Source organism: Myxococcus sp. CA033, from assembly GCF_013336625.1.
Lineage (GTDB): Bacteria > Myxococcota > Myxococcia > Myxococcales > Myxococcaceae > Myxococcus > Myxococcus llanfairpwllgwyngyllgogerychwyrndrobwllllantysiliogogogochensis.
The window spans coordinates 1-57,671 of the sequence record NZ_JABUMU010000007.1; the positions used below are offsets into that span (position 1 = coordinate 1).

The 57,671-nt window shown below is 68.2% G+C and carries 44 protein-coding genes and 1 pseudogene (1 of these 45 running past the window's edge); 28 read left to right on the plus strand and 17 right to left on the minus strand.

Annotated elements, in window-relative coordinates; translation table 11 throughout:
- Window positions 1–127: 127 nt before the first annotated feature.
- From HUA78_RS46530 to HUA78_RS19370, 4 genes and pseudogenes are all read right to left on the minus strand, one after another.
- Window positions 128–496 (minus strand): annotated as a pseudogene (locus HUA78_RS46530) (hypothetical protein); the annotation flags it as partial.
- Between the two features lie 125 nt (window positions 497–621).
- On the minus strand, window positions 622–2,109 hold the full coding sequence (locus HUA78_RS19360) for a class I SAM-dependent DNA methyltransferase (RefSeq protein WP_174476884.1): 1,488 nt from the start codon (window positions 2,107–2,109) through the stop codon (window positions 622–624).
- Window positions 2,106–3,704 (minus strand): restriction endonuclease subunit S, encoded by a 1,599-nt coding sequence (locus HUA78_RS19365; RefSeq protein ID WP_174476885.1) that lies wholly within the window; start codon window positions 3,702–3,704, stop codon window positions 2,106–2,108. Before HUA78_RS19365 ends, HUA78_RS19360 begins: the two co-directional genes overlap by 4 nt.
- Window positions 3,701–6,094 carry a type I restriction-modification enzyme R subunit C-terminal domain-containing protein gene (locus tag HUA78_RS19370; protein ID WP_305798530.1) on the minus strand — a complete coding sequence of 798 codons (2,394 nt, stop codon included), beginning with the start codon at window positions 6,092–6,094 and terminating at the stop codon, window positions 3,701–3,703. Before HUA78_RS19370 ends, HUA78_RS19365 begins: the two co-directional genes overlap by 4 nt.
- A gap of 126 nt (window positions 6,095–6,220) precedes the next feature.
- On the opposite strand from HUA78_RS19370, the gene HUA78_RS47525 reads away from it, so the two are divergent.
- Both HUA78_RS47525 and HUA78_RS19375 read left to right on the plus strand, forming a co-directional pair.
- The gene (locus HUA78_RS47525) at window positions 6,221–6,652 is read left to right on the plus strand and encodes a hypothetical protein (protein WP_305798531.1); all 432 of its coding nucleotides are present in this window, start codon (window positions 6,221–6,223) and stop codon (window positions 6,650–6,652) included.
- 424 nt (window positions 6,653–7,076) lie between these two features.
- Window positions 7,077–8,483: a cytochrome B6 gene (locus tag HUA78_RS19375; RefSeq protein WP_174476887.1), complete on the plus strand. Its 1,407-nt coding sequence runs from the start codon at window positions 7,077–7,079 to the stop codon at window positions 8,481–8,483.
- Window positions 8,484–8,531: 48 nt separating this feature from the next.
- On the opposite strand, the gene HUA78_RS19380 is transcribed toward HUA78_RS19375, so the two are convergent.
- From HUA78_RS19380 to HUA78_RS19405, 6 genes are all read right to left on the minus strand, one after another.
- Window positions 8,532–9,269, minus strand: a complete 738-nt coding sequence (locus HUA78_RS19380) for an MBL fold metallo-hydrolase (RefSeq protein ID WP_174458338.1) — start codon at window positions 9,267–9,269, stop codon at window positions 8,532–8,534.
- Between the two features lie 609 nt (window positions 9,270–9,878).
- Window positions 9,879–10,985 (minus strand): isopenicillin N synthase family oxygenase, encoded by a 1,107-nt coding sequence (locus tag HUA78_RS19385; RefSeq protein ID WP_141647991.1) that lies wholly within the window; start codon window positions 10,983–10,985, stop codon window positions 9,879–9,881.
- A gap of 128 nt (window positions 10,986–11,113) precedes the next feature.
- Window positions 11,114–12,271: an NrfD/PsrC family molybdoenzyme membrane anchor subunit gene (nrfD, locus tag HUA78_RS19390; protein ID WP_174476888.1), complete on the minus strand. Its 1,158-nt coding sequence runs from the start codon at window positions 12,269–12,271 to the stop codon at window positions 11,114–11,116.
- Entirely contained in the window at window positions 12,268–13,065 is a 798-nt protein-coding gene (locus HUA78_RS19395) for a 4Fe-4S dicluster domain-containing protein (RefSeq protein ID WP_174476889.1), read from the minus strand. Before HUA78_RS19395 ends, nrfD begins: the two co-directional genes overlap by 4 nt.
- A 3-nt stretch (window positions 13,066–13,068) precedes the next feature.
- On the minus strand, window positions 13,069–16,341 hold the full coding sequence (gene fdh / locus HUA78_RS19400) for a formate dehydrogenase (RefSeq protein ID WP_371745612.1): 3,273 nt from the start codon (window positions 16,339–16,341) through the stop codon (window positions 13,069–13,071).
- 191 nt (window positions 16,342–16,532) lie between these two features.
- Window positions 16,533–19,409: a carboxypeptidase regulatory-like domain-containing protein gene (locus tag HUA78_RS19405; RefSeq protein ID WP_174476890.1), complete on the minus strand. Its 2,877-nt coding sequence runs from the start codon at window positions 19,407–19,409 to the stop codon at window positions 16,533–16,535.
- 141 nt (window positions 19,410–19,550) lie between these two features.
- Between HUA78_RS19405 and HUA78_RS19410 the strand changes: the two genes are divergently transcribed.
- The 4 genes from HUA78_RS19410 to HUA78_RS19425 all read left to right on the plus strand — a co-directional run bounded on the left by HUA78_RS19410 (window position 19,551) and on the right by HUA78_RS19425 (window position 23,478).
- Window positions 19,551–20,222 carry a phosphoribosylanthranilate isomerase gene (locus HUA78_RS19410; RefSeq protein ID WP_174476891.1) on the plus strand — a complete coding sequence of 224 codons (672 nt, stop codon included), beginning with the start codon at window positions 19,551–19,553 and terminating at the stop codon, window positions 20,220–20,222.
- A 150-nt stretch (window positions 20,223–20,372) separates the two neighbouring features.
- On the plus strand, window positions 20,373–21,317 hold the full coding sequence (locus HUA78_RS19415) for a patatin-like phospholipase family protein (protein ID WP_174468185.1): 945 nt from the start codon (window positions 20,373–20,375) through the stop codon (window positions 21,315–21,317).
- A gap of 95 nt (window positions 21,318–21,412) precedes the next feature.
- Entirely contained in the window at window positions 21,413–22,198 is a 786-nt protein-coding gene (locus tag HUA78_RS19420; RefSeq protein WP_174476892.1) for a hypothetical protein, read from the plus strand.
- A 71-nt stretch (window positions 22,199–22,269) separates the two neighbouring features.
- Window positions 22,270–23,478, plus strand: a complete 1,209-nt coding sequence (locus tag HUA78_RS19425) for a proprotein convertase P-domain-containing protein (protein WP_174476893.1) — start codon at window positions 22,270–22,272, stop codon at window positions 23,476–23,478.
- Between the two features lie 163 nt (window positions 23,479–23,641).
- Here the strand turns inward: HUA78_RS19425 and HUA78_RS19430 are convergent, their stop codons facing one another.
- On the minus strand, window positions 23,642–24,349 hold the full coding sequence (locus HUA78_RS19430; protein WP_217442127.1) for a TVP38/TMEM64 family protein: 708 nt from the start codon (window positions 24,347–24,349) through the stop codon (window positions 23,642–23,644).
- 382 nt (window positions 24,350–24,731) lie between these two features.
- Between HUA78_RS19430 and HUA78_RS19435 the strand changes: the two genes are divergently transcribed.
- From HUA78_RS19435 to HUA78_RS19475, 9 genes are all read left to right on the plus strand, one after another.
- Entirely contained in the window at window positions 24,732–25,202 is a 471-nt protein-coding gene (locus tag HUA78_RS19435; protein ID WP_141648802.1) for a general stress protein, read from the plus strand.
- A 37-nt stretch (window positions 25,203–25,239) separates the two neighbouring features.
- On the plus strand, window positions 25,240–25,578 hold the full coding sequence (locus HUA78_RS19440) for a hypothetical protein (protein WP_141648803.1): 339 nt from the start codon (window positions 25,240–25,242) through the stop codon (window positions 25,576–25,578).
- A gap of 31 nt (window positions 25,579–25,609) precedes the next feature.
- On the plus strand, window positions 25,610–26,830 hold the full coding sequence (locus tag HUA78_RS19445) for a cation:proton antiporter (RefSeq protein WP_174458347.1): 1,221 nt from the start codon (window positions 25,610–25,612) through the stop codon (window positions 26,828–26,830).
- Entirely contained in the window at window positions 26,827–28,125 is a 1,299-nt protein-coding gene (locus tag HUA78_RS19450; protein ID WP_174458348.1) for a cation:proton antiporter, read from the plus strand. Before HUA78_RS19445 ends, HUA78_RS19450 begins: the two co-directional genes overlap by 4 nt.
- Before the next feature lie 36 nt (window positions 28,126–28,161).
- A complete protein-coding gene (locus HUA78_RS19455) occupies window positions 28,162–28,773 on the plus strand; it encodes an L-threonylcarbamoyladenylate synthase (protein ID WP_141649487.1) in 612 nt (203 codons plus the stop codon).
- A gap of 63 nt (window positions 28,774–28,836) precedes the next feature.
- Window positions 28,837–29,781: a hypothetical protein gene (locus tag HUA78_RS19460; protein ID WP_174458349.1), complete on the plus strand. Its 945-nt coding sequence runs from the start codon at window positions 28,837–28,839 to the stop codon at window positions 29,779–29,781.
- Window positions 29,782–29,878: 97 nt separating this feature from the next.
- The gene (gene xerD, locus HUA78_RS19465) at window positions 29,879–30,808 is read left to right on the plus strand and encodes a site-specific tyrosine recombinase XerD (RefSeq protein WP_141649342.1); all 930 of its coding nucleotides are present in this window, start codon (window positions 29,879–29,881) and stop codon (window positions 30,806–30,808) included.
- A 135-nt stretch (window positions 30,809–30,943) separates the two neighbouring features.
- Window positions 30,944–31,564, plus strand: coding sequence for a Uma2 family endonuclease (locus tag HUA78_RS19470; RefSeq protein WP_174458350.1), 621 nt, complete (start codon window positions 30,944–30,946; stop codon window positions 31,562–31,564).
- A 69-nt stretch (window positions 31,565–31,633) separates the two neighbouring features.
- On the plus strand, window positions 31,634–32,254 hold the full coding sequence (locus tag HUA78_RS19475) for a Uma2 family endonuclease (protein ID WP_174458391.1): 621 nt from the start codon (window positions 31,634–31,636) through the stop codon (window positions 32,252–32,254).
- A gap of 9 nt (window positions 32,255–32,263) precedes the next feature.
- On the opposite strand, the gene HUA78_RS19480 is transcribed toward HUA78_RS19475, so the two are convergent.
- Window positions 32,264–33,448 (minus strand): DUF4388 domain-containing protein, encoded by a 1,185-nt coding sequence (locus HUA78_RS19480; RefSeq protein WP_141649433.1) that lies wholly within the window; start codon window positions 33,446–33,448, stop codon window positions 32,264–32,266.
- A gap of 282 nt (window positions 33,449–33,730) precedes the next feature.
- Between HUA78_RS19480 and trpS the strand changes: the two genes are divergently transcribed.
- The 6 genes from trpS to HUA78_RS19510 all read left to right on the plus strand — a co-directional run bounded on the left by trpS (window position 33,731) and on the right by HUA78_RS19510 (window position 43,992).
- Window positions 33,731–34,780, plus strand: a complete 1,050-nt coding sequence (gene trpS, locus HUA78_RS19485; RefSeq protein WP_174468582.1) for a tryptophan--tRNA ligase — start codon at window positions 33,731–33,733, stop codon at window positions 34,778–34,780.
- A 162-nt stretch (window positions 34,781–34,942) separates the two neighbouring features.
- Window positions 34,943–35,812 (plus strand): ScpA family protein, encoded by an 870-nt coding sequence (locus tag HUA78_RS19490; RefSeq protein WP_141649324.1) that lies wholly within the window; start codon window positions 34,943–34,945, stop codon window positions 35,810–35,812.
- Window positions 35,799–36,785: an SMC-Scp complex subunit ScpB gene (scpB, locus tag HUA78_RS19495; RefSeq protein ID WP_141649325.1), complete on the plus strand. Its 987-nt coding sequence runs from the start codon at window positions 35,799–35,801 to the stop codon at window positions 36,783–36,785. Before HUA78_RS19490 ends, scpB begins: the two co-directional genes overlap by 14 nt.
- A gap of 27 nt (window positions 36,786–36,812) precedes the next feature.
- Window positions 36,813–39,434, plus strand: a complete 2,622-nt coding sequence (locus tag HUA78_RS19500) for a pseudouridine synthase (protein ID WP_174476894.1) — start codon at window positions 36,813–36,815, stop codon at window positions 39,432–39,434.
- Window positions 39,435–39,523: 89 nt separating this feature from the next.
- On the plus strand, window positions 39,524–41,644 hold the full coding sequence (locus HUA78_RS19505; RefSeq protein ID WP_174463855.1) for a HEAT repeat domain-containing protein: 2,121 nt from the start codon (window positions 39,524–39,526) through the stop codon (window positions 41,642–41,644).
- The gene (locus tag HUA78_RS19510; RefSeq protein WP_174476895.1) at window positions 41,644–43,992 is read left to right on the plus strand and encodes a cyclic nucleotide-binding domain-containing protein; all 2,349 of its coding nucleotides are present in this window, start codon (window positions 41,644–41,646) and stop codon (window positions 43,990–43,992) included. The genes HUA78_RS19505 and HUA78_RS19510 overlap by 1 nt, the downstream gene beginning before the upstream one ends.
- A 12-nt stretch (window positions 43,993–44,004) precedes the next feature.
- Here the strand turns inward: HUA78_RS19510 and HUA78_RS19515 are convergent, their stop codons facing one another.
- The gene (locus HUA78_RS19515) at window positions 44,005–44,703 is read right to left on the minus strand and encodes a general secretion pathway protein GspE (RefSeq protein ID WP_141649295.1); all 699 of its coding nucleotides are present in this window, start codon (window positions 44,701–44,703) and stop codon (window positions 44,005–44,007) included.
- Between the two features lie 169 nt (window positions 44,704–44,872).
- Between HUA78_RS19515 and HUA78_RS19520 the strand changes: the two genes are divergently transcribed.
- Window positions 44,873–45,706 (plus strand): hypothetical protein, encoded by an 834-nt coding sequence (locus HUA78_RS19520; RefSeq protein ID WP_174468486.1) that lies wholly within the window; start codon window positions 44,873–44,875, stop codon window positions 45,704–45,706.
- Window positions 45,707–45,733: 27 nt separating this feature from the next.
- Here the strand turns inward: HUA78_RS19520 and HUA78_RS19525 are convergent, their stop codons facing one another.
- Window positions 45,734–46,981 carry an SLC13 family permease gene (locus tag HUA78_RS19525; protein WP_141649094.1) on the minus strand — a complete coding sequence of 416 codons (1,248 nt, stop codon included), beginning with the start codon at window positions 46,979–46,981 and terminating at the stop codon, window positions 45,734–45,736.
- Between the two features lie 90 nt (window positions 46,982–47,071).
- Between HUA78_RS19525 and HUA78_RS19530 the strand changes: the two genes are divergently transcribed.
- The 3 genes from HUA78_RS19530 (at window position 47,072) to HUA78_RS19540 (ending at window position 51,618) form a co-directional block, all read left to right on the plus strand.
- Window positions 47,072–49,489, plus strand: a complete 2,418-nt coding sequence (locus HUA78_RS19530) for a DEAD/DEAH box helicase (protein WP_246137857.1) — start codon at window positions 47,072–47,074, stop codon at window positions 49,487–49,489.
- A 15-nt stretch (window positions 49,490–49,504) separates the two neighbouring features.
- Entirely contained in the window at window positions 49,505–51,025 is a 1,521-nt protein-coding gene (locus HUA78_RS19535) for a ribonuclease H-like domain-containing protein (protein WP_174476896.1), read from the plus strand.
- A gap of 110 nt (window positions 51,026–51,135) precedes the next feature.
- Window positions 51,136–51,618, plus strand: a complete 483-nt coding sequence (locus HUA78_RS19540; protein ID WP_141649092.1) for a peptidylprolyl isomerase — start codon at window positions 51,136–51,138, stop codon at window positions 51,616–51,618.
- A gap of 108 nt (window positions 51,619–51,726) precedes the next feature.
- Here HUA78_RS19540 and HUA78_RS19545 read toward each other — a convergent pair whose 3' ends face one another.
- From HUA78_RS19545 to HUA78_RS19555, 3 genes are all read right to left on the minus strand, one after another.
- The gene (locus HUA78_RS19545) at window positions 51,727–52,734 is read right to left on the minus strand and encodes a hypothetical protein (RefSeq protein ID WP_254614779.1); all 1,008 of its coding nucleotides are present in this window, start codon (window positions 52,732–52,734) and stop codon (window positions 51,727–51,729) included.
- A gap of 59 nt (window positions 52,735–52,793) precedes the next feature.
- On the minus strand, window positions 52,794–53,696 hold the full coding sequence (locus HUA78_RS19550) for a bile acid:sodium symporter family protein (RefSeq protein WP_141646594.1): 903 nt from the start codon (window positions 53,694–53,696) through the stop codon (window positions 52,794–52,796).
- Window positions 53,697–53,910: 214 nt separating this feature from the next.
- The gene (locus HUA78_RS19555) at window positions 53,911–55,536 is read right to left on the minus strand and encodes a M28 family metallopeptidase (protein WP_174476897.1); all 1,626 of its coding nucleotides are present in this window, start codon (window positions 55,534–55,536) and stop codon (window positions 53,911–53,913) included.
- A 150-nt stretch (window positions 55,537–55,686) separates the two neighbouring features.
- Here HUA78_RS19555 and tesB point away from each other — a divergent pair, with 150 nt between their 5' ends.
- The 3 genes from tesB to HUA78_RS19570 all read left to right on the plus strand — a co-directional run.
- The gene (gene tesB, locus HUA78_RS19560) at window positions 55,687–56,562 is read left to right on the plus strand and encodes an acyl-CoA thioesterase II (RefSeq protein WP_141646592.1); all 876 of its coding nucleotides are present in this window, start codon (window positions 55,687–55,689) and stop codon (window positions 56,560–56,562) included.
- 143 nt (window positions 56,563–56,705) lie between these two features.
- Window positions 56,706–57,401, plus strand: a complete 696-nt coding sequence (locus HUA78_RS19565) for a glutamine amidotransferase (RefSeq protein WP_174476977.1) — start codon at window positions 56,706–56,708, stop codon at window positions 57,399–57,401.
- Between the two features lie 245 nt (window positions 57,402–57,646).
- Window positions 57,647–57,671: the start of a PDC sensor domain-containing protein gene (locus HUA78_RS19570; RefSeq protein WP_174476898.1), read on the plus strand. The gene runs 515 nt beyond the window's last position; only the first 25 of its 540 coding nucleotides appear in the window; its start codon is at window positions 57,647–57,649; its stop codon lies beyond the right edge, outside the window.

Consider the following 57,671-nt stretch of genomic DNA (forward strand, 5'->3'; position numbering starts at 1 on the left):
ATCGTCCACGGCGGGAACTCCTCGGCTCCCCTGCCAGGGGGAGACCGTCTCGGTTGGTTTCACCGAGGAGCTTCCCTCTTTCACGCTCATCCCTGCTCGCCGACTACACACTTATAGGGACACGACCGATGGCGACACCTACCACTACCACTCCAACGACGATCACAGTTCCTACGACGATCTCCGGCGCCGCCAGGACGCAGAGCCCGAATCCCAGGACCGCCGTGCCCGCAGACGCGACTGCGCACCTTCCCATGGAATCGTTGAATCGAATCCGGTCATGGTCGAGAGCATGAAAGCACTGCTCCGCCAGAACGGGCCAGGGCTGTGAATCCTCTCGGACGACGCAACGCCCGCCGTCAGTCCAGGGCAGTTCTGCCGCTCGCTGGAGATTGGCAAGCCTCAGGTTCCGTGCCGCTGACGCTATTGGGCCCGGCGCCGACGTAGCACAGGCCGAGAGTATGAGCAGAAATCCGATGCACACGCGGAAACGCATAGCCACGTCCTTTCGAGCAGGAGAGGGCGTAGTGGGGCAAGGTCAGGCCACATGGTCGCTGCACGCCGACGGCCAGTTGGCCTACACCTTTCCACTGGTTTGTCATACAGCCCAGGTGGCACCTCTCAGTGGCCCTTGCGCGAGAGGTCCAACTGGATCGCCTCGAACTGCTCCAGGGCTGCACGCAGGTCGTCGACAATCTCCCCGGCAATGACGTCCGGATCTGGGAGGTTTGCTGAGTCCTCTAAGGATTCGTCCTTGAGCCAGAAGATGTCCAGGCTCACCTTGTCCCGCTGGAGCAGTTCCTCGTATCCGTACGAGCGCCAGCGCCCCTCCGGAGCCTTCGTCTCGGACCACGTCGCCTCGCGCTGGTGCCGGTTCTCCGGCAGGTAGCAGGCAACGAACTCGTCGAGGTCCCCCCGCTTCAACGGGTTCGTCTTCAGCGTGAAGTGTTTGTTCGTGCGCAAGTCGTAGACCCAGAGCTTCTCGGTCCAAGGCTTCTCTCGGCCCGGCTTCTTCTCGAAGAACAGGACGTTTGCCTTCACGCCTTGCGCATAGAAGATGCCTGTTGGCAACCGCAGCAGCGTGTGCACCTCGCACTCGTGGAGCAGCTTTCGGCGAATCGTCTCCCCAGCTCCACCCTCGAATAGCACGTTGTCGGGCACCACCACTGCAGCTCGCCCGTTCACCTCCAGCAGTGTTTTGATGTGCTGCACGAAGTTGAGTTGCTTGTTGCTCGTGGAGGCCCAGAAGTCGTCGCGTACGACGGTGAGGGCCTCTTTTTCCTGCTCCCCATCTGCGTTGATGACCGTAACCGAGGACTTGCGCCCAAAGGGCGGATTGGAGAGCGCGATCTTCCACCGCTTACCCGGGTCGCTGCGAATGGCGTCGTCCACCACGACGATGGGAGTCACATCCCCGCCGATGCCGTGGAGCAACAGGTTCATCGTGCAGAGGCGGGCGGGTGTATCAGCGATCTCCCATCCCCGCAGTGCCTCCAGCTTGAGGTGCTTCTTCTGATCCTTATCGAGCTTGTTGTTCCGGGCAATGAAGTCGTGGGCCGCGAGCAGGAAGCCGCCGGTGCCCACGGCCGGGTCCACGATGGTTTCCCCTGGCTTGGGCTGCACTACGTCCACGAGGGCGCGGATCAACGCCCTTGGGGTGAAGTACTGCCCGGCCCCGGACTGGGTGGCCGTCTTCTCCAGCAGGCCCTCGTAGGCGTCGCCCTTCACGTCGGCGTCGAGGCTCGACCACTGCTCGCGGTCCAGCAGGTCCACGATGAGGCGGCGGAGCTTTGCCGGGTCTTGAATCTTGTTCTGGGCCTTGCGAAAGATGAGGCCCAGTGTCCCCTTTGACTTGCCTAGCGTCTCCAGCAGGCGGCGGTAGTGGGTTTCGAGCGCGTCGCCTTCCTTGCTCATCAAGCTAGGCCAGTCGAGGCCCTTGGGAGCGGGCGATGGACGGTTCCACGGAGACTGGGTCTGCTCGTGCGCCATCTTGAGAAAGAGCAGGAACGTGAGCTGCTCGATGTAGTCGCCGTAGGAGAGGCCATCGTCCCGGAGAACATCGCAGTAGTTCCAGAGCTTCTGGACGATTTGGGCCGAATGGTTGCTCATCGTGTTGCCTTCATTTTGAGGGCAGCGGTGGTCTGCCTGGCTCGGATCTGTTTGGGTACAGGTTTGGTTTCCACTGCGGCAGAGATGAGCTCGAGAAGCTTGTAGGCAGGCTCGTCACGCGGATCTTGAGGAACCAGCGATCCGTCGAATGCGCGCTGAAGAATTGACTGTCTTAGTTTCGCGGCGCGCGTCAAACTGAGTAGGATGGATGCTTCTGCGACCTCCGCCACCGACATTCTGGCGGAGACCTCAGCCTCAATTCGATCTTGCTCGGCCTTTGGCGGAAGCGGGAATGGCGAGGCGACAAGCTTCTCCAGAGTCAGGTGCGCGATGTTCGTGGTAATCGAGGAGAGCCGCATGAATGCGCCCGTCTTCACATTTGAGCGGAAGACAATCTGGGCGAACTCGGGAGACGGCCCATGCTGAGTGGCCCGAAAACGATGGAGAGTCTTCTGAAAGCAGAGATCTGCGATGGAGCCCCGGTAGATGGCGCTCTGTCCGACGAGTTCAGGGCTCTGCCCTTCGCTCAGTAGAATGTCGCCATTTAGTAGTTGATATTTGGCACGGTGATTGTCATCGAAGTCCATTGACTCGATGTCGGAATAGTCAATGTAATTGTCTTTGATGTTCGCAACGCGCAAGTACGGGCGCGTGTGCTGCCCCGTGAGATACTGCGGCGCGCGCTGCCGACCAAGCAGAACGTCACCCACAGCCCCGACAGTGCTCCAGACCCAGCCCTTGGGGAGAGGTGAGAGTTTTGACGAATCTGCGGGCTCGGGCTCTACGTATCTTGCTTTCCAATGCTCATCCTTAGGCGGCTTCCCGGCTGCCTTCATCTTGGCAAGCTGGTCGGCCTCCCAGCGGGTGCGGCGCTCCTTGAGGATGCGAACGAGGAGCTTGTCAGCGGGCTCATAGTCGCGCTTCTCGCGCCGGGCGAGTTCGGCCTCGGTCGGAACCAGCCGCCCCTCGCACGCGGCCTTCAGGACTGAGGCGCGGTAGCGCTTGAGTTGGGCGTGTACTCGCTTGAGGGCTTCAACTCCAGCGTCAAGGCGAGTAACTTGTTTCTCGACCTCTCCCACGATCCGGATTTGCTCCGACAATGGAGGAATCGGAAGTCTGATTGACTCAATCTCGCCCTGTGAAATCTTCCAGATGCCTGCAGTCGTCTTGACTCGCCTTTCGATTTGTTCGCGAACGCCCGGACAAGACCAGACCGTTTGAACCCAGCCTGTGCTGCGAATCGGTTCGCAAATGCGAGCGCGAATCATCGTATCTGGGAAGATGACTCTCTTGGCGGGCTCTTGTGCAGAGGTTCCTCGCCCGACGAGGGCCAGACTCCCATTGCCACGGGAGATGAAGAAATCCTGCTCTTGCACCTCAAGGTCGATAACCTCATCCCAGTCGATGGGTAAAAAACGTACCTTGCTCCAATCAAAGCCACGCTCACTCATTGCATTGAGTTTGAGTGCTGGCACCCCGGGTGGTGTTTCGGACCCCTTGATAGAGAGTCCATTTGCAAGTGGTTCGGACAGAAGATCCCCGAAGGTAACCCAGACCCAACCAGCTGGAAGCTGTATCCGTTCCGGCAACGTCATGCGACCAACACCTCATTCAACTCTTCGAGCAGCTCATCAAGCCTGCCCGCGAACACCTGATGGACCCGCCCGAGCCCGCCCTTCTGGTTGAAAGGCACATCCTCGAAGTCTTCCCTCTCGATTTTGAAGCTCGCGGCGACGTGGTCCTTGATGAGCGCGAGCCACTGGCGCTGTTCCTCGGAGAACTTCCTCCCCCGGTTCTCCTGCTGGGCAAGCCAGTTCTGGAACCGCTCCTCTACTTGATCCATGAAGGGCACCAGCTGTCGGTCCTTGTGGAGCGCGAAGCGCACCAGCGACACGATGTCCGTGAGCAGCCGCTTGCCCCCGGCCCCGCGCACCTTCGCCTTGTCGAGCGTCTCGTACGCCCGCCAGAGCGCCTCGGGCGTCCATGTCCGGGGCGGAGCCTTGATTTCCTCGGCCAGCGCCTTGATGTCCTTGAACGTGAGTTGCTTTGCGTACGGCTGCGAGTACAGCACTTGGATAGCGGTGAGCTCGTCCTTGTGTTCCTCGATGTACTGCTCAAAGGACTGCACCAGCCCGCGAGCCTTCTCGGTAGCGGCGGCGTCGAAGCCCGCTCCCAGCACCGTGTCCACGCTGACTGTGTCGAGGGTCTGCTCGAAACTGCGCTTGATGAACGAGAGCTCGTTGCGCAAGTCCGGGTTCGCCGCCAGTGGAGCCACCGCCGCCCGAATCGCCGCCTCCGCGGCCCGTGAGACCTGCACCATCGTGGGTTCTTCTCCGGTGAGCAGCTTGTTGGCCACCCGCGCTGCCTCGACGTGCCTGTCCGGATCCAGCGCCTCCACCATGCTGCCCACCAACTCCTCCAGCGACTTGCCATGGGCCAATCGAGCGAGCCGCTCCTTCTCGGGCTTGCCCAGTCGCTGATTCATCCGGGCCAGGCGGCTGGCCAGCGAGGAGATGACATCTCGGTCCGTGCCGCCGGCGGCCACGACCTGCAGCAACCTATCGAAGGCTACGGCAGGCTGCTTCTCCAGCGAGCGGGTATCGACGAAACCGCTCTCACACATGCCCACGCAGTCCACGAGGATGAAGTGCGTCTTGGCGGGGGCGTCGGGCGTCACTGACTGGAGGTCGCTCGGACTGATGACTCGGACTCCGCGCCCCTTCATCTGCTCGAAGAAGTTGTGGCTCTTCACCGTGCGCATGAACATCACGATTTCCAGCGGCTTGATGTCGGTGCCGGTGGCGACCATGTCCACTGTCACGGCGATGCGCGGGTTGTAGGAATTGCGGAATGAGGAGAGCAGATCCTCGGGCTTGATACCGGTGGTCTTGTAGGTGATCTCTTCGACCTCCTTGCCGCCCGGGCCCTTCTTCTTCGTGACGATGCGAGCGGTGCCAGTGCGGTAGGTGATCTTCTCGCAGAACTCGTTGCCCTTGCCGAACTCCTCGCGGAGGACGCGGACGATGTCGTCGGCGTGGGAGTCGTCCTTGGCGAAGATGAGCGTCTTGGGAACTTCCTTGCGGCCGGGAAATATCTCGGTGAAGAGCCGGTCCTTGAAGGTGTGGATGACGGTGCGCAGTTGGTCCACCGCCACTACGTCCCGGTCGAGCTGGCTGGCGGAGTAGGTCAGGTCCTCATCGAGCTGTTGCCACCGGACGGCCCGGGACTCGCGGTCGCGCTTGTCCACGAAGAGGCCTGCCTCCACCTTCGAGCCGCCCTCGGTGATTCGGGTGCGGATGCGGTACACGTCGAAGGGCACGTTCACGCTGTCGCCGACGGCGGCCTCGTGGTCGTACTCCATGACGAGGTTCTGGTGGAAGAAGCCCAGGGTCTGCTTGGAGGGCGTCGCGGTGAGTCCGACGAGTGACGAGTCGAAGTACTCCAGCACCTGACGCCACAAGTTGTAGATGGAGCGATGGGCTTCGTCGGTCCAAAGGAAGTCGAAGAACTCGACGGGGATGCTGGGGTTGTAGGGGACCGGGAGCGGTTGGGTGCTCAAGTCCGTGAGCGTGGTGAAGGCCGAGATCTCCTCGTCGTCTTCCTTCAGCTCCTGGCCCGAGAGCATGGAGTAGACGCGCTGAATGGTCGCGATGCAGACCTTGGCCACCGGGTCGAGCTTGTTCGAGGTGAGGTGCTGGACGTTGTACAGCTCGTGGAACTTCCGGCCGTCGTCTGGAGTCACGTACTGCTGGAATTCCTTGAGCGTCTGGCGACCAAGGTTGGCGCGGTCCACGAGGAACAGGACTCTCTTGGCGCCACCGAACTTGATGAGCCGATAGATGGAGCTGACCGCGGTGAAGGTCTTCCCCGAGCCGGTGGCCATCTGGATGAGGGCGCGCGGCTTGCCGGCGAACAGGGAGGCTTCGAGGTTGCGCACAGCCTTGAGCTGCGCGGGCCAGAGGCCCTTGGGCTCGATGTCCGGCATCTGGCGGAGGCGCAGCCGCAGAGTGGAGGGCTGGAGACTGCGCGGGGCGGGTTCGCCGTTCTCGAGGGGGAGCAGCGGTGGTGGGTTCTGCTCAGGGTCGAGCCACTCTGCGAGTGTCTCGGGCTTGTGAAAATGGAAGAGGCGGCGGCTGCGGGGTTCCGGATCCAGACGGTTGGTGAAACGTGTCTCCACGCCCGTGCTTTCGTAGAGGAACGGCAGTGGGCGGACGTGGGCCGGGAAGAGGGACGGGACGCCGCGCGCATATTTCTCCGACTGGACCTCGACGCCTGCGAGGAGGGTGCCTTCTTTCTTGGCCTCGATGACACCGGCCAGCTTCCCGGCGACGTAGAGGGCATAGTCGGCTGTGCCGTGACCTCGATCCAGGGGGAACTCGCGGACGGCCACCCCAATCCCAGCGGCGAGGTTCAGTTGGGCGTAGTCCTGAACGTGCCAACCGGCGCGCTGGAGTGCAGCGTCGATGTTCTTGCGGGCAGCCGCTTCGGGAGTCGGCATCGTGCGCCGATTTTCGCTGAAAGCCCCGCCCACGGCGACCCCTAAGTACACACTTACGGTCTGCCGTGGCGGTCAGGCATGGTCAGAGCCCCACAGGCCGCAGGGGAGGGGCACCTGGTCCGGTACGCGCTGGTGGTGAAGTCCCCTGGGACATCCCATCGCGAAGAAGTCCGTTCCAACCCGGGGCTGGGCCCGCTACCCCACACGGCACCTGCGGCGCCTGCCGCGCCCGCGGATGGAGTCCCGGGGACCTGAAGACTGACGTCACGGGGCATGGGCCCCATTCCTCGAGCCTCGGGACCCGGCCTTGGAGTGGGGCCCAATGGAACACAACAGGACAGAACAGTGCGCCTGGAATGAACTGGTCAACGGTTCGTCGCGCGATGTGGGGGGATGCGGCGTAAATCGAATAGCTCTTGCCTGGACGGTGGGGCGTCAATCCGCTGGATGTCAGACGGAGGGAGCGCACATGAAGCCGTTCTGGATTCGTCCGCATCTCACAGTCGCTGGAATGGGGTTGCTCCTGATGTCCATGGGAGCGGCCGACGCACAGGAGACATCGGGGCGAGGCCTCACCAGCTATATGCCCGTGGACCAGACGGAGCCTTTCGCCGACGTCATGTCGCGGATGAAGGCGGAGAAGCCCAAGGTCACCGCGCGCCACCAGCAACTGCTCACTCAGCGCTATGACCTGGGAAACCGCCCTGCCCAGGGCGTCACCATGTCTCGTGGGAAGGCCGTCCAGGAAGGCGTCCGGGTGAAGCTCCCGCAGGGCGTCACCTGGGCCTCCCTCGCCGCCATGAGTCCGGAGGCGGTCCGCGAGAAGGGCGTCTTCCCCGGGGGCCTCATGCCGCTGCCCCATCCGAATCATCCGGAAGGCGGCATGCTCTTCCCCAAGTTCCACATCGATGAAATCAAGCGGCAGGAGGGCAGGGACCTCACGCGGTTCGACCTCGACTTCGACCTGCCGGACCACCTGCTGCCGGAGTTCCCTCCGCCCATCTTCCTCACCACGCGCCCGGACCTGGGGGATGTCTCGCAAGGCAAGCTGGTGACGATCATGAATGTCCAGGAGCTGTTCAACGGCCTCCTGAATCCGAAGCAACTGGAGGGACTCCGGCTGCTCGTCACGCCGTTCCCCCAGCAGCAGTTCAATCAGACCGCTGACCGTCGCTCAGAGCTGCCCAGCCGGGGCGTGACGTGCTTCGACTGTCACGTCAATGGCCACTCCAATGGCGCCACGCACCTGGTGGGAGACATCCGCCCCCAGGAGTTCAGACACCGCATCGAGACGCCGACCCTCCGTGGGGTGAACATCCAGCGCCTGTTCGGCTCGCAGCGAGCCCTCAAGACGGTGGAGGACTTCACCGAGTTCGAGCAGCGCGCCGCCTACTTCGACGGAGATCCGGTCATCGCCACGAAGAAGGGCGTCAACATCCTGGAGCGAGGCAGCCAGGTGCACTTCATGGCGGAGGTTCAAGCGCTCCTCGACTTCCCTCCCGCGCCCAAGCTGCGCTTCGACGGGAAGCTGGACCCGAAGAAGGCCACCGAGTCGGAGGTGCGCGGCCAGACGCTCTTCTTCGGCAAGGCACAGTGCTCCGTGTGTCACACGCCGCCGTATTACACGGACAACCTGATGCACAACCTGCGGGCGGAGCGCTTCTACAAGCCACGCCTGGTGAACGGCGCGATGATGGGCGCGGACGGCCCCATCAAGACGTTCCCGCTGCGCGGCATCAAGGAGTCTCCGCCCTATCTCCATGATGGGCGGCTCTTGACGCTCGAGGATACGGTGGAGTTCTTCAACCTCGTGCTGGAGACCCGGCTCAACGAGCAGGAGAAGAAGGACCTGGTCGCATTCATGCGCGTGCTCTGACGCTCGCGACAAGCGGCGCTTCGTGCCGTGGCGAAAGGGTGGGCCGGGTCAATGCCTCGGCCCACGCATTCGGGCGACAGCCGCGTCGAGCCGCTCGTCATAGGCCGCCGCGAGGTCGTTCAGGGCCTGCGCGCAGTCCCCGACATATGAGGGACCATGCATGAGGCCGAGCGTTCGCGGACGCAGCGCCGCCAGCGCACGGAGCGTGGGCCCGGTCGCGGGAGTCAGACAGGTTGCGAGGGCGCGGTCCTCGGTCGCGAGCGCGGGCCCGACGAGGTCCTGTTCCGTCAGGGCCGGCGCGTCGCCCAGCGCGGTGAACAAGTCCCCACACAACAGCGTCCCGGTCGACTCCTCGAGGAGCAGTCCGGCATCCCAGCCGTGCGGCACGTGGGGTGTCTCGATTCGCCGCAGCCGCTTGCCGCCCAGGTCGAGGACCTCGCCGTCCTGGAGCGGGCGTGGCGCTCTATCCGCGAGGTCGTTCACCGATACGAGGCAGCCCAGTGCCCCATGCGCGACCTGGGCATGCGGCGCGGTGGCCAGCCAGGAGTTCATCGCCCCGCACTCGTCTGCCTCGACATGCCCGAAGGTGAGCCAGCGCAGCCGCTCGGGCGGGAGCACCCGCTGTACCGCGGCCGATACCGAGGGGAACAGCGCCCGCGGCCCCAGATGGAACAGCAATGGCTCCTCAGCCTCGATGAGGAACTGGTTGAAGAGAATGTTGGAGCTGCTGACGTAGGTGGACAGCCGATAGATATTCGGCGCGATTTCAGTCACCTGGGTCTCCACCTGATACCTCCTTGTCCAACCACCCCGACGTGGGGATGGCCGCAGCGAAGCACATGCCGTGGGCTGGCAGGCTCACACGCGGGTCCATGAGTCCTGTCCCGCCCGAACACTGTCGTGCCGAAGGCTCCCTTCATTTTTCAGAGGCGCTCGCGATGGCGGATTCAGGCCCACGCGGCTCAGTGAACGGCAATACCTACATGCCCTCATGTTCAGTGAGTCCAATGGCCTGTTCTGGCCAGGCGAACTGTCGCATCCGCCGGTGATATCGGGGGCGACGCCCGCCTGAACAGATGTCTGGCTCCACCTCGTCACGGGTTCTCGCCCGAAATGGAGGGGAATGCCTACATGAACGCGTCTTCAGGCATTTCCGACCCCATCAGCATAGGGTTCTGGCCCAGATTGGCGCGCAGTGCCTACCTGAACGCATCCTCAGGTATTTTTGTACCCATGCTCGCAGGGCAACGAACGCAGGCGAGCCGACCTGTCGAGGGCGTCGAGCCGTCAGGACAAGCGCTCTCGACGGGAGCGCGATTACACCGCGCCCCCGAAGCAATCGCTATCAAGTCAGGGATTGATTTGTCTGTGATTACACAATGACAGACGCGAAGTCTACTCGCCCGAACGCTGGCGGTTGAGCCGGTCGTAGTGCCGGTAACCCAGCTTGTCGAGCGCGTGCGGCGGCGCGAGGCCGATGTCGACCAGCGTCTTGATGTCGTACGTGCCCGTGAGGACAGGGGGCGCGTAGCTCCGGATCGCCGTGGGCGTGCGGAACTTCTCCAGCGGGAAGAGGACCTTGCTGGTGTGCACGTGGATGAAGTGCGCGGCGGACTGGCGCTGCCAGCCGGAGACGCCCGGCGCGGTGATGACGTGAGGCGTCGCGAGGAACGTGCCGCCCGTGAGGATCTCCAACTGCTGGCCCACCTGCGCCACGATGCAGCCCGCGGGCGCGGTGCCACGCACCTTGTGGCCCTGCGGCTCCTCGGGAGTCGCGCGCGTGCGCAGATACAGGCCGCTCTTGTCGTCGGGGCTCGGCGCCGCCTTCCCGTCGGGGCCGAGAAACCGCCCACCGGGCAGCAGCGTGAGGAGGTTGAAGTCCGTGTGCTCCTCGCCCCAGACGATGTCCGTGTTCACCTGCTCCGGCTTGAGCGACAGGTACTGGAGCGCGCGGGTGATGTGCGGGGCCTTCTCGCAGAGGGACGTGAAGGTGTCCGTGGGGAGTCCCAGGGCCATGGCCGAGCCGCGCAGCAACTGGAGGCCCGCCTCGTGGAGCGAGCGGCCCAGGGTCATGATTCCTTCCTGGAAGTACGCGGGCGCATCCGAGGGCCACACGTTCTCCGGATACAGCTCCGGGAACTCCATCGCCGCCACCTCGTCGTTGGGGTAGGGCGCGACGAAGTAGCACTCCTTGAAGTCTGGCTGGCCGTTGCCGGCGACGGCGACCTCGGTGTTCGGCGGCGTCCAGCCGCGCTGGTACCAGAGGTCGGCTCGGCCGTAGGGCTTCTTCTCCTCGGCGGGGCGCGCGATGAAGGCGGCGAAGGCGTCGTAGTAGCGATGGAGCGCCTGAGTGTCGACGCCGTGATTCTTGATGTAGACGAGACCGAAGACACCAAATGCCTCGCGCAGCGCCATCGCGGCGCGCTCGATGCGGGGCGCATCTCCCGAGGCGAGGTCTGCGAGGTCGACAGTCGGGATGTTCAGAGAAGAGGTCTCGGCCATGGTTCCCCCAGGTGTATCGCTCCTCGCGGCCAAAGGGGAGGGCCTCGTGGGCTTCTCTCCCTGGGTGCAAATTCTGCGTCCCTTCCCAGGGGCAGGTCACTCCCGGAGTCGGGCACCCGCCGCGCCGCTCAGCGCACCACGGGCAGGGGGAAGCTGAACGGCTTGCCGTCCGAGGCCATGGCATGGCCAGACACCTCGGCGGCGCCGTGGCCCCGGCGCTGGGGCCTGAAGGTGGCCTGCGGGTCCCGGGCGGAGGCCTTGCCCCCGTGGAAGATGGCGAAGCGGGCCGTCACCGCGCCCGCGGTGGTCAGCAGGTCCGCCGCCACCTGCTTCCAGCGCCGCCGCCCCGGGAGCGCGTCCACCACCAGCCCCGCCACGGAGCAGGCGCGAGAGGCCTTCCACAGCGTCCCCGACAGGCCCTCGTCCAGGGGCCGGGCGACCTCCGGCGCGCGTCGGGCGTCGCGCTCCACCGCGTACCCCATGGCCAGCTCCGCCACCTTGCCCGCGAGCCGGTACGGACGTAGCACCCCCGCCTCTCTCGGCGAGTGGGGGAGGAGGGACAGCAGGCTGCCCGCGCTCGCCGTCGCCGAGGCCATGAAGAACAGGGGCAGGGTGCGCCGCGTCGCCTGCCACAGCGGTATCGCCGTGTTGTTCAGCAGCACGGCCGTGTAGCCCGCGAGCGGCATGCCCAGCAGCGCGGCCGAGTAACCGGACACCTTTCCCACCGCCCCGAGCACTCCGCGAGAGCGTCCCAACACCAGCCCCACGGTGTTCAGTCCTCCCGACAGCGCGAGCACCCAGGAGCCCACGCTCATGGGCGAGGTCGGCCGGAACACGCGCAGCATGTGGAGGAAGCGCTCGGGTCGTCCGAGGTCCGCGATCAACAGCCCCGCACTCAGGATGTCACCGACGGTGCCCAATTGACGGCACCGCCTCGCGAGCGGATCCAAGGCCTTCTCGCCGAGCACATCGATGGCCAGGCCCATGAGGCTCGCCGCGCCAGCGACGCCGCCCACGAACAGATAGGCGGGGACGGTGGCAATCCAGACCGGCTGCTTGAGGACCGGGAGCCCGTGGTAGCTGGGCGCATCGGGCGAATCCACGCCGGAGCGGGAGGGAATCGACGACAGCAGCGTGCGCGCGGGGTTCGCGCCGTCCAGGTCCGTCACGCGTTGCTGAGCGCCCTCTCCGAGCAGGGTCCCCAGTGAAGGGTTCACGTTGCGCCCGTCGCTCCGTCGCTGGAGCGTGTCGAGGAACGACGGCCCCTCGTTCCCTGACGAACTCATGGTGTGCCCCGGCGACCGAACAGCACCGCGCCCACGGCCACCGCGGCCATGCCGAGCGCGCCCACGGCCACGGCGCCCCAGGCCTCCCGGGCCTTCATCGTCGGGACCACGGGGTCTGGCGGCAGGTTGTAGACCTCCGGCTTGTCCACGAGCAGGAAGAAGGCGTTGAGCCCACCCGTCCCCGGTTGGTTCGCCGCGTCCTTGCCGTAGAGATACGCGCTGATGATTCCCTGCTCGTGCAGTTGGCGGACCCGGTTCTCCGCGCGCTCATGCAGCACGTCCAGGTCGCCATAGGCGATGGACTCGGTGGGGCACGCCTTGGCGCAGGCGGGCGTCATGCCCTCACCCAGTCGGTCGTAGCAGAGCGTGCACTTCCAGGCGCGCCCGTCATCCGGACGCCGGTCGATGACTCCGAAGGGACACGCCGTCACGCAGTAGCCGCAGCCGTTGCAGATATCCGGCTGCACGTAGACGGTGTCGAACCCGGTGCGGACGATGGCGCCCGTGGGACAGGCCTCCAGACAGCCGGCTCGCTGGCAGTGCTTGCAGACGTCGGAGACCATCAGCCACGAGAAGTCCCCGACGCCGGTGTCGTGGCCCGGAAGGGGCACCGGTCGCTCCACGAAGGCCACGTGTCGCCAGGTCGAGCAGCCCAGGTCTCCGGTCTGGTCATAGGACATCCCCGTGAAGTGGAAACCGCCGTCGGGGAGCTGGTTCCATTGCTTGCAGGCCACCTCGCACGCCTTGCAGCCGATACACACCGTCGAGTCGGTGAAGAATCCCTTGCGGCTCATGGGCTATCGCTCCTCGTCCTTCTTCTTCTCCTGCCAGGGCGCGTGGTCGACCTCACCCACGCGGAGGCTGTCGCGTCGATGGAGTGTCAGTCCTTCGGGCAGGGCGGGTTGGGTGGTGCCCGTGGCGGCTCGGGCCCTCGTGGCCTGGCGTCCCTCGACGACGTCGCAGGTGAGGGCCTTGGACTCCTGGATGTCCACGTTGGGGTCGGCCACCAGCGGAAGCAGCTCGTTCGCGCCGTCCCCTCGGATGCGCCCCGTCACGCCCCAGTGGTACGGAATGCCCACCTGATGCACCGACGTGCCGTTGAGCTTCATGGGCCGCAGTCGCTCGGTGACGAGCACCCGGCACTCCAGGTCTCCCCGCGCCGTGCGCAGCGTCGCCCAGCCTCCGTTGCTCAGGCCGCGCTCGCGGGCCAGCTCCGGTGACACCTCGCAGAACTGTTCCGGCTGAAGCTCGCTCAGCCACGACAGCCAGCGGCTCATGCCTCCCGCCGTGTGGTGCTCCGTGAGGCGGTACGTGGTGAGGATGAACGGGTAGCGAGGATCTCCCCAGGCCCGGTGATAGGGGTTGCCCTTGCGAGACCACTCCAGCCGCGTCGGGTTGCACTGCTGCCCATAGAGCGCGTTCTTCACGGGCGACTCCATGGGCTCGTAGTGCGCGGGCAGTGGACCATCCATCATCCCGCTCGGCGCGAAGAGCCACGCCTTGCCGTCGGCCTGCATGATGAACGGGTCATCGCCCGCCAGGGCCTCCATGCCGGATGCGCCCGGAGGTGGGCGGTAATCCGGTGGCAGGTCCACGAGGAAGTCCGGCACGTCCTCGCCGGTCCACCGTCGCTGGGCGTCGTCCCACCAGACGTACTTCTTGCGCTCGCTCCAGGGCCGTCCCTGGGGATCCGCTGATGCGCGGTTGTAGAGGATGCGTCGGTTCGCGGGCCACGCCCAGCCCCACTCGGGGGCCACCCAGGTCTGCTCGTGTCCGGGCTTGCGGCGGGCCGATTGGTTGACGCCATCCGCGTAGGCGCCGGAGTAGATCCAACAGCCGCACGCGGTGGTGCCGTCGTCCTTCAACGCCGTGAAGCCGCTGACGGGCCGGCCATCCTGGAGCGTGTAGCCGTTGATCTCCCGGAGGACGGCCTCCGCGCCAGGCTCTTCCCGTGCGCCCCGCGTGGGGTAGTCCCACGTCAGCTCACGGAGGGCCTGGTCCTTCGTCTCGCGCGAGTCGGCATACAGGCGCTTCAGCCGACGGCCCAGGTGGAACATGAAGTGAAGCTCGCTGCGCACGTCCTCGCGCGGCTCCACCGCGGCGTGGTGCCACTGGAGCATCCGCTGCGTGTTGGTGAAGGAGCCGTCCTTCTCCGTGTGCGCGGCCGCGGGGAAGAAGAAGACCTCCGTCTGGATGTCCTCCGTCTTCACGTCGCCGCGCTGGATTTCGGGAGCGGTGCGCCAGAACTCCGCCGTCTCGATGAGCGTGAAGTCGCGCACCACCAGCCAGTCGAGCTGGCGCAGTCCCTTGCGCTGGAGCGCTCCGTTCATGGAGCCCACCGCCGGGTTCTCGCCCATGACGAAGTAGCCCCGCACGCGGCCATCGGCCATGTCGGCCACCGTCTGCATGTGCGAGTGGTTGCCAGTGAGGCGCGGCAGGTGGCGGAAGCCGTACTCATTCTCCCGCGTCGCCGCGTCACCGAACCACGCCTTCAGCAGCGAGACGACGTACTTGGGGAAGTTGCTCCACCAGCCCGTGCCGGACGTGTGGGACTTCAGGTAGTCGTCCAGGTGCGGGGACGGCTGGGCGTTCGGCATCGGCAGATAGCCGGGCAGCAGATTGAAGAGGGTGGGGATGTCCGTGGAGCCCTGAATGGACGAGTGGCCTCTCAGCGCGAGGATGCCGCCACCAGGCCGTCCGATGTTGCCCAGCAGGAGCTGGAGGATGGTCGCGGTGCGGATGTACTGCACGCCCACCGAGTGCTGCGTCCACCCCACCGCGTAGCAGAACGCCGTGGTGCGCTCGCGTCCGGAGTTGGCGCAGAGCGTCTCCGCGACCTTCAGGAACTGCTCCTCCGGGACACCGCACACCTTCGCGACGATGGCCGGGGTGTAGCGCTGGAAGTGACGACGGAGGACCTGGAAGACGCAGCGAGGGTGCTGGAGCGTGAAGTCCTTCACCGCGTCCTTGAGCCGCGTGGCGTGGGGCTCTCCCTCGCCGGCGCCGGGCTCCGCGTACAGCTCCTTGTGGCCCGGCGCGGGCGCGGGACCCCGCACACCCTCGTAGCCCCACGAGGTGACGTCGTACTTGTTCTCCTCGGGCACGAAGCCGCTGAAGAGGCCGTCCAGGTCCTCGGTGTCCTGGAAGTCCTCGCGGACGAGATTGGCGGCGTTGGTGTAGTGGGCGACGTACTCCTTGAAATATCGCTCGTGCTCCAGGACGTAGCGCACCAGTCCGCCCAGGAACGCGATGTCCGAGCCGACGCGGATGGGAACGTGCTGGTTCGCCATCGCGCTCGTGCGAGTGAAGCGCGGGTCGACATGGATGATGGTCGCGCCCCGGGCCTTGGCCTCCATCACCCACTGGAAGCCCACCGGGTGACACTCGGCCATGTTGGAGCCCTGAATGAGAATGCAGTCAGAGTTCCGCAGGTCCTGCTGGAAGGTCGTGGCCCCGCCACGCCCGAGCGTGATGCCCAGACCGGGCACCGTGGAGCTGTGTCATATGCGGGCCTGGTTCTCCACCTGGACGATGCCGAGCGAGGTGAAGAGCTTCTTGATGAGGTAGTTCTCCTCGTTGTCGAGCGTCGCGCCACCCAGGTGCGCGATGCCCAGCGTGCGCTGGACGCTCAGCCCGTTGACGTCGGTGGACTCCCACGTCGCGTCGCGCGTGTGCTTCACGCGCTCGGCCACCATGTCCATGGCGCGCTCCAGTGGGATGCGCTCCCACTCGGTGCCGCCGGGGCGACGGTAGAGGACGTGCTGGACACGGTGGGTGCCGGTGACGAGCTGGAACGTCGCGGAGCCCTTGGGGCACAGCCGCCCGCGTGACACGGGCGAGTCGGTGTCCCCTTCGATGTCGATGATGCGCTCGTCCTTGACGTACACGTCCTGGCCGCAGCCGACGGCACAGTAGGGACAGATGGATTTGACGACGCGGTCGGCGCGGGCCGTGCGCGCCTCCAACCGCCGGCCGCGCTCGGACATCGCCGTCTCGCCCAGCGCGGTGAGGTCCTTGCGCGCGAGCTGCCGGAGCACGGGCCAGCGCAACAGCAGGTCGAGGACTCCCACAATGGACCTCCCGAGTCGGGGCCGCGAGGTGGCGCGACTTGCCGAGGATGGTGGAGGTCGAGGCTGCCCGACGCAGCGCCTCTCGGGGAGTTCGTGAGAGGGCGTCGTCGGGCTCCGGACGATTCCCGTCGCGGGATGTCGCGTGGTGGATGGGTGGGGCACGGGGCCTCACCCTGGGGGGCGGTGTCCGCTCAGGGGGCGCGGGTGAGGGTGATGGGGTAGGTCCGCGTGTCGCGGCGGATGAGGAGCGTGGCGGGACTGCCGGGTGCGCCCAGCTCCCGCTCGCGTGCCTCTCCGGCGGTGACGACGGTGGCTCCGTCGATGGACTTCACCACGTCCCCCGCGCGGATGGCGTCTCCGTGAAGGCCGTCCTGGACTCCTCGCACGAGGACCTCGTCTCCATCCATGCTGAAGAAGACACCGAGGCGACCGGGCTCGACTCGGGGAGGCCCCAGCTTCCAGTCGCCCACGTCCAGCGCCTTGCCCGCGGACAGCTTGAGGGTCTTCTCCGCGCGCTCCGTCTTCTGGCTCCACGCGATGAGCCGGTGCTCACCCGGCGCGACATCCTCCACGCGGAAGCGACCATCGGCTCCGGTGGGGGGAGAGGTGAGTCCGTCCACATCCACGAACGCCGCCGCGAGGGGCGCGCCGGTCGCATCGACCAGCCGTCCGGAGATGACGCCTCCGGCCTCGACGATGATGTCGACCTGGGTGGTCTTCCCCGCGACGCTCGTGGCCTCCGCCTTTCCTGCCCGGCCATCCGGCAGCGTCACCGAGACGGCCACCTGTCCCGCCGGAACGTCCTCGACGACGAAGCGAGCGCCCGCGAGCTCCAGCTCCTGACGCGAGAGGAAGTCGTCCTCGCTCTTCGTCGATGACACCACCAGCTTGAAGCCGTCGATGTCGCGTCCTCCCGCCGAGCGCACCGCTCCCGCCAGTCGCCCGCCGGGCTGGAGCTGGATGACCAGGGTCCTCTGCGTGTCGGGCACGGAGAGCAGGTCACCTCGCCGTCCTCCATTGGTCGCCCAGATGTGCAGGGCCTTGGTGCCCAGCGAGTCCGCGACGAGCAGGACCTGTCCCGAGGCATCCGTCATGTCCTCGAGGAGGATTTCGTTGCGGCCCGCCTCGCTGCCCATGACGGTCGCCGAGACACTGGGCGCGCCGTTCGGTTCGAGCACCGTGACAGCGAGGGCTCGTTTCGCCTCGCGCACCCGCAGGTCCACGCGCTGCGTCTGGCCGGCGGCCACCTCCACCACCTTCTCCTGGTCTCCGCTCTGATTGCCTGCCTCGGAGAGCCACGCTGCGACGTGATACGTGCCCGCGCGAACGCGCATGGACCAGGCGCCATCCGCCGCCGCGGAGATCTGGTGCGCCTCCGTACGCGCGTCCTTGACCCGCAGCGCGTAGACGGTGACGGGGCCCGTTGGAGCGCGTCCGTCCTCCATCTTGACGGTCCCCTCGAGTGTGCCTTCGCTCGACAACTGGATGCGGACCTGGCTTGTCTGCCCGGGGTTCACCATCACCCGCTCGCGCACGTGCGTCTGGCTTCCAGGATGCTTGACCGCCACGTGGATCTCCCCGGGCGGGACATCTTCGAGTGTGAAGGCACCTTGGGCATCCGTCACCGCCGTCAGGGCGCCTTCCACGGGGGCCATGCGCCAGCGCCGCTCGGGCGTGGCGTGGATGCCCGCGAGCGGCTTTCCCTGCTCATCCACCACCGTGCCTTCGATTCGCCCATTCGCATCCAGCTCCGCGAGCAACTCGAAGCGCTGCCCGTCGAGCACGGTGACGCCGTCGCGCTTGAGCGAGCGGAAGCCCCTGGCCTGGACATTCACGGTGTACGCACCCGGGGCGAGGCTGCCCACCTGGAACCGTCCGTCCGCGCCGGAGAGCGCGCTGCCGACCTCGGCGGGCGCCGCGTCGAACGAGAAGGCCAGGGCGCTCGGTGTGAGGGAGATGTGCGCGCCGGCGATGGGCTCTCCGGTGCCCTTGCGACGCACGACTCCCGAGAGCGAGGCCGCCGTCCCCAGGCGGATGCGCACGTCACGCACCGTCATCCCCGCGCCCACGACGACGCGCTCGGGGGCCGTTCCCGTCAGGTCTCCATGTCGGGCGGTGACGCGATAGACGCCGGGTGGGACGTCGAGCGAGAAGCCACCTCCCGCGCTCGACTCGGCTTCGAGCGTCTCGCCCATGCCGGTGGCGGTGATGCGTGCTCCGGGCGCGGGCTTGCCATCCGGAAGCTCCACGAAGCCCTCGATGAAGGCCGACCCGTCCAACTCGACGAGGAGTCCCGAGGTGGGGACCAGGACCCGCGCGAGTCGTCTGGCGGCATGTCCCGGAGCGAGGGCTTCGAGTTGGTACTCACCGGGCGCGAGGCCCTCGGCGCGGAAGAGGCCGCGCGCATCGGCGGAGGTGACGTAGCGCTCCTCCTCGGGAACGAAGGCGGTGTCCCTGGCGGCCGAGGACAGCAGCGTGCGTGGGGTGAGGATGAGGTGCGCGAGGGGCACGGGCGCCTTGGAAGCACGCTCCACGACGGTGCCCTCCAGGATGGCTCCGGTCCCGAGCACCAGTCGCACCTGCGTCCGCGCTTCGCCCCGAGGGCGGGTGAAGGCCGCGCGAGCGGGGGCGCGTCCCGAGGACTTCGCGGCGATGAGGTAGTGCCCCGGTCGCGCGGGAAGTCGAAGCGTGCCCGAGGCATCGGTGGTGCCCTTGCCCGCGATGAACCACGCTGGACGGCCCGTCGCCGGGACACGCGGTCCCTGGAGGTAGAGCGTGACGTGGGCGCCCGCGAGGGGACCTGTGCCATCGAGGACCTCGACGTACACGGTGCCTTCGTCCTCGCGCATCGGGTCGGTGACGGGGGGCGTGCCCGACTCCGCCGTGGGCGTCCGGGCCGTCGTGGTCCCCGTCGGGGCTCCCGAACTCGTCGGAGCCTTCGCGAGCGGAGGTGCATCCGAAGCAGGGGCGGCTGAAGTGCCAACCGGAGCGGGGCCCCCGCGCAACCAGAGGACCGTGCCCACGAGGACCGCGAGGAGGGCGACCACGAACAGTGTTTTTCGGTTCATCTCGTCTCCAGGGGCGACATCCTGGATCCATACGGCCCGTGAATTCCAGGGGCGCTCATGTCCCGAGGCGCGCGGCTCGGGCGCCGTGTGGTCACGGTGTGTGCGTGATACCTGTCGGGCGCGTCGGCGCGGAGGACGGAAATGGAACCGGTTCGACATGTCCGGGTGAAGGTGTGCTGCATCTCCTCGCGGGAGGAGGCACGGCTGGCGGTGTCATGTGGCGCGGCCGCGCTGGGGCTCGTGTCGAAGATGCCGAGCGGCCCGGGTGTCATCGACGAGGGGCTCATCACGGAACTGGCCAGCCAGGCGCCCCCTGGCATCTCCACCTTCCTGCTCACGTGCGAGGAGGACGCCGACCGTCTCGTCGCGCAGGCCCGCCGAACCCGGGTGAACACGGTGCAGGTGGTGGACCGGGTGGGCACCGCGGTGCTCCGTCACGTGCGGGCCTCGCTGCCCTCGGTGAAGCTGGTGCAGGTGGTCCACGTGGTCGATGCCGCCTCCGTGGACGAGGCGTGTGACGTGGCGCGTGAGGTGGATGCCTTGTTGCTCGACTCGGGCAACCCGGCCCTGGCCGTGAAGGAGCTGGGCGGCACCGGCCGCGTGCATGACTGGGCCTTCAGTCGGCGCATTCGCGAGGCGGTGTCGGTGCCCGTGTTCCTGGCTGGCGGCCTCAATCCGGAGAACGTGGGCGAGGCGATTCGCGCCGTGGGCCCGTTCGGGCTGGATGTCTGCAGTGGGCTGCGCACGGGCGGGCACCTGGATGAGGAGAAGCTTCAGCGCTTCATGCTCGCGGTGCGGGCCGCCGAAGGCTGACGCGCGTACGAGTCCAGGGCCCACCGCCGGACAGCGGGCCCGTGCCTCGGGGCGATTCTGGAAGGGAGAGGGCGTGCCTATCTCGTCCCGCTGATGCGCGGGCACGGGCCTTCTCCGGGCGGTTCGCGCGAATCCCCAGCGAGGTATGCCATGACGGATCGTCCCGCGACGCTCGTGCTCTCAGGTGGTGGCGGCAAGGGTGCCTTCCAGGTGGGCGCGGAGCGGGTGCTGCGCGAGGTGCATGGCTTTCGATGGGAGCGCGTCTTCGGCGTATCGGTGGGCGCGCTGAACGCCGCCGTCATCGCCCAGAACGAATATGAGCGACTCTCGAACCTCTGGATGAACCTCCGCGAGTCGGACGTGTACCGGAAGTTCCCGTGGCTCGTCGTCGCGCTGCGGCTCGGGGTGCTCAACAAACTGGGGTTCTACGACAACACCCCCCTGAGAGACCTCGTCGAGCGGAACCTCGTCGGACGTCCCTTCGCCATTCCCGCGCACGTGGGCCGCGTCTCGCTCACCTCGGGCCTGTACGAGCTGGTGTCGAGCGATGCGAGCGACTTCATCCCGGCCGTCTGGCAGAGCGCGACAATGCCCGTCATCTGGGAGCCCATCGGGCCTCAGGCCATCGTCGACGGTGGCCTGCGCAACGTCACGCCGCTCGGCGATGCGCTCGGCTATGCACCCACGGAGATTGTCGTCATCGCCTGCTCGTCGTCCCGCATCGAGCCGATGCGCTATCCCTCCAACATCCTGGACGTGGCCCGACGCAGCCTCACCGACATCACCCTCAACGAAATCCTGATGAACGACGTGGACGTGTTCGTCCGCATCAACGACATGGTCAGGCAGGCCCACGAGCAGGGCACCACGCTCCTGGCTCCGGATGGAAAGCCGTATGTCTATTGCCGCATCACGGTCATCGAGCCGACGGCGCCCATGGGAGACACGCTCGACTTCTCACCGGAGATGACGCGCATGCGCATCCGTCACGGTGAGGACCGCGCGCGCGCCATCATGCGGCCCACCGGAGTGGGTCCTGGGGAGCGCATGCCTCCGCGCATCGCGGCGCAACTGGAGCCCGTGCTCCATTCGTGAAGAAGCGTTTCGTCGCCGTCCGGCTGTGACGAATCCGTGTCCCCTCGTTACGATGGGCTCCGCGCCGTGGAGTCAGCGGGCGTGGGAGGCACACCATGGGCGAGCTTCAGAGGACGGCGCGGACTCCTGCTGGCACGGACGAGTCCCCGGCCACCGAGCGCATCGAAGCCCTGGTTCCCCGGGCCCTGTCCGCTTCATCGGCGGAGGAGGGGGCGCGACTGGGGGATGACCTCAATGCGCTGCTGCTCCGACTCCCCTCGGAGCCCCAGCGCGACGCGAGCGCGGCGCTGCTGCGCAGGCTCCTGGATGACGGCGCGCTGGCGGGACTGGGCACGGAGAAGATGCCCGCGAGCATCGCCGCCACGAAGGCCTTGCTGGACCTGGGGTATCCGAGCGCACTCGAGGTCGACCCCCAGCACCTGGAGGCCCTGCGCCGTTGGGAGCGCGAGCGCACCGGTCTGCCGTGGCTCACCATCCTGGTGACGCTGTTTCTCGTGGTCATCGCGCAGGTGGCCGTCGTCACGCTGGGGGCCCCCGTCAACAGACCGTTCGACCCGATGATGTATCACCCGGATGCCGTGGCCCTTCAGCTCCCACCCGAGCCGCGCTGGTTCACTGGCTACGTGGGCCTGGTGAAGGACACGTCCCTCAAGGTGCTGGGCCTCCAGTTCCTCGCGGGGGCCACCGCGTTCCTCTTCACCGTGGCAGCGGGGCATTGGCGCAAGGGCCGGGTCCTGGCGCGCCGGGCCTTTCTCTCGCTCTCCGTGCTCGGGGGCCTGGTGGCCATCCTTCAGCTCCCAGCGGGGCCCTGGCTGAGCTTCGCCACGTTCATCGCCGCCGTGGGGGCCTTCATCTCGGCCGCAAGGCTGAAGGCCCCCTGAAAGGCCCTCGGGGGCCCGGTTGTGACGTCTCTGTTGGACACAGGGTCGGAGACCTGGAGTACACGGGGAGCATGACCTACAACTTGATGCGGTTTATACCGCTTTCCGTTCTTCCCCTGATGCTGAGCTGTGGCGTTCCTTCCGAGGAGGCGGCGCCCGCCCTCCTGGAGACGCAGGCGCAGGCCCTCGCGACGGGCACGCCGGCGTCCACCGGGGTGCTGGCCTTCCTCAACAGTCGCTCCACGACGTTGGCGGTGTTGGACTTCGAGGTTCCGCTCAACGCGCTCACCGCGCAGAGCATCATCGCCCACCGCAACGGTCCGGACGGTGTGGAGTTCACGGCGGATGATCGCCACTACGTCTCCATCGAACAGGTGGATGCGATTGCCCAGGTGGGCCCGGCCGCGCTGGCCACGCTTGAGGCCTACGTCCGTGGGACGGGCCGCGTGGAGATGCCCCTGGACGAGCAGGTGGGCACCTTCCATGGCGTGGCCTTCAACCTCGCCGAGGCCCGGCGAGTCGTGGCCGCGGCGAACACGGAGAGCCTGGCGGCCCTCCAGAACACCGTGGGGCTGAGCGCGAGTCAGGCGCAGGCCATCGTCGCCGCGCGTCGCATCGACCACATCGTGGAGCTGTCGCGGGTGGCGTTCATGAATGGCGCCGCGCTTCAGGCGCTCAAGAATCATGTCGCCCTGGCTCCCGATGGTGATCCATGCACGGGCCCGGCGACGTGTCAGGCCGGACTGTCGTGTCAGGGGTTGGCGTTCGGAGGCCCCATCGCCTACGGGCGCTGCCGGAGCAACCCGCCGATCGCGGGTGACAGCGACAGCTGCTCGGTGATGCGTCCGTGCCAGCCGGGGCTGGTGTGCTCGGGCTCCGAGTCCGGCTCTCCCGAGGGCATCTGCCGTCCGGCGTGGATGGCGGGCACCTTCACGAACTACTCGGACCTGGCGCTGCCCGGCTCGACGGTGCAGCTGGTGTCGGTGGTCGGCGTGGTGGGCCTCGCCACCGTGCCCGAGGACATCACCGTGGTGCTGGACCTGCTGCACTCCTCGTCGTCCAACCTGGTGCTCACGCTGGAGGACCCGGGTGGTGAGACGGCCTTGCTGTGGAACGGGCCCACCGAGGGCAGGCCCCCGTCCCGCATCCCGGTGACGCGTGGAATCCCGCGCGATGGGACCCTCAACGGCAAGTGGAAGCTGCACATCTCCAACCCCGCGGGGCAGGGGAGCGGCACGCTGCGAGAGTGGTCCGTGAAGCTCACCAGCCGCTTCGACTGACGTCGCGTCGTCACCACCGGGAGGCCGTAAAGAACCCGCGCGGCCTCCCGGTCGTCGCCGCGCGACTCACTCGCGAGACGACGCGCGGGTCGAAGCCGAAGTCGACGAACGACACGGATGCAGGGAACCTTCGATGCCGCGCGGGTGTCCGCGTCGCGCGGCGTCACCAGGTGGCTGGAACACCATCGCTCTTCGGGGGCGTGCGCGGCATCGTCGTCGAGCCGCCGAGGCCGGGAACCGTTGTCTCGTCTCGCGCATCTGATTCGGGTGAGGTGGCCTCCGACTCCTCGGTGAGCTCCTTGTAGAAACGACGCCCGATGAAGACGCCCAGCACCAGCGAGACGACGAGACCGGCGGCGGACACCGCGGTCATCACCGTGCGCCCCTGGGCCAGCCCACTGCCGAACTGCGCGGTGAGAAAGGTCCCTGGAATGGTGCCCAACATCACGCCCGCGACCGAGGGCCAGAACCGCGCGCCACTCGCCGCGGCGGCCACCAGCATGACGTCGGTGGGACACAGCGGGTTGATGCACGCCATGAAGGCGAAGAGGAAATCGTGGCGCTTGGCCGCGCGCACCAGCGCTGGATATTTGCCCCCAGCCAGGCGCTTCATCGGCCGAGTCCCCAGCTTGCGTGCCAGCACGAAGAGCAACATGGCAGACAGGAAGCTGCCCGTTAGTGAATAGAGGGTCGCTGCGAGCGTCCCGAACATCATTCCGCCCACGGCGGTCAAGAGCTGCCCGGGCAGTAGCGTCAGGGGGCGCACGGCAAGAAACGCGATGTAGGCCAACGGCGCGGCTTTACCCAGAGGGGACAGCAGATCCGCGATGTAGCGCTGATCGATGAAGTCCGGTCCGAGCAGACGGAGCATCAACAGTCCACCGACGGACACGAGCATCGGTGCCAGGACTCGGAGCCATGTCTTCGCCACCTGCGCCACGCAACGCCTCCCTCGGGCGCCCTGAAGCGCGCGCCGCGGGCATGAAGGTGAGTGCCGGTCCGGGAATCGGCAATGCAGAGGGAATTGTTTTCAACAAGAGAGCGTCCTGCCGGGCATGCCTCCGCCCGGAAAGTAAGCAGGGCGAGCTTGTCCAACCGCATGAAACCATTGGGGTTTTGGTGTGGTGGGTCAGGCGAGAACGGCTGGCGGTGTACGGAGCTTGCTTGCATCGGGGCGCTTCCGTCCCAAGGTTTCAGGCAAGGGGCATCGAGGCGCGGGATGGGGGCAGGCAGCCAAGAGAGGAGAGGGCGCAATGTCGGACAAAGACAACAAGGGCAGCATGACGGTGGCCGAGGCGGGACGTAAGGGTGGAGAGACGGTCCGAAACGAGCGGGGTCGCGAGTTCTACGAGACCATCGGTCGCAAGGGCGGAGCCACGGTGAAGGCCGAGCGGGGTCGCTCGTTCTACGAGGAGATCGGCCGCAAGGGCGGCGAGACGGTGAAAGCCGAGCGCGGCGCGAAGTTCTACGAGGAGATCGGCAAGAAGGGCGGGGACCGCGTCAAGGCCACCCGCGGGCCGAACTTCTACGAGGAGATTGGCCGCAAGGGTGGGCAGAAGGTGAAGAAGCTCATCGAGGAGGGCAAGCGCGCGGCTCGTGCGGCGATGGCGGCCCAGGAAGGCGCGGCACCGGCGCAAGAGGGAGCCGCACCGACGACTCCAACGACTCCTGCGACTCCGGCGGCTCCTTCCGGTGAGACGGCGGGCCCCGGCCAGAACGAGTAGCGTGGCGCCTGGCGCGCGGACCCGCTAAGACGGCCGCGTGTACCTGGTCATCACGTTCCTCGAGCAGATGGAAGGGACCGAGCGAGCCATCCGTCGGCTCCGGGAGTTTGGAATCCCGGAGCCGCTGGTGGTCCGAGCTCGGAGCGCGGCCGCGGCGTTGTCCGCCGAGGTGCCCGTGTTCGCGGGGCTGCGAAGTCTGGCCCTGGGCGCGGACGAAGACCGCGTGTTGCTGGTGAGCATGTTGCCCGCCGTCTCCGCCGAGGAGATGGAGCGGATGATTCAACGCGTGCAACTGGAGATGGATGCGGACGATCCACCCATGGGCCGCCTGGTCGCCCTGCCGGTGATCGCCGCGCCGACCCACCGCCGCTCGTGACGTGAAGTCGCGGCCGGTGTAAGCAAGTCTCGTGCAAGCGCTGCTCGTCTTTCTCGCCATCGCGGCGCTGTCCCTGCTCGCCTCGAGTCCGGCGTTGGACTCCGCGCGATTCCCGGCGCTGGCGCGGCTGGCGGCGGGCGGGTTCCTGTTCCTGCTCTTCGGCGTCGTGCTGGGACCGTCGGTGGTGGGGGTGTTGTCGGTGGAGGACCTGCGCCTCTTGCGGCCGGTGATGGCGCTGGGGCTGGGGACGGCGGGCGTCATCCTGGGGTTGAACCTGGAGCCCCGGCTGCTGCGGCTGTTGCCCCGGCCGGTGTACTCGGCGGCGCTGGCGCACGCGGGGACGGCGTTCCTCTTCGTGGCGGTGCCGTTATTCGTGCCGCTGCTGTTGACCTTGAGGCCGTCGTTCCATGCGGCGGTGGGAGCCGCGTCGCTCCTGGGCGCGGCGGCGAGCCTGTCCTCGGGGCACTTCGCGGTGCTGGCGTACCGGGGTGGGCGGATGGACCGCGCGCGGGGCCTGGGCGTGGCGCTGCTGACGATGCTGGATGACGCGGTGGGGCTCGTGGTGCTGGCCCTGGCGCTGCTCCTGGGCGCGGCGCCCACGGTGGGCGAGGGGCTGGGGCTGGTGTGCCTGGCGCTGCTGCTGGGCATCCTGTGTGGCGCGCTCCTGGCGTACCTCACCCACGCGCTGAAGGACCCGGCGGAGCTGGCGACGGTGACGCTGGGAATGGTGGCGCTCGTGGGCGGCGCCGCGGCGTATCTGCGGGTGTCCGCGCTGCTCGCGGGCGTGGCGTGCGGGGCGACGCTGGCGCTGGTGGGAGGGCGGACGACGGAGCGGGTCGCGCGGGCCCTGGGGCGGGTGGAGCGGCCGGTATTCCTGGTGCTGGTGTTCCTGGTCGGCTGCGGGGTGTACACGCGCGACTGGGCGGCGTGGGCGCTGGTGCCGGGCTTCGTGGGGCTGCGCTTCCTGGGGAAGGTGGTGGGCGGCACGTTCGCGCAGCGCCTGGCCCAGGGCGTGTTGGAGCTGCCACCCCGGGTGGGCTACGCGCTCATCGCCCAGGGCGGCCTCGCGTTGTGTCTGGTCGCCGAGTACCAGCTCCTCGTCCCGGGGGGACTGTCGCGCCGCGTGCTGGACGTGGTGGTGGTGGGCGCGGTGGTGAACGAGCTGTTGGCCGGTCAGGCCTTTCGCCAGGTCACCGCGCCGTTGCCCCGCCCGCGGCCCGTGACTCCTCCGGACGTGGGGGTGGCGACATGAAGAGCGCGGTGTTGCGGCTGCTGTTGTTGATGGGGCTGTTGGCCATCATCAGCCGGGCCCAGGTGTTGCGCGCGGACTCCGGCACGCCGGTGACGCTGGCGGCGGGGGCGCTGCTTTTGTGCGGCCTGTTCGCGGGCAAGGTGGCCAAGGGGATGGGGTTGCCCCGGCTCACAGGGTATCTGTTGGTGGGCGTGGCGGTGGGGCCGTATGTGCTGGGCTTCATCCCGGGCGAGGGCGTGAAGGGCCTGGACCTGGTGAAGGGGCTGGCGGTGAGCCTCATCGCGCTGGTGGCGGGCACGGAGCTGCGCCTGGGGCTCATCCGCCGTGTCGGCGCGCGGGTGGCGCTTTTGTGCGCGGCCGTGTGTGGCGTGACGTTCGTCGTGTGCTTCGGGGCGACCATCGCGCTCAAGCCCCTGTTGCCCTTCCTGGCGCCCCTGACGCTGCCGCAGGCGCTGGCGGTCAGCGCGTTGATGTCCACGGTGGTGGTGTCGTTCTCGCCCACGGTGACCATCGCCATCGTCCAGGAGACGAGCGCGCGGGGCTCGTTCACCGAGTTCCTGATGGCGCTGGTCATCATCGGCGACCTGTTCGTGATGGTGGCCTTCGCGCTGGCGGCGGGACTCACGCGCGCGAGCTTCGGCGGCGGCCTGGACGTGGCGGGGCTGTTGAGCGGGGTGGGGTGGGAGCTGTTCGGCTCGGTGGTGGTGGGGGGCCTGCTCGCGGTGGCGATGCTCGTCTACATGCGGGGCGTGAAGCAGGAGTTGCCGCTGTTCCTGGTGGGCCTGTCCTTCGCCGCGGCCGAGGGTGGCACGCGCCTGCACCTGTCGCCGCTGCTGGTGTCGCTGGCGGCCGGGGCGCTCATCGCCAACCTGGATGAGCGCGAGGGTGAGCGCATCCACCACGCGATTCAACGCGCGGGCCTGCCGGTGTTCGCGCTCTTCTTCGCGGCGGCTGGCGCGGGGCTGAAGCTGGATGCGTTGGTGACGGTGGGGCCGGCGGCGCTGCTGCTCGTCGTGCTGCGAGGCGCGGCCATCTGGTTCGCTTGTCGACGCTTCGCGCCCAAGGAGGACCCTCGGTTGAAGAGCCACCTGTGGATGGGGCTCATCTCCCAGGCGGGCGTGACGTTCGGGTTGGCGGCGCTGGTGTCGAGGACGTTTCCCTCGTTCGGCCCGCATGTGGAGGTGCTCATCGTGGCGATGATCACCGCGCACGAACTCGTGGGCCCGGTGCTCACGCGACGTGCACTGACGGCCAGTGGCGAAGTCAGGACGGACGAGGCGCCGGGAACCGCGTAGGCTCGACAGCCCCACGCAGGAGGCAGGAAGGACATCATGGCCGCACCCATCCTCGAGGTGGACATGGAGCACCCCTCACCGCGCCACATCCAGCGCGCCGTGGAGGTGCTCGAGCGCGGCGGGCTCATCGCCTATCCGACGGACACGTACTACGGCATGGGCTGTGACCTGGGCTCGAAGCGGGCCATCGAGCGGCTCTACCAGCTCAAGGGGCGCGACAAGAAGAAGCCCCTGTCCTTCCTGTGCCCGGACCTGTCGGACGTCGCTCGCTACGCCCACGTCAGCAATTTCGCGTATCGAACAATGAAGGGTCTCACCCCGGGTGCGTTTACCTTCGTCCTCGAAGCGACGCGATTGGTGCCCGATTTGATGATGACCAAGCAGAAGCAGGTCGGTATCCGGGTCCCGGATGCCCCCCTGGCTCGCGAACTGGCTCGGGCACTGGGGCGCCCTCTGGTGACGACGTCGGTGAGCAATACTCAGGGTGAGCCGCTCACGGACGCACGGGAGATCAAGGAGGAGTTCGGCCACGGGCTGGAGCTCATCCTTGACGGGGGTGTGACGTTGAACGAACCGTCGACAGTGGTTTCACTCATCGGCGATACGCTTGAAATCCTCCGGCAGGGCAAGGGTAGGCTGGAGGACTGAAACTCGAACAAGAAGAGGGGGGCCACCGTGGAATCAGGGGCCGCGGAGCCAGCGCGAACGGACATGTCACACCAAGTCCCTTCGCCTGTGAGGTTGCTATTGCTGCTGTTGTTTCGTCCGGTGGACCTGCACTACAGGCTCCGGGCGGCGGGAATCCTCGCGCCAGGGGGGCGCATCGGCCAGTTGTGGCGAGAGCAAGGTGAGGGTGGACGCGCCGCGGGGCTCTATGTCCGGCGGATGTTGCTCTTGTTGGTGGTGGGCTCGCCGCTGATGACGGCGCTGGTGGGGCTGGGGCTGTACTGTGCCGGCATTCCACTTCGCGGCGGCTGGGCGGTGTCCGCGTTGTGTTGTTCGGCCGTGGGCCTGGCGCTCGCACAGGTATCGGGACTCGCGGCCGGGGTGCTGTTGGGCTCGCTGGCCAGTCTGTCCATGCTGGTGGGGTTGCACGCCACGGCGGCCGGGGCCTTCGGGCCGGTGCTCGGGGGCGGGGCGGGAATCGCGGTGGGGGCCTGCCTGGGCATGGTGTCCGGGCTGTCGGTGGGGAGCATCGCGAGCATCTCCGGTGGACGAGGCCCGTCCGTGTGGCGGGTGCAGACGGCGGCCATCATCACCAGCCTGGTGCCCATGCTGGTGTGGAGCCGTCAGGCCAACGTGTCCTTCGCGGGCGCGGTGGCGGCGGCGGCGCTGGTGGTCTTCCTGGTCAGCGCGTTCCGGCTGCCGCTCTACGCGCTGGAGGTGCTGGCTTCGGCGGTGGCGTATGCCGTGGAGCGGTGGACGGGGCGCCCGACGTTGCAATGGGTTCCCGTGCGCCACCACAACCTGAGCTATCTGCCGCATCCGTTCCTGGGCAGGCACCTGGCGCTGGCGGTGCGCTCGCGGCCCGCGGAGGTGCTCGCGGTGGCGGATGCCTGCCTGCGCTCGCCGGGGAACATCCTGGTGGGCTGGCCGTGGGTGGTGCAGGCGCTGGAGCGCGCGTCGACGGAGGGCGCGGGCGGGCCGCATCCCTGAGTTCGGGGCCCGTGGGGTCGGCTGGCCTGGGGCCTGGGTGTCGTGACACGTGCGTCGCCAGATTGCCTCCGCGCGGGGCTCCGCTAGCCTGGGGGGCATGGAAGGATTGCTCGACGCGTTCATCGCCTTCATCCGCGCGGAGCGTGGGCTGTCCGGCAAGACGGTGGATGCCTATGCCTCGGATCTCACCGTCTACTTCGAGGACCTGCGCGCACGGGGCGTGGAGGATGCGACGCGGGTCCGGCAGGAGGATGTGACGGCGCACCTGTCGTCGCTGTCCAAGGGCGGGCTGGGCAAGCGCAGTCAGGCACGGCACCTGGCCGCGCTTCGGAGCTTCCACCGCTTCCTGGTCGCCGAGCGACTGGCGGACAAGGACCCGACCGAGGATGTGGACACGCCGCGCTCGGCGAAGAGGCTGCCGTCGTTCCTGACGTTGGAAGAGGTGGAGCAGTTGCTGGCCGCGCCGGACGAGCGGACACCTGCGGGGCTGCGCGACAAGGCGATGCTGGAGGTGCTCTACGCCACGGGCCTCCGCGTCAGCGAGCTGTGTGGGCTGGGCGTCAACGACGTGCAGTTGAGCGCGGGCTACCTGGTGGCGAAGGGCAAGGGCTCCAAGGAGCGCGTGGTGCCGTTGGGGCGCGTGGCGGTGGAGAAGACGCAGGAATATCTGGGCAACTCCCGCCCGGCGATGCTCGGTCGGCGTGAGTCGCGGGCCCTGTTCGTGACGCCCCGGGGTTCGGGCTTCACGCGGCAGGGGTTCTGGAAGCTGCTCAAGCGGTATGCGCTGAAGGCGGGCATCCTCAAGCCCCTGTCCCCCCACAAGCTGCGGCACTCGTTCGCCACGCATCTGGTGGAGCGCGGGGCTGACTTGAGGGCCGTGCAGCAGATGCTCGGACACGCGGACCTGGCCACCACGCAGATCTACACCCACGTCAACAGCGCCCGCCTGCGCTCCGTCTACGACGAGTTCCATCCGCGCAGCGACGTGTTCGTCCCCAAGCCGAAGAAGCGGAAGACGGCGTCGTAACTCCGCGCGTTCCGGGACGTGGCGGCCGGGGTGGACCCGACATGTCAGACCGGCCGGTAGACTGCCTACGTACGAGGTAGACACCCTTCAGGGTAGGGTGTTACGGATGGAATCCCAGAGGTTCCATCGACGGAGGTGGGCGTGGGACGGGGCAAGGGTCGGAAGCCGGCGACGTACGAGGACATCGAAGCGCTGCCGGTGGGGTGGGTGGGGGAGATTGTCGAGGGCTTGCTGTACGCGTCGCCGCGCCCGGCGGTGGGACATCTGCACGTGGCATCACGGCTCGGGGCATTGCTCGTTCAGCCCTTCGACTGGGCACGGGGTGGTCCCGGGGGCTGGTGGTTCCTGGACGAGCCGGAGATTCATCTGGGGCCGAATGTCGTGGTGCCGGACCTCGCGGCCTGGCGACGCGAGCGGGTTCCGGATCCCCCGGACCCGGAGACCCCGTGGCTCTCGCTGGCTCCCGACTGGGTTTGCGAGGTGCTGTCACCTTCGACGCGAAGCACGGACCGCGTTCGCAAGCTGCCGCTGTACCACCGGAGCGACGTGCGCCATGCATGGCTCATCGACCCGTTGCGGTGTTCCCTCGAAATCTATCGGAGCGGGAACCGGGGCTGGGACCGCGTGGGCCTTCATGAGGGGCCCGTCGTGATTCGTGAGGAGCCCTTCGAGGCGGTGCCGCTCGACCTGGGATTGCTCTGGCTGCCACGTCGTGGCGTGACGGGACCCAAGGGCGATGCTGCGACTCCTCCTTAGGCTGTCTCCGCCGTGGGTTTGAAGACTTGAGGTTTGGGTACCGCGGATGGAATCCCAGAGGTTCCATCGATGGAGGTGGGCGTGGGACAGGGCAAGGGTCGGAAGCCGGCGACGTATGAAGACATCGAAGCGCTGCCGGTGGGGTGGGTGGGGGAGATTGTCGAGGACTTGCTGTATGCGTCGCCGCGTCCAGCGGTGAGGCATCTGCAAGTGGCATCACGACTCGGGATCCTGCTGGGGATGCCCTTCGAGTTGGGGCCGGGGGGGCCGGGAGGCTGGTGGTTCCTGGATGAGCCGGAGCTGCACTTCGGGCGAGATATCCTCGTCCCGGATCTGGCGGGCTGGCGTCGGGAGCGGCTTTCGGAGCCACCGCATGATGTGCCCTGGCTGACGCAGGCGCCGGATTGGGTTTGTGAGGTGTTGTCTCCCTCGACGGAGACTAAAGATCGGCTCCGCAAGCTGCCCGTCTATCACCGTGAAGGCGTGCGGCATGTGTGGCTCATCGACCCCGCGCGGCGCTCGCTGGAGGTGTATCGCCATGGCTCCGGGGGCTGGGAGCCGGGAGCGCGCCATGTGGGCGACGTCATCGCGCGCGTGGAGCCGTTCGAGGCCGTTGCCCTGGCGCTCGACCTGCTCTGGTTGCCCCGGCGCGAGGCGGAGCGCGGCGAGCGCACTCCGTCCACGCGTTGAGGGACTGGCTCAGGTGCCCACGTTGACGGCGGGGATTCCAAACGGCTCCGTGCTCGTGCGCCGCGCTTCGGCGGATGCCTCGGCTTCGGGCAGCGGGGCGACATGAATCAGCCCGCTGGCCATCAGCCGGTGCACCGAGCGCGACGCGGCCAGCTCACCCATGGCCGCGGTGCGCAGGGCCTGCCGGATGCTCCGGCTGCCGCGCAGCTTCGAGTACAGGTAGAGGTCATCCGCCGTGAGCTGCGATGGGGTGGGGCGGGGAATCGGCTCGAAGACGAGCCTGCCGTCCAGCGCGAAGAGTTCGTCGCTCAGGGCCAGCGTCAGCCGCACCTCGGCCTCGCGATACAGCGCGTGGGCCTCGGGCACGGGGCCTCGCTCCAGAATCTGGGCGGCCAGTGCCACCGCGTGGTCGTACTTCCCCGTCTCCAGGAAGCGCTTCACCAGGGTCAGGAGATCAGCCAGCTCCGCGGCCTCGCCCACCTTCGGGCCCTTGGCCATCCGGGGTGACAGCGCACCACGACGGTACAGGTGCAGAATCCACCGTGCCGCGAACAGTGGGGCCTCCTTCGCCGTGGCCAGCATCTCGCTCAGGGTGGCGCCACCCGCCGCCAGCTCCAGCAGCTTGTCCTCCTCCTCGGAGAACGTCTCCACGGCGAACTCGCGGAACACCCTGAACGTGGCGTCCAGGTGCGGGAAGACGTCGCGGAACATCGTCCACTCGCGCAGCCGTGTCACCGCGTCCCGGTGCAGGCCGTTGAGCGAGAGCTTCAGTCCCACGGCTCGGGAGGTGGGAGGCAGCTTCGGCGTGAACTCCACCTCTCCCGACTCCCAGCCGTAGCAGTCGAAGAGGGCCTCGCGCGCCTTGTGCTCCATCGCCTCGATGAGCCTGGGCAGCTCCACGAAGCAGCGCTGCACCAGGAAGGTGCCGTACGGCGTGCCCGCGCCCTCCGCCGCCTCGAAGGCCGCCGCCGCTCGGGGCGCGTCCAGGATGCGCAGGTTCACCAGCACCTGCGCCAGGTGCTCCCGAGGGTCATTCGAGCTCTCGCCCACCAGGAAGCCGTCCTTCACCTGGAAGCAGCGTTGGATGGCGCCTCGCTCCACCCTCAGCGTGCCCTCCACCCCGGCACCCGAGAACAGCGGCGGCATCACCATCTGCAGGCGATAGCTGGCGAGACTTCCCTTGAATGACTCCATGCCGGTTCGTCCTCCCGAGGTGAGGCTGCTCGCAGGTGAGGCGCTCAGGGTACCGCTCCACCCACCGCCGCTCAACCGCAAGCCCTTGGAATCCCTCAGGATTTATGTGCGGGTCGGAATTTTTCAGGCTGGGGCGCGGCGGGCATTCAGCAGGCAACGGACGCCAGCACTCCTGAACGGAAGGTTGCAGGGGCGCGGCGGGTATGCGAACCACCCACGCTCAATGATTTCAGATTCAGGAAGTGAATCTGACCCTTTTGACTCGCGATTCGGAACCCAGACATGCGGACCCTCTCAGGCGTGCAGTCCTCCGGAAAGCTGCACATTGGCAACTACTACGGCGCCATCCGCCAGTTCGTGCAGCTCCAGGATGTGAGCGAGGCGTACTACTTCATCGCCAACCTGCACGCGCTCACCACCGTGAGGGACGCGAAGCTCGCGCTGGAGCTCACGCGCGAAGCCGCCCTGGCCTACCTGGCGCTCGGAGTGGACCCGAAGAAGGCCGTCCTCTTCCGTCAGAGCGACGTGCGCGAGGTGCTGGAGCTCAACTGGATTCTGGGCACCGTGGTGCCTCACTCGCACCTGGAGCGGGCCCACAGCTACAAGGACAAGGTCGCCCGGGGCATCTCTCCGGACTTCGGCCTCTTCGCCTACCCGGTGTTGATGGCCGCGGACATCCTGCTCTACGGCACGGACACCGTCCCCGTGGGCAAGGACCAGATTCAGCACGTGGAGTTCGCCCGCGACTGGGCCGTGAAGTTCAACACCGAGTACGTGAAGGGCTATGACCCGGCGGACCCCGAGGGCAAGGAGCGCGGGCACACGCCCGGCATCCTCAAGCTGCCCTCCGCCCTCGTGCAGGAGTCCACCCAGACGGTGCCCGGTATCGACGGCAGGAAGATGTCCAAGTCGTACGGCAACACCATCGACCTGTTCGGTGAAGAGAAGGACATCAAGAAGCGCATCATGTCCATCAAGACGGACTCGACTCCCGTGGAGGCGCCCAAGCCGGTGCCCGGAACGGAGCGCTCGGCGGACGCATCCATCGTCAGCGAGGTCCCTCTCTATGACTTGCTCAAGCTGATGCTTCCGGAGTCCGAGTTCGCCGAGGTGGACGCTTCCTGGAGGGCGGGAGGGAAGGGCTACGGGGACTTCAAGAAGCGGCTCCTGGAGGCCTACCTGACGACCTTTGGCCCGGCCCGTCGGCGGTACGCCGAGCTGGTGAGCGACCCGGCCGAACTGGAGCGCATCCTCCAGGACGGCGCGAATCGCGCTCGGGAAGAGGCCGCCCGGTTGATGGACAAGGTCCGGCGCGCGGTGGGCATCCCGTGAGGTCCTGGGCCTGAACGGGTGTTTACCGCCGTTTGTTTGACCCACCTAAAAGCCACTGTTAAGGAGGTGTGTCCCCCGGCTCGCGCTCGAGGCCGGCGGATTTGAGCCCTTGCGTGATGACGAGCCGCCACCGAAAGCCAGAAGGGCAGCCAGGTTCCGCCGGTGAGTGACGGCCGTCCCACTTCGGCCGACGAGGGCCTCCGCGACGGCGAACCGCCCCGCACCCCGGGCGACGCCTTCCGCGTCGCGCTGCCCAATTTCGAAGGGCCGCTGGACCTGTTGCTCCATCTCATCAAGGAGCATCGGGTCGACATCTTCGACATCCCCCTGGCGCTCATCACCGAGAAGTATCTGGAGCACCTGGAGCGGATGCGGGAGATCAACCTGGACATCGCCGGGGAGTTCCTGGTGATGGCGTCCACGTTGGCCCACCTGAAGAGCCGCATGTTGCTGCCGCGCCAGGACGCGGTGGCCGTGCCCGAGGGCGGCGAGGCCCTGGCCGCGGTCGAGGAGCCGGAGGACCCGCGCGCGGAGCTGGTGCGGCGGCTGCTCGAGTACCAGAAGTACAAGGACGCCGCCGAGCACATGGCCATGCAGGACATCCTCGGCCGCGACGTCTTCGCGCGCAGCGTGCCGGTGGAGGCGGTGCCCATCCCGGAGGAGGAGGTCGGCCTCCAGGAGTTCAGCGTCCTCAAGCTCATCGAGGCGTTGGACCGGGTGCTGGAGCGCCTGCAGCCCAAGGTGCAGCACGAGGTGGTGCGCGAGCGGGTGACGCTCTCCGAGGCCATCCTCCGCATCGCCCAGCGCCTGCATCCCCATGGGCAGGTCCTCTTCGAGAGCCTGTTCACCGAGGAAACGACGCCGACGCGCCAGGAAATCGTCATCACCTTCCTGGCCATCCTGGAGATGGTCAAACGCCGGCTCATCCGTGTGGTACAGGACGAGTCGCTCGGCCCCATCCTGTTGTTGCCCAACGGGGACGCCCTGGAGCGCTTGGTCCCCACGGAGGTCGACGAGAGTGACTACCGGTAGGAAAGGCCCCCGTGCCTCGGACGAGGAGGTTCCAGTCGCGTCCGGAGGTCCCAGTCCGTTCTCAGAGGAAGAGCTGGCCGCCGTCACCGGGCCTGGACTGGCGGACGAGCTGGATGAAGTCGAGGCCGCGGCCATCGAGGAGGACCAGGACGGCGTCACGCCAGACCTGGAGACCTCCTTCGAGAAGCTCGTCTCCAAGAGCCGCAAGCTGTCCCAGGACCGCATCCGCACCGTGGTGGAGAGCGTGCTCTTCGTCGCGGAGCGGCCGCTGTCCGTGGACGAGCTGTGGCAGGCCACCGGCATCGAGCGGGAGCTCATCGCCGAGGCCCTCAACCAGCTCTCCGGCATCCACCGGGACGGCATCAGCGGCATCGTCCTGTACGAAGTCGCCGGGGGCTGGCAGTTCCGCACGGACCCACACTCGGGCGAGTACGTGCGGCGCTACCTCCGGGTGAAGCCGCAGCGCCTCACCCGCGCGGCGGTGGAGACCCTGGCCATCATCGCCTACCGGCAGCCAGTCACTCGGCCGGAACTCGAGGATATCCGCGGGGTGGATTGCGGCGCCGTCCTCAAGGCGTTGATCGATCGCAAGCTGGTGAAAATCCTGGGCAAACGCGAAGAGGTGGGGCGCCCCATCCTCTATGGGACTACTCGCGAATTCCTGGAGTTCTTCGCCTTGAAGGACCTGTCAGCGCTGCCCACGCTGCGGGAATTCCACGAACTCACGCAGGAGCATCGCGAAATCGTGGAGAAAGAAGTACGACCGGCGCCGGCGGCAGCGGGAACGGTGGAAGCGCTATCGGACCCGGGATTCACGAAGCGGATGGAGAAGAACGCGGCGGCCAGCGAGGCGGCGCTTGAGGACCTGGAACACGCCATCGAGGCGGCTGAGCGGACACAGAAGGCCAGCTCCAGCGTCCTGGACACGCCCCCGAAGCCCGAGACGGGCGCCGAGGGGCCGAAGCCCGAGTGACGGGCAGCAATGGAAGAAGGGGAAGTAATGTCGGCAGAACGACTACAGAAGTACCTGGCCCGCGCGGGAGTTGCTTCGCGCCGGCACGCAGAAGAGCTGATCACCGCGGGCCGAGTGGCCGTGAACAACACGACGGTGACGGAGCTGGGGAGCCGAGTGGAGCCGGGCACGGACCTGGTCTCGGTGGACGGAAAGCTCGTCACCCCCCCTGAAGAATCCTCTTACTTCCTGCTCTACAAGCCCGTGGGTGTGGTGACGACCCTGTCGGATCCCCAGGGTCGGCCGACGGTGGCCAACTACCTGGAGGAGACGGGCAAGCGCCTGTTCCCGGTGGGACGCCTGGACTACGACGCCGAGGGAGCGCTGCTCTTCACGGACGATGGCGCGCTGGCGCACAAGCTGACGCACCCGAGCTTCCAGGTGCCTCGCACGTATCTGGCGAAGGTGAAGGGCGAGCCCGACATCCTGACGCTCGACAAGCTGCGTGGTGGCGTGCGGTTGGAAGACGGCATGGCCACGCCGGTGTCGGTGGGCGTATTCGAGTCCGCCGAGAAGAACACCTGGTTGAAGATTGTCGTGGCGGAAGGCCGTCCGCACCTCATCAAGCGGCTGTGTGCCGCGGTGGGGCACCCGGTGGTGCGCCTGTTCCGTCCGGCCTACGCGGGTATTGGCGTGGAAGGATTGCGGCCGGGAGCGCTGCGTCCGCTGAAGAAGACCGAGGTCGAGCTGCTGAACGATGTGGCCGAGGGCCGTGTCGCGCCTCCGACGGCGGAGCTGCGGCTGCCGCCTCGGCGTCATGGGCGCGCGGCGCCGGGCTTCAATGAGTCGGACGAGGACGAGCTGTCCATGGACGATGACGCTCCCGCGCCTCGGAAGGCGGCGGGTGAGCGTGGGGCTCGCAAGGCTCCGGCGGGGGCTGGAGGGGCGGCGTGGAAGCCCGTGGTGGATGGTGGCTCCGGGCTGGCTCGCTTCGGGCGTCCGCGAGGGGCCGCTGCCGAGGGTCGCGGTGCGCGGCGCTCGGGTGGTGACGAGGGTGAGCGCCCGTCGCGTGGCGCGGGTCGGCCGGCGCGCAAGGAGTGGGGCGCGGGTGGGGCGGATTCACCGCGCTCACGTGGGCCTCGCGCGGAAGGTGGCGCGGATCGCGGTCCGCCGCGTCGTGCGCCAGCTGCCGGTGGTGCGTCGCGCTTCGGTCGTTCGGCCTCGGGAGACGAGGGGCGTCCGGCGCGCAAGGAGTGGGGCGCGGGTGGAGAGGACAGCCCGCGCACTAGCAGGAGCGCTGGCGCTGGTGAAGGCCGCCCCGCACGCAAGGAGTGGAGCGCGGACGGTGAGTCGGCTCGTGGTCCCGCGCGTCGTGGCGCGGACGGTGATTCGAAGCCGCGTTTCGGTGGTGACTCGAAGCCTCGTTTCGGTGGCGAGGGCAAGTCGCGCTTCGGTGGTGATTCGAAGCCTCGTTTCGGTGGCGAGGGCAAGCCGCGCTTCGGCGGTGACTCGAAGCCGCGTTTTGGTGGTGAGGGCAAGCCGCGCTTCGGTGGTGACTCGAAGCCTCGTTTCGGTGGCGAGGGCAAGCCGCGCTTCGGTGGTGACTCGAAGCCCCGTTTCGATGGCGAGAGCAAGCCGCGCTTCGGTGGTGACTCGAAGCCTCGTTTCGGTGGCGAGGGCAAGCCGCGCTTCGGCGGTGACTCGACGCCCCGTTTCGATGGCGAGAGCAAGCCGCGCTTCGGTGGCGACTCGAAGCCTCGTTTCGGTGGCGACTCGAAGCCTCGTTTCGGTGGTGACTCGAAGCCTCGTTTCGGTGGTGACTCGAAGCCTCGTTTCGGTGGTGACTCGAAGCCTCGTTTCGGTGGTGACTCGAAGCCGCGTTTCGGTGGTGACTCGAAGCCGCGCTTCGGTGGCGACTCGAAGCCGCGTTTCGGTGGTGACTCGAAGCCTCGTTTCGGTGGCGACTCGAAGCCTCGTTTCGGTGGTGACTCGAAGCCTCGTTTCGGTGGTGACTCGAAGCCTCGTTTCGGTGGTGACTCGAAGCCCCGCTTCGGTGGTGACTCGAAGCCTCGTTTCGGTGGTGACTCGAAGCCCCGCTTCGGTGGTGACTCGAAGCCTCGTTTCGGTGGTGACTCGAAGCCTCGTTTCGGTGGTGACTCGAAGCCGCGCTTCGGCGGCGAGGGCAAGCCTCGCTTCGGTGGCGCTGGTCGCTCGGAAGGCGAAGGCCGTCCTCGTTTCGGCGGCGGTGCGTCGCGCGGAGCAGGGCGTTCGGCTTCGGCCGGCGAAGGCCGTCCTCCTCGCCGCGAGTGGAGCGGTGGAGACAAGGGCGCTCCTCGTGGCCGTCCCGACCGCAAGCCCCGTGATTCGGAAGGCTCGGGTCCTCGTGGACGCAGCGGCGGCTTCGGCGCGAAGCCGGGCGGCAAGGGTCCTCGGGGGGCAGGCGGCCGGACAGAGGCCCGCGCCTGGAAGCCGTATGACGACAAGGGCTCGCCCCGCGAGCGAGTCGTCCGCGCCGGGTCCCGGGGCCTCGCCCCCGAAGGCGCCCGCAAGTCCGAGGGTTTCCAGGACTGGGGCAAGAAGAAGGAAGCCGGTTCCCGGCCCCGCTTCAGCACCCAGGGGCCCAAGGGGCGGGCGGGCTCATCCTCGAAGGGGCCTCGCCGGCCTTACTGACGCACCACACAGCACAGCGGATTGGGCGGCAGGGGGGTCGTTGATATAACCCCCTGCGACTTTTCCACCGTTCGCCTTACCGGAGACCGATGCGAACCGGCACCCGCCCCTTCCTCCTCATGCTGGTCCTGGTCCTCGGTTGCAATGGCAGCCGAGACCAGCTCCTCGCGGATCTCCAGAGTCCACGTCCGGAGGTCCGCGCCCTGGCGGTGAAGAAGCTCGCCGGGCAAGGCAATCCGGACGACCTCGTCCTCTTCACTCGGGCGGCCAAGGACCTGGCCGCCATTGTCCGCGCCGAAGCGGCCGTCGCGCTGGGGGAGAGTCAGGATCCCCGCGTGGTGGACCTGCTCGGCGAGCTCTTGGAGGACTCCGACGAGGAGGTCCAGGGCCGCGCCGCCATGGCGCTCTCCAAGGTCAAGAACGACAAGGCCAAGGCCTACCTCACGCTCCAGTATGGGCGCCGAGGCCGCGCCACCCGTCAGGTCATCGTCCAGGCCTTGAAGAACGCGAACGTCCCAGGCGCCATGGCGGAAGTCGTCGCCGCCGAAGCCAAGGGACAGTGGGATCGCAATCTCCTGACGCTCACCGAGGGCGCGCTGCCCGAGCGGGTCGGCGCCGCCGAGGAGCTTGGCAAGAGCGGTCGCCCGGAGGCCGTGAATCGTCTGTTGCCGCTGGTCCGCGACAGTCAGGTCATCCTCGCCGCCGCCGCCGTGCGGGGCCTGGGAGACGCCGGTGACAAGCGGGCCGTGGGTGCCATCGCCCTGCTGCTGGACGAGAGCTTCCCCGAGCTGCGCGAGTCCGCGATCATCGCGCTGATGAAGTTGCAGGACCCGGCCGCCGCGCCCCGCCTGCAGGCCGTGGCGGTGGAGAAGAGCGCCGTGAGTCCCATGGCCATCGACGCCATCCTGTCCTTTCCTCGCACGCCCGAGGCGGACACCGCGCTGTGCGCCGTCGCCCTTGATGGCGCGCCAGCCGAGGCGCTCGCCGCCGGCCGGGCGATGCGCTCGCGGGGCGGCTGCCCGATGGACCCCATTGGCGAGCGGCTTTCGCGTCCCGCCACCGCCGCCAGTGGGCTCCAAGCCGTCCTCGGGTTGGGGCCCGCGGCCCTGCCGCTGCTTCCCAAGGTGGCGCCGTGGCTCAACCAGAACGACGCGGTGCTGCGCCTGCTCGCGGTGGAGGCCGTCACCGCCGTGGGCGACGCTTCCGTCGTGCCCCAGCTCCAGAAGCTCTATGAGCAGGAGGTGAAGGGCCTGGAGGCCCTGCGCACCGACTGGGTCGCGCAGAAGCTGCCGGAGAACTACTCGAGCGCGTTCGACCCCTCGGCGCCGTCTTCCCCTCACGTCCCCGGTGCGGCGCCGGATGAGCGTGCGGCCCGTCACGCTTCGCTTTTCGAGCGCGTCAAGGCGCTCAATGCCCAGCGGGCTCGCGACTCGGGTCGTCCGGTGGTCAAGCCTCGCGTGCCCACCGAGCTGTTCGATGACGTGGAGGCGGAGCGGCTCGTCCCACTGGCGACGCTGCTGCGTGCGCTGGGCTCGCTCCGTGCGCCTGGCGCGCTGGAACTGCTCAAGGGCTACAGCCAGGACTCGAGCATCCCCCTGCGTACCGCCGCGCTGGTGGGCCTGACGCACCTGGGCCCCGAGGGCGTGGCAGTGGCGCGTGACGGACTCCTGGAGCCCGAGCGCGATCTCCAGAAGGCGCTCGCGCAGGCCCTCGCGGAGGCTGGCGACGCGGGTCCGGCGGCGTTGATGGAGATGCTCCCGAAGATGGGTGGAGAGAAGCTGCTGGTGTTGGATGCGCTGACGCGGGGCTCGGGCGTGCCCGCCTCGGCGTCGGCGGTGCTCCAGACGGTGGTGAAGGAAGGCGGCCCGGAGGCCGCGCTCGCGGCGGGGCTGCTCGGTCGCATCCAGGCGAAGGATGCCGTGCCCACGCTCATCAAGGCGCTGGACGAAACGAACAGCGTCGCGCGGCGGGATGTGTTGCTGGCGCTCGGGACGCTGGGTGATTCGCAGGCGGCCGACGCGGTGTCGCGAGACCTGTTCCACGACCTTCCGGAGATTCGCGCGGCGGCGGCGACGGCGCTCAAGCGCATGGGCGCGACGAACCAGTCGGAGTCGCTGGATGCGCTCAAGAGCGACTACTTCCGCACCGTGCGCGACGCGGCGGGGGCGGCGCTGGCGAAGGGCGGCACCGCTGCCGAGGGAGCCAGGTGATGGAGGCGCGCAAGCTCAAGGACAGGGCCGCTGAAGCCTTTACCAAGGGCCGCTTCTCCAAAGCCGCGGAGTTGTACGAGGACTTCTGCAAGCTCGATCCGAAGGACCACCAGTCGCGCCTGCGTACGGGGGATGCGTGGGCCAAGGCAGGTGAGCGCGAGCGCGCCATCTCCGCCTATCAGGCCGCCGCCGAGGGCTTCGCGAAGGAGGGCTTCCTCCCGCGAGCCATCGCCGCGAGCAAGCTCATCCTAGAACTGGACCCCAGCCATCAGGGCGTCCAGCAGATGCTGGCGAACCTCTACGCGCGCCGGGGAACTCCCGCGGGTGCCCGGGCCCGTGGGCCCATGACGAGCGCGCTCTCCGCGCCGCCACCGCCCGAGCGTCCCGTGGCGGCGGTGCCTACGCCGCCGCGCGCCGGGACACCGGCCGTGCTGGAAGCAGGGGAGGGCTCCGTCAACCCCTCCGCTGAACTCCCCGCCGAGCTGGCGCTGTCCGTGGAGGACGCGCCCACCCCAGGCTCCACCGACACGTCGGAAGAGGTTGTTCACTCGGTGAGCATGGGCCTCTCGCATCCGGATGCGGGGGCTTCCGTCGCGGCGGCCTCTCCGGGCGAGGAGCACGAGGGCATCGACATCGCGCTGGGCGAGCCCGAGTCGTCTCCCGCCGTGTCAGCAGTCACCCACGCGAATGCCCGGAGCGCGTCAGAGACGCCCTCCGTGGCGAGTGTCAGCGTGATTTCCGCCGGGATGGCCGACACCCACGCGAATGCGCGGGGCGCGTCAGCGGCGTCCCCTGCGGCGAGTGTCAGCGCGATTTCCGCCGGCGTAGCCGACACCCACGCGAATGCCCGGAGCGCGTCAGACGCGTCCATTAACGCGAGTGTCGGGACGATTCCCGCCGGGGCCGTCGTCACCAGCGCGCATGCGCGGGGCGAGGCAGCGTCGGCGCCTGCCGCCGTGTCCGCCGAGACTTCCATCGCCAGCGCGCAGGAGAACAACGGCACTTCGCTGCCTCCCGGTCTGGCACCGCGCGCCACGCAGCGAGTGCGGCCGCCCGTGCCGGAGACGCCCGTCGCTGCCAGCACGGACGCCCTGACGTCGGGCCCTCGCTCGCCCGTGAGTGGCAAGTGGAAGGCGCTCTCTTCGCCCATCGGAGAAGCGGGGTCGACGGATTCCGCCACGATGCCTCGGACGCCGACGGTCATCGACCCGCCCTCCGCGCCTCCAGGGTTGCGCCCTCGTCGCGCGGAGGCCACGCCTCACGCGGGTGCAACGGCGGTGCCCTTCCGAGAGGTGTCGCGGGAGCTCGGCGCGTCGCTGCGCGCGGTACCGCCCAGCCCGTCGTCCTTCACCGAGCTGGAGATGGAGGCCGACTCCCTGCTGCACGCCGTGGAACTGGCGGCACAGGCGGGGCTGCACCAGCGCGCCGAGGAAGTCGGCGACGGAGAGGAAGAGGTCTTCAGCCTCACCGAGGAAGTCCTCACCGACGCGCCCTCACTGGATGCGCTCCCCACCATCCCCCTGTTCTCGGACCTGCCGCGCGACGCCTTCATCGAGCTGTTCGAGCGCTGCCCTCTGCGCCGCTTCAGCCTGGGCGAGCGCATCCTCGACCAGGGCAGCCACGGCGACGCCTTCTACGTCATCTGTGAAGGCCAGGTGCGCGTCTTCCGGACGGAGTCAGGTCGCCGCGTGGACCTGGCCGCGCTGGAAGGCGGAGCCTTCTTCGGTGAGATGGCCATCCTGTCCGGCGCCCCTCGCACCGCGTCCGTCGAGGCTGGCACCGAAGACACGCAGTTGCTCGAGATCTCCGCGCCCGTGCTCGCCTCGCTCTCGCGGAGCCATCCCCAGGTGGCGGCGGCCCTGAAGAAGTTCGTGCGGCAGCGCCTGCTCACCAACGTGATGAACACCTCGGCGCTGTTCCGTCCCTTCAACCGGAAGGACCGTCGCACGCTGGTGGAGCGCTTCCGGGCCCGCGACATCGAGCGCGGCGAGGTCGTTATCCGGGATGGCGACCGGACCGATGGTCTCTACGTCCTGCTCTCCGGCGAGGTGGAGGTGCACAAGGACGGGCACCTGCTGACGCGACTGAAGGAGGGGGACCTGTTCGGAGAAATCTCCCTCCTCCAGAAGACGCCCGCCACGGCCACCGTGACGGCCGCGCGTCACACCACGCTGCTGCGGCTGCCGCGCGAGGACTTCGACGCGCTCATCTCCAGCCACCCGCAGATCCTCGTGCTCATCTCCGAGCTGAGCGACGAGCGCCTGCGCCGCACCGAGCAAGTCCTGGGGACGAACCTCTCCGGCACCTTGAACTCGCTGGATGGCGAAGAGGAACTCATCCTGGTCTGAGGCGCGCGGGCTTCAGCGCACCTTGGCCAGGTAGTCGTCGCGGGTGACCAGCCCCCGCGTCTCCAGCAGCTCCAGCATGGCCCTTAACGAGCGCGCCTGCTGAGCGACCATGCGCTCCAGGTCCGCGACCTGCTGCGTGAGGATATCCACGCGCTGCGTGAGTTCGCTCTCCCGGACGGGTGCCGGCGTTTGACTGGCCGTCGAGCGCGACGCGCCCGCCATCTCCATCGGCTCCGAGGGTGGCGCCAGCTCGAAGGTCTGCTCGTCGAGATTGAACGACAGCGGCGAGGCTGTCGCGGAGGTGATTTCCCCGTGGTAGTGGCGGCGGATGGCTCGCTCGATGGACGACGCGGCGGCCACCACCACCTGGATGCGCTGGCCCGTGTGGAAGGCCAGCTCCTGGAGGGACTCCACGTTCGTCGGGTCCGAGGTGGCCACCGTCAGCAGCTTGTTGGCGGGGTCTGCCGCGGTCGGGAAGACGGTGTAGCGCTCGGCGATATCCGCGCGCAGCGCCTGGAGGGCCACGGACGAGGGCGCCAGGCCATCCAGCTCCACCGTTGGAATGGAGAGCTGGCGCGAGAGCGCGTGGACCATGGAGCTCTCGTCCACGAAGCGCATCTGCACCAGCGTCAGGCCCAGCCGTCCGCCCCACTTGCGCTGCTCGGCGAGCGCGGAGCGCAGCTGGGTCTCCGTCAAGAGGCCGGCGTCCATGAGGATTTCCCCGAGCCGGCGCTTGCGGCCAGGGGGCGAAGGCGGGGGTGCCACGGAAGAAGGATTCACCCCCCCAGCATACCAGTGGCCGGGGACGTCCGGCCCCCGAGGAGCCTGCCGAGAGGTGGGGAAGGGGCGGGCACCCCCGCAATGGGGTAAATGTCAGGGCATGACGCGAAGCCTCCTCCCGTTTCTCACGCTGGCGCTCGTCGCCGGCTGTGCGTCGCAACGGCTGGCCGGCGCGGACCTGGACCGCGTGCGCCGCCCTGCGTTCATCTCCCGCATCGAGGACGGCGCGGGACCTCGCAGCTTCGTATTCCGTGAAGACGCCGCATACGGCGACAAGCTCAAGAAACTCGAGCCCGTGGAAGCGGACCGACGGCTCACGGTGAAGCTCCAGCAGGCGGTGACGCGCTTCGAAATCTCGGAGCGGCTGCGAGTGAATACGCTGACGCAGCTGCCGCGCGAGGCGCCGTGGACGGCGACGGTGGACCCGGCGCGCGTCGCTTCGGTGCTGGAGAGCTTCCTGGTGGAGGAAGTCCCGGCGAACGCGCCGGACTACGACATGGTGGCGCCGCTGGGCGCGGACACCGTCGTCGAGTTCGTCGTGCAGGAGTACGGCATGCGCAGCAAGAAGGGCCACGCGGGCGCCTTCCTGCGCGGGTACGGGCGGATGTTCACGCTGGATGGGCGCTCGGAGGTGTGGCGACACCCGTTCTCCGTGGACCAGGTGGAGTCCGGTGCCGCGCACCTGGACCCGTTCAAGGTGGGCAAGGACCCCGACCTCTTCCGCCAGGCGATGACCCTCATGCTGGACCAGGTGGCGCTGGATTTCGTGAAGGACCTGACGCCGAGAGACAGGCGCGGGGGCCCGACGCTTCCCGACCACCCCATCTCCTCGTCGCCGGACAATGTCGCGCCGGTGATGGTGGAGCCCCCGAAGCCGGCCGAGTCGGACCTGGCCCCGGGTGAGCTGCCGGACCCCGACCCGGACCCGACCTAGCGTCGGCGCGGCACTCCAGGGCGGGCCCTAGAAGAGGGCGTGCTCCAGGAGGAGCACTGCGAGCCCGACCACGAAGCTGATGAGCGTGACGGGCACCCCCACGCGCAGGTAGCGCAGGAAGCTCATGTCCACCTTCTCGCGCGCCGCCTCGAAGACGATGAGGTTGGCGACGCTGCCCACCAGCGTGAGGTTGCCCGCGAGCGTGGAGCCCAGCGCCAGCACGTGCCAGCCGAGCTCCACGTTCTGGAGCGCGGGCACCCATGAGCGCGCGAGCATGACGAAGGGCACGTTGCTGAAGATGTTGGACGCCACCAGCGTCAGCCCCGCGAAGCCCAGCGTCTCCCTCCACGAGGGCCCCGTCATCAGCGGCGCGAACAGCAGGCGGATGTCCTCCGCCCAGCCGTCCTTGTTCACGCCGTAGACGACGACGAAGAGGCTGGCGAAGAACAGCAACAACACCCAGTCCACGCGCTCCAGCGCCTCGCGAGGCTCCCTGCGGGACAGGGCCATGACCAGCGCGGCGCCCGCGAGCGCGCTCCAGCTCATGGGCAGGCCCGCGAAGAAGGCCACGACGACGCCCGCCATGACGGTGAGCGTCAGCGCCAGCAGCCCCCGGTCCACCGGCGGTGGCGGAGGATGGGGCTCGAAGCGCGTCGACGTCAGCTCCTTGCGGAAGATGAAGACGAGCGCGCCCGCGACGATGACCGTCGACAACAGCGCGGGCAGGGCCATGTACGCGGCGAAGCTCGCATACGAGATTCCCGACGCGCCCTGGATGAGCATGTTCTGCGGATTGCCGGTGAAGGTGGCCACCGAGCCGCTGTTGCTGCCCATGCACACCGCGAGCAGGTAGGGCACGGGCGGCAGGCGCGCGTCCTCCACCGTGGCGAGCACCAGGGGCGTGAGCATCAAGCACACGGTGTCGTTGACGAGGAAGGCGGACAGCGCCGCGGAGATGAACGTCACCGCCAGCAACAACAGCCGAGGCGTGCGAGCCCGCCGCACCGCCCACGCGCCCGCCGTGCGGAAGAAGGCCGCCTGGGACATGTAGGCCGCCAGCAGCATCATCCCGAGCAGCAGGACGATGGTGTCCGCGTCGATGGCGTGTCGAGCGGGGTTCTCGCTGTGGTTGAAGACCTCGGCGGGAGTGACGACCCCGAGGACGACCATCAGCACTGCGCCCAGGAGCGCGCCTCCAGGGCGGTCCAGCTTGATGAAGGGGAGCCGGGCGCCGGCGATGAAGACGTAGGTGAACAGGAAGATGGCGAGGGCCACGGGCGGCGCACCCTAGCCGAGCGCCGTCCCGCGTGCCCTGGGCGCGTTCGCGTTGTCCGGGCGGGTACACGCCTGTACAGTGCCCGACCCATGAAGTTCGAGAAGGAAGAAGGGGCCTTTGGTGGCCCCCGCCGCACCCCCTGGAACGCCCCCCGGGGCCTGGACACCGTGCTTCAGCAGTGGAAGGCGGACAAGGGGCTGGGGCCCTGCTTCTCGCTCGACGAGGCGACGCCCGCCCGGGTGGGCTCCTTCGCCCCCATCCCCGACGAGGTGGCCCCCCAGGTTCGCGAGGCCCTTCGCCAGCGGGGTGTCGATCAGCTCTTCTCCCATCAGGCCGAGGCCTTCCGCCTGGCCCGCGCCGGCAAGAACCTGGTCATTGCTACGCCAACGGCCTCCGGCAAGAGCCTCTGCTACAACCTGCCGCTGTTGGATCGCTTCGCGCGGGAGCCGCAGGCACGGGCCCTGTACCTGTTTCCCACCAAGGCGCTGTCGAGAGACCAGGAAGAGTCCCTGCGCGCGTTCATGCGCGAGGCGGGGCTGTCCCACGGCGCCATCACCTTCGACGGCGACACACCGGCGGATGCGCGGCGCGCGGCTCGGGAGCGCGGGGGCGTCCTGCTCACCAACCCGGACATGCTGCACACGGGCATCCTCCCGCATCACGCGAGCTGGGCGCGCCTGTTCTCCAACCTGCGCTACGTCGTCATCGACGAGCTGCACACGTACCGAGGTGTCTTCGGCTCGCATCTGGCCAACGTCCTGCGCCGGCTGCGACGCGTTGCGCGCTTCCATGGCTCGGACCCAGTGTTCATCGCGGCCTCGGCCACCATCGGCAATCCCCAGGCACATGCACGGCGGATGCTCGGGACTGACGTCGAACTCGTCTCGGAGAGCGGCGCCCCGTCTGGTGAGCGGCGGGTCATGGTCTTCAACCCGCCCGTGGTCAACGCGGAGCTGGGCATCCGCGCCAGCTACCTGAAGACGTCGGTGCGTCTGACGGCGGACCTGGTGCGCGCGGGCGTGTCCACGCTGCTGTTCGGCCAGTCGCGCAACAACATCGAGGTGATGCTCAAGTACCTGCGGGACAGGTTCGTCGAGGAGAAGTTGGACCCGTCGCTCATCCAGGGCTACCGGGGCGGCTACCTGCCGGGCACGCGCAGGGCCACGGAGGCGGCGCTGCGCGCGGGTGACGTGCGCTGTGTCGTCGCCACCAACGCGCTGGAGCTGGGCATCGACATCGGCTCGCTGGATGCCGTGGTGTGCGCGGGCTACCCGGGCTCGGTCGCCGCGCTGATGCAGCGCTTCGGTCGGGCGGGGCGTCGAGGCGCGGGCAGCCTGGCCCTGCTCGTGACGTCGAGTGCCCCGTTGGACCAGTATCTCGCGGCGGACCCGCGCTTCCTCATCGGCGCGCCGGTGGAGCACGCGCGCATCGACCCGGACAACGTGGAGATTCTCGTCCAGCACCTCAAGTGCGCCTCCTTCGAGCTGCCCTTCGAGGAGGGCGAGCCCTTCGGGGACGTGCCGCCGGAGTCCACGGCGGAGGCGCTGGGTTTCCTCGCGCAGCACGAGGTGGTGCATCCGACGGCCGGGGAGGGTGGCCGGCGCGTGTTCCACTGGTCTTCGGATGCGTACCCGGCCAACCACGTGTCCCTGCGCAGCGTGGGCTGGGACAACGTCGTCATCATCGAGCGCGGCACGGACCGGACGCTGGCGGAGATGGACTTCCGCTCGGCGCACACGATGCTGCACGAGCAGGCCATCTACCAGCACGAGGGCGAGCAGTATCAGGTCGAGCAGTTCGACTACGACAACCACAAGGCCTTCGTCCGCAAGGTGGCGCCGGACTACTTCACGGACGCGATGACGTACGTGCGCGTGAATGTCATCCAGGAGGACCAGAGCGCGCCCATGGGCCCGGAGCTCCAGGCCGGCATGGGCGAGGTGAGCGTCATCGAGAAGGTGGTGGGCTACAAGAAGATCAAGTACCACACGCATGAGAACGTCGGTTACGGCGACGTGGCGCTCCCAGAGATGCAGATGCACACCACGTCGCTCTGGCTGACGGTGCCGGAGTCGGTGGTGCGCTCGATGAACTCACCGCGCCCGGCCGTCATCGACGCGCTCCGGGGCGTGGCCACCGCGCTGCGGACCGTGGCGTGCGTGGGGTTGATGATCGACCCGAGGGACGTGGGCAAGACGCTCGGCAGCCGCGACGACGCGGACGGGCCTCCGCGCAAGGACGGTGGCGTGGGGTTCGACCCCACCATCTTCCTCTATGACAACGTGCCCGGCGGCGTGGGCCTGGCCGCGCGGCTCTTCGACCAGCGGGACGAGTTGCTCGTGCGCGCGCGGCGCCTGCTGGAGTCCTGCGCTTGCGAAGAGGGTTGCCCCGCCTGCATCGGTCCCGCCTCGGGCGTCATGCCCGGACAGGCTCCGGTGGATCCGCATCCGCGCAAGCGACTGGGGCTGGAGCTCCTGTCGGTGCTCGGCATCGCTGGCGTGCAGTAGACGGAGACCCGGCGCGTGGACCTCAAGCGAAAGCTGGCGCGACTGACGGGGGTAGGCCCGGGAGGCAAGCCCGCGACGAATCGCGTGGCCACGCTGCCCGAGCCTCCTCCTCGCGCGGAGGACCTGGCGCGAGTCGACGGGCCACCCGCCACGCCCGTCGATGGTGTGACCTCGGAGGCTTCGTCACCCACGAGTCCGGCCGAAGACGTCGCGGCCATGGCGCGGCGGGGTGTCCCGGAGGCTCCGTCGGACACCGAGCCCTCCTCTCCGAAGGACCCTCGCATCGAGGCCCTCCGGCGGATGCTCGCGGACTGGTCCGAGCGCCAGGGTCAGACGGCCGCGCGCCGGGGCCCGGCTCCCGCGAAGCCTCGCCCGGGACCGCTTCCCGTCATCCCCCAGGAGACGCCGCACGGGACGGTCCATGTGTCGGAGACCCTGCTGTCCCCGGAGCATCGGCATGGCACCGCGCCCGTGGCCGGGGCGCTGGATGTCGAAGGGGCCCTGGTCGCCCGGCTCGCGCTGCACGAGGAGCTGGCGGGGGTGGACTTCCAGCGGATGCTCTTCCTGGACACGGAGACCACGGGACTCGCCGGCGGCACCGGCACCGTGCCCTTCCTCGTAGGGCTCGCGTGGTTCGAGGGCCGCTCGCTGCGCGTCCACCAGCTCTTCCTGCGCAAGCTGGGCGAGGAGGCCCCCATGCTGCGCGTGCTCGCCGCGCGCATGGCCACGTCGTCGTGCCTGGTCACCTTCAACGGCAAGAGCTTCGACTGGCCGCTCTTGCGCACGCGCTTCGTGCTCAACCGCGTCGCGACGCCCCCGGAGCTGCCGCACCTGGACCTGCTGCACTGCGCTCGCCGCGTCTTCAAGCACCGGGGGGCGGGTACGCGCCTGGTCCACGTGGAGGAGCAGGTGCTCGGACACCGCCGCGTCGACGACGTGGACGGCTCGCTGATTCCGGAGCTGTACTTCCGCTATCTGCGCGGCGGGGACGGCTCGGCGCTGACGCCCGTGCTGGAGCACAACGCCAACGACCTGCTCCTGTTGGCCGCGCTCCTGGGAGAACTGGTGCGCCGCTTCCGGGCAGGGGACGGCACCGCCGTGCTCCCTGGTGAGGACCCTCGGGACCTCCTGGGCTTCGCGGGAGTCGCGCTCCGGGCGGGAGACCACGCTCGGGCGCGGGCCTTCGCCCAGGCGGCGACGGGTGGCTCCGGCACGGTGGGGGTGGAGGCCCATGCCCTGGCATCCCGGTTGGCCCGCATGGCGGGGGAGCCCCTCGTCGCGGCCGAACACCTGCTCCAGGCCCTGGTCACGGCTCGGGGATTCCAGGCGGCGACGCTGCACCTGGAGCTCACCAAGCTGTACGAGCACTCCCTCAAGGACCTCGCGGGCGCGCTGAGCCACGCGCGCTTGTCGGCGGCGGCGGAGTTGCCGGAAGACCACCGGCGCCGCATCGTTCGTCTGGAGGGTCGCATCGAGCGGAGTACTCGGAGCCGCGCGCTGGACCTGAGTGCCCGACCACCGCGCTCAGGCCTCTGAAAACCCTTGCGTCCGGTTTCGGGCGAGTGGGCTCGCTCCCATGCCCACCCGCAGGTCGACCGAGCACATGATGGGAGCGTTGGACCCCGGCCTGCGCTAAGAGAGGCGCCATGAAAATCACGAAGGACAGTGTCGTCTCCATCGACTTCCGGCTCCACCTTGGCGATGGGAAGATGGTGGACGAGAGCGAGCCCGGAGATCCGCTCGTCTATCTGCAGGGCCACGAGGAGGTCGTCCCCGGTCTGGAGAAGGCCCTGGAGGGCAAGGCCAAGGGGGACTCCCTGTCAGTGGTCATCCCCCCCGAGGATGGTTACGGGCCGCATGACCCCGAAGGCATCGAGGAAGTTCCCCGGGGAGAGTTCCCGGAGGGGCTGGAGCTGACCGAGGGCGGCATCCTGACCGCCACGGACCCCGAGGGGGACGAGGTGGACTTCCTCATCAAGGAGATTCGCGGCGACACCGTGGTGGTGGACTACAACCACCCGCTCGCCGGCAAGACGCTGCACTTCGACGTCACCGTGCGCGAGGTCCGCGCCGCGACGGCCGAGGAGCTGGAGCACGGCCACGCGCACGGCCCGGACGACGCCCACTGACAACCCGGGCGGGAAGGACGGGCCTTCCGGTCCTTGCTTCCCACCCGTTCCGCGAGGCCACGCGGTGTGGCCTCGCGAGCGGTTCCTGCCCGGCGCGGCTGGGACGACTCAGCGCCCGCCCAGCAGGTCCGAGTTGAAGGCGAACCCGAGGAGCATGAACGGCATGGCCTCCTGCCGGCTCGGGTGCTTCAGGTACCAGGCCACCATGCCGAGCACCGTGGGGCGGTTGAACATGGTCCCCTCGTCGGTGTTGAAGGCATACGAGGCGACCGGCCCCACGCGCATGTGGCTGTTGTCGACGGTGGTGTTGCCGGAGACGCCCTGGTCCTCGTTGTAACGAGGCCAGACGGCGCTGAAGCGCGCCCCCACCATCCACTGCCCGGACAGGTAGACGACGTCCGAGTCGTTGGTGAAGACCCAGCCCTTGCCGGCCAGGAGCGAGTCCAGCATCGGGTCGTAGAACGTCGTCGCGCCGTCGCGCAGCGTCAGGTTCCAGTACTCCAGGCTGAACTTGGCGCGCACCGCGATGGGGCCGACCTTCGCCTGGAGCGTCGGCTCCACCAGGAAGTGGTGGCCGCTGGTGCTGTAGGCGTTGTCCTCGCGCAGGTCCAGGGCGTCATCCGAGAAGTCCTGCAGCGGGTTCGGATACGACTGGAGGAAGCCCATGGTGCCCAGGAAGCGCGTGTACTCGTAGCTGGCGCGCACGTTGAGCAGGGCGATGGGCTGGATTTCGAACTGCGGTCCCACCTTGAGCGAGGCGGGGTTGGCCTTGATGAGGGCCGCGGCGTTGACGAACGTGTCGCGCATCACCGGCGACTCGCTGTCGAACAGCCGCTTCTGGATGACCAGGCGGTTCTGCGTCTCCAGGCCAATGGGGTTGACGCGGAAGAGGTTGAAGCTCGTCAGGTACAACCGGACGTTGGGGATGGGGCGGGGCAGGGGAAGCGGGGACGGCTGATTGGCCGGCGTGACCTCCGGTGGCTGCGGCGTACCCGGCGTCGGAACGTCCGACGGGGTGGGGGTGGCGGCGCTGGGCTGCTGCGCGGCTGCGGGAGACACCAGGCCCAGGCTCAGGCAGAGCGTGCAAAAGGACAGCGATAGACGCTTGAGCATCATCTCGACACTTCCTCGGGAGTGAGGGGGGACCGCGGCGAGGCAGACCGCGGCTCAGCGGTTCAAGAACGACTGGGAGAGGCTTCGGGACTCGTCTGTTCGTCCGTGTGGCGACGCGTCACCGCGTAGCCGAAGATGGCCGCCGTGAAGTACATGACGATGCTGTAGATGGCCGGAGGGATGGCCATGGTCGCGTTGCCGAGCAGCAGCGGACTCATGGCGATGGTCATCGCGAGGATGCCGTTGTGGATGCCAATCTCCATGCCGATGGCCACGGCCTGACGACGCGGCAGGCGGAACAACAGCGGCGTGACGTAGCCGATGGCCATGCTCAGCACGTTGAAGCTCAGCGCGGCCAGCCCCACCTGCTTGAAGTACGCGCCGATGTGCGCGCGCTCCTGGTAGACGGCGGCGGCGATGACGACCGCCAGGAACGCGGCGGACATCAGGCGGATGGGCTTGTCCAGGGACTGGGCGATGCCCGGCTTGCGCGAGCGGATGAGCATGCCGATGCTCACCGGGCCCAGCACGATGATGAAGACCTGGAGCACCTTGGAGAACTGCATGGGGACCGCGCGGTCCTCCCCCATGAAGTGCATCAGTGACAGGTTGACGATGAGGGGCAGGGTGACGAGCGTCAGCGCGCTGTTCACCGCCGTCAGCGTGATGTTGAGGGCGACGTCACCGCGGGCCAGATGGCTGAAGAGGTTCGCCGTCGCTCCTCCAGGAGACGCCGCGAGCAACATCAGCCCCACCGCCAGCTCGGGTCCCAGGCCGAAGGCATGGGCGATGAGCGCGCAGCCGGCGGGAAGCACCAGCATCTGGCACACGAGCCCCACAATCACCGCTCGCGGGTAGACGATGACGCGCTTGAAGTCCGCGAGCGTCAGCGACAGTCCCAGGCCGAGCATGATGACGGCCAACGACAGTGGAATCAGTACCGCGGTGAATACGTTTGACTGCATTCGCCCCCCGCCAATTTTCGGGCGTTTCGTCGCCCGCGCCGCGCTGATGTCTCAAGTGCAATCAAGCGTGGCGCAAACGGGTGTCTCGCTTCAAGCCACCCCCTGGCGATTTGCGACGACGCGCACTCGGCCATGACGCCGGGCGTCATTCATTTGTCACATCGATGGAAAGCTACACCTGTACGCGTGTTACCAGGGCCGTGCGGGGATGGTGTCACGGATTGCTCAGGGGGGTGTCCTGTTTGCCATCCGGGGTGTTGGTGCGCGCGAAGCGGCGGAAGAAGCTGTCGTCGTTCCAGCGCGGTCGCTCGGGCGCGTTGGCCACGGTGCGCGTCAGGTCGGTGAGCAGCTGGACGAACTTGATGGCGCCGTCCTTGTGGATGGGCTGGCGCAGGTCGTCCGAGGGGGCGTGGTAGTGGCGCGTGTACCAGTCCTTGAAGGTGCGCTCCTCGGGGGAGCCCGGCGCGTAGCCGAACTTGAAGGACAGGGCTGGCACGCCCTGGCGGATGAAGGCGTACTGGTCGCTGCGGATGAAGGTCATGCTGCTGGGGTTGGGGTCGGGCTGGAGCTTCACGCCGTGCGCCGAGGTGACCTCCCGCAGGGGCGCGAGCAGCGTCGATTCGTCCTGGCCGTAGGCCACCACGCGGGTGAAGTCGAACAGCGGCAGGAACATGTCCAGGTTGAAGTTCGCGACGATGGCGTCGCGGGGCACGGTGGGGTGCGCGGCGAAGTAGCGCGAGCCGATCAGCCCCTTCTCCTCACCCGTCACCAGCACGAAGAGGATGGAGCGCTGGGGCTTCTGGGCCTGGAGCGCGCGGGCCACCTCCAGCACGGCGGCCACGCCCGTCGCGTTGTCCATGGCGCCGTTGTAGATGGCGTCGCCGTTGATGGGCGCTCCCACGCCCACGTGGTCCAGGTGCGCGGTGAGGACGACGTACTCCTTGGCCAGCACCGGATCGCTGCCCGGAAGCACGCCCACGACGTTGACGGATGTCACGGGAGTGGAGACCCACTCGGCGCTCGACTGGAGGCGCGTGGGCAGCTCGAAGCGCGGCAGCGGCTTGCTCGCGTCCGCCAGCGCGAGCAGCTCCTTGAACGAGTGCGGGCTTCCGGTGAACAGCTTCTCGGCGTGCTCCGGGTTGAAGGAGACGCTCACCTGGAGGCCGGACGTGTCGTCCAGCGAGGTGTCCGCGAAGTTCATCGCCGGCTGGAGGCGCGACAGGGCGGAGCGGGACCAGGGCGTCTCCATGTTCTTCGGATTCAGGAGCACCACGGCGCCCACGGCGCCCGCCTTCTTCAGCGCCTTGACCCGCTCCGCAGCGGAGCTGTGGTGGGCCCTCAGGGGGCCGGGGATGTGAGCGGGGCCTCCGTAGATGAAGACGGCCAGCTTGCCCTGGAGGTCCACGCCCGCGAAGTCGTCATGGTTCGCCTCCGGGATGGAGAGGCCATGGCCCACGAACACCAGGGGGGCGTCCAGCTGACCCGACTCGCCCTGGCGCGGGGAGATGAGGGCCTCGCGACCGACGACGAGCGGCGTGCGCTTGCCCTCGCGCACCAGCGTCAGCCGCGAGCGCGCATCCACCAGTCGCCTCGACACCAGCGCCACCTCCTGGAGGTAGCCTTCGCCAGCGCCGGGCTTCACGCCGAGGCCCGCAAGCTGCTCGGCCACGTACGCCGCGGCCTCGCGGTGGCCTTCGCTTCCCGTGTCGCGCCCTCGCAGGCGGTCGTCCGCGAGGAACTGGACGTGGCTCCACCAGCGCTTCACTTCGGGGGATGGCTCCGCGGCGGGGGCCAGCGACGGCAGCAGCAACAGCGAGGTCAGCAGGACGGAACGGGGCAAGGGAGCGCTCGCGGGAAGAGGGGAGACTGTTTCCTCAACGGCCGGCGGAGCATGCCATTCCTTCCGCGCCCGGCCAGGGCGTCCTCCGGCGCACGGCGGGCTCACGCGGGGCGAGACAGGCGCGGCCGGGGTCGGCTAGGAGGGGCCTCCATGAGCCGAGTCCTGGACGAGCTGCTGGAGCTCCTCAAGCTGGAGGTCATCGAGGAGAATCTGTTTCGCGGGAGGAGCCAGGACCTGGGCTTCCGCCAGCTCTTCGGTGGGCAGGTGCTGGGGCAGGCGCTGTCGGCGGCCAGCCAGACGGTGGAGCCCGCGCGGCATGTCCACTCGCTGCATGGCTACTTCCTGCGCCCCGGCGACGCGAGCCTTCCCGTCGTCTACACGGTGGACCGGGTGCGCGACGGCGGCAGCATCAGCACGCGGCGCATCGTCGCCATCCAGAAGGGACAACCCATCTTCACGATGATGGCGTCCTTCCACGGAGACGAGGTCGGTTACGCGCACCAGGCCCCCATGCCGGACGTGCCGCCCCCGGAGAGCCTGCCCACGGACCTGGAGCTGCTGCTGCGTCAGGCGGACAGGATTCCGGCGCGGCTGCGCGAGAAGATCCTCTGCGACAAGCCCATCGAGATGCGGCCGGTGGCGTACATGGACCCGTTCAATCCGGTGCCGGACGAGCCGCGCAAGGCGGTGTGGATTCGCGCCGACGGCGAGCTTCCGGAGGACCCCCAGGTCCACAAGTACGTGCTGGCGTACGCGTCCGACTTCAACCTCATCAGCACCGTGCTGCTGCCGCACGCGGCCAGCTTCTTCCAGCCGCAAGTCATCGGCGCGAGCCTGGACCACGCCCTCTGGTTCCATGGTGACCTGAAGGTGAATGACTGGCTGCTCTACGTCATGGACAGCCCGTGGGCGGGCAACGCGCGAGGCCTGGCGCGAGGCTCCGTCTACACGCGCGACGGACGCCTCGTCGCCTCCGTGGCGCAAGAGGGACTGCTGCGCATCCTCAAGGGCGACAAGGCGAAGTAGCGCGGGGGTCCCACCGCTCCGTACGTGACACGCGCACTGCTTGCCGCTTGAGGCAGGTCGCGAGCGACGACGTGCGGCACACGCGCCTCGCCCTCGGGATTCCAGGTAGGCTCGGCGCGACGGTGGACACGGAGGTCGTGACGATGCGCGCGGTGGTGTACCAGCACGAGGAGCACGAGGGCGTGGGACTTCTGGGGCCGGCGCTGACGAAGGCGGGCTTCACCCTTGTCAACCGCTTCCGCTCCGCGCGTCACGACGACGTGGACGCGGAGCTGGTGGTGGTGATGGGCGGCCCCATGGGCGTCTACGAGGCGGACCAGCACCCGTTCCTGCGCGAGGAGCTGGCCATCCTCCGCGAGCGACTGGCCAACGAGCGCCCGTCTCTGGGCATCTGCCTGGGCGCGCAGTTGCTCGCCGACGCGGCGGGCGCCGAGGTCTTCGCGGGAAAGAATGGCTTCGAGGTGGGCGTAGGCCCGGTGCGTTGGACCGCGGAGGGCGTGCGCGACACGGTCATCGCCGGCGTGCGCCCCCGCACCGTCGTCGCGCACTGGCATGGTGACACGTACAAGGCCGTGCCCGGCGCCACGCTGCTGGCCTCCACGGACCGCTACGTGCAACAGGCCTTCCGGCTGGGCTCGTCGTTCGGTTTCCAGTTCCATCTGGAGCTGACGGCTCGGGAGATGGGGCGCTGGCTGGAGCTGGGCGCGGAAGACCTTCGCCAGCGCGGCAAGGACCTCGCGGAGCTGAAGGCGCAGCTGCCCAAGCTGGAGTCCGCCGAGCGGGAGAACACCGAGCTGCTCCAGCGGCTCGCGGAGCACTTCGCTCAAACAGTGCGCTGAGGCTCTCGCCGCGCCCTCCGACAGTGCGGCACCTCGTGAGGACCTGGAAATTCGCGGAGGAGCTGGGGGCTTTGCCCCTGGGTCCAGATGGCTCCAAGCGAGCGGGTTCGGACCTGGAGGGTGAGGGCCCCTCTGCCTTCCTGTCTCACGGGTGATGTCTCATTCATGTATCGTCTGGCGAATCCGCCGGCGCAGAGGGGGAAGTCAGTCTCGCCGATACAGCGTGCGGATGCGTTGAGGTGGGGATGTGTTGTTTCGGCATGGTGCTCA

What these genes read in the sequence shown, in the direction of transcription:
- tesB (WP_141646592.1), top strand. Translation starts at nt 55,687, where the DNA reads ATGAGCCGAGTCCTGGACGAGCTGCTGGAGCTCCTCAAGCTGGAGGTC.
- HUA78_RS19480 (WP_141649433.1), bottom strand. Translation starts at nt 33,448, where the DNA reads ATGGAGTCATTCAAGGGAAGTCTCGCCAGCTATCGCCTGCAGATGGTG.
- HUA78_RS19540 (WP_141649092.1), top strand. Translation starts at nt 51,136, where the DNA reads ATGAAAATCACGAAGGACAGTGTCGTCTCCATCGACTTCCGGCTCCAC.
- HUA78_RS19410 (WP_174476891.1), top strand. Translation starts at nt 19,551, where the DNA reads ATGGAACCGGTTCGACATGTCCGGGTGAAGGTGTGCTGCATCTCCTCG.
- HUA78_RS19395 (WP_174476889.1), bottom strand. Translation starts at nt 13,065, where the DNA reads ATGAGCCGCAAGGGATTCTTCACCGACTCGACGGTGTGTATCGGCTGC.
- HUA78_RS19405 (WP_174476890.1), bottom strand. Translation starts at nt 19,409, where the DNA reads ATGAACCGAAAAACACTGTTCGTGGTCGCCCTCCTCGCGGTCCTCGTG.
- HUA78_RS19425 (WP_174476893.1), top strand. Translation starts at nt 22,270, where the DNA reads ATGACCTACAACTTGATGCGGTTTATACCGCTTTCCGTTCTTCCCCTG.
- HUA78_RS19365 (WP_174476885.1), bottom strand. Translation starts at nt 3,704, where the DNA reads ATGACGTTGCCGGAACGGATACAGCTTCCAGCTGGTTGGGTCTGGGTT.
- HUA78_RS19435 (WP_141648802.1), top strand. Translation starts at nt 24,732, where the DNA reads ATGTCGGACAAAGACAACAAGGGCAGCATGACGGTGGCCGAGGCGGGA.
- HUA78_RS19565 (WP_174476977.1), top strand. Translation starts at nt 56,706, where the DNA reads ATGCGCGCGGTGGTGTACCAGCACGAGGAGCACGAGGGCGTGGGACTT.
- HUA78_RS19460 (WP_174458349.1), top strand. Translation starts at nt 28,837, where the DNA reads ATGTCACACCAAGTCCCTTCGCCTGTGAGGTTGCTATTGCTGCTGTTG.
- HUA78_RS19520 (WP_174468486.1), top strand. Translation starts at nt 44,873, where the DNA reads ATGACGCGAAGCCTCCTCCCGTTTCTCACGCTGGCGCTCGTCGCCGGC.
- HUA78_RS19385 (WP_141647991.1), bottom strand. Translation starts at nt 10,985, where the DNA reads ATGGCCGAGACCTCTTCTCTGAACATCCCGACTGTCGACCTCGCAGAC.
- HUA78_RS19420 (WP_174476892.1), top strand. Translation starts at nt 21,413, where the DNA reads ATGGGCGAGCTTCAGAGGACGGCGCGGACTCCTGCTGGCACGGACGAG.
- HUA78_RS19370 (WP_305798530.1), bottom strand. Translation starts at nt 6,094, where the DNA reads ATGCCGGACATCGAGCCCAAGGGCCTCTGGCCCGCGCAGCTCAAGGCT.
- HUA78_RS19455 (WP_141649487.1), top strand. Translation starts at nt 28,162, where the DNA reads ATGGCCGCACCCATCCTCGAGGTGGACATGGAGCACCCCTCACCGCGC.
- HUA78_RS19505 (WP_174463855.1), top strand. Translation starts at nt 39,524, where the DNA reads ATGCGAACCGGCACCCGCCCCTTCCTCCTCATGCTGGTCCTGGTCCTC.
- HUA78_RS19550 (WP_141646594.1), bottom strand. Translation starts at nt 53,696, where the DNA reads ATGCAGTCAAACGTATTCACCGCGGTACTGATTCCACTGTCGTTGGCC.
- trpS (WP_174468582.1), top strand. Translation starts at nt 33,731, where the DNA reads ATGCGGACCCTCTCAGGCGTGCAGTCCTCCGGAAAGCTGCACATTGGC.
- HUA78_RS19530 (WP_246137857.1), top strand. Translation starts at nt 47,072, where the DNA reads ATGAAGTTCGAGAAGGAAGAAGGGGCCTTTGGTGGCCCCCGCCGCACC.
- xerD (WP_141649342.1), top strand. Translation starts at nt 29,879, where the DNA reads ATGGAAGGATTGCTCGACGCGTTCATCGCCTTCATCCGCGCGGAGCGT.
- HUA78_RS19430 (WP_217442127.1), bottom strand. Translation starts at nt 24,349, where the DNA reads ATGCTCCGTCTGCTCGGACCGGACTTCATCGATCAGCGCTACATCGCG.
- HUA78_RS19510 (WP_174476895.1), top strand. Translation starts at nt 41,644, where the DNA reads ATGGAGGCGCGCAAGCTCAAGGACAGGGCCGCTGAAGCCTTTACCAAG.
- HUA78_RS19500 (WP_174476894.1), top strand. Translation starts at nt 36,813, where the DNA reads ATGTCGGCAGAACGACTACAGAAGTACCTGGCCCGCGCGGGAGTTGCT.
- HUA78_RS19415 (WP_174468185.1), top strand. Translation starts at nt 20,373, where the DNA reads ATGACGGATCGTCCCGCGACGCTCGTGCTCTCAGGTGGTGGCGGCAAG.
- HUA78_RS19545 (WP_254614779.1), bottom strand. Translation starts at nt 52,734, where the DNA reads ATGATGCTCAAGCGTCTATCGCTGTCCTTTTGCACGCTCTGCCTGAGC.
- HUA78_RS19375 (WP_174476887.1), top strand. Translation starts at nt 7,077, where the DNA reads ATGAAGCCGTTCTGGATTCGTCCGCATCTCACAGTCGCTGGAATGGGG.
- HUA78_RS19360 (WP_174476884.1), bottom strand. Translation starts at nt 2,109, where the DNA reads ATGAGCAACCATTCGGCCCAAATCGTCCAGAAGCTCTGGAACTACTGC.
- nrfD (WP_174476888.1), bottom strand. Translation starts at nt 12,271, where the DNA reads ATGAGTTCGTCAGGGAACGAGGGGCCGTCGTTCCTCGACACGCTCCAG.
- HUA78_RS19475 (WP_174458391.1), top strand. Translation starts at nt 31,634, where the DNA reads ATGGAGGTGGGCGTGGGACAGGGCAAGGGTCGGAAGCCGGCGACGTAT.
- HUA78_RS19450 (WP_174458348.1), top strand. Translation starts at nt 26,827, where the DNA reads ATGAAGAGCGCGGTGTTGCGGCTGCTGTTGTTGATGGGGCTGTTGGCC.
- HUA78_RS19515 (WP_141649295.1), bottom strand. Translation starts at nt 44,703, where the DNA reads ATGGACGCCGGCCTCTTGACGGAGACCCAGCTGCGCTCCGCGCTCGCC.